This window comes from Afipia sp. GW822-FHT04G07 (assembly GCF_058800765.1).
Window position 1 is genome coordinate 288,226 of record NZ_JBXAMP010000002.1, and the last position, 57,671, is coordinate 345,896.

General features: G+C 62.1%; 45 protein-coding genes and 1 pseudogene (2 of these 46 only partly in view). 19 read left to right on the top strand and 27 right to left on the bottom strand.

Features of this window, described 5'->3' with window-relative positions; genetic code table 11:
• On the top strand, positions 1-2,337 hold the 3' portion of the coding sequence (locus tag AC1RKJ_RS21060; protein WP_492793068.1) for a bifunctional acetate--CoA ligase family protein/GNAT family N-acetyltransferase. It extends 366 nt beyond the left edge of the window; 2,337 of the gene's 2,703 nt are visible here — the last part of the coding sequence; its start codon lies off the left edge, out of view; its stop codon occupies positions 2,335-2,337.
• A 114-nt stretch (positions 2,338-2,451) separates the two neighbouring features.
• On the opposite strand, the gene AC1RKJ_RS21065 is transcribed toward AC1RKJ_RS21060, so the two are convergent.
• Positions 2,452-3,507: an alcohol dehydrogenase gene (locus AC1RKJ_RS21065; protein ID WP_492793069.1), complete on the bottom strand. Its 1,056-nt coding sequence runs from the start codon at positions 3,505-3,507 to the stop codon at positions 2,452-2,454.
• Positions 3,508-3,727: 220 nt separating this feature from the next.
• On the opposite strand from AC1RKJ_RS21065, the gene AC1RKJ_RS21070 reads away from it, so the two are divergent.
• On the top strand, positions 3,728-4,636 hold the full coding sequence (locus AC1RKJ_RS21070; protein WP_492793248.1) for a LysR family transcriptional regulator: 909 nt from the start codon (positions 3,728-3,730) through the stop codon (positions 4,634-4,636).
• Positions 4,637-4,639: 3 nt separating this feature from the next.
• On the opposite strand, the gene AC1RKJ_RS21075 is transcribed toward AC1RKJ_RS21070, so the two are convergent.
• From AC1RKJ_RS21075 to AC1RKJ_RS21085, 3 genes are all read right to left on the bottom strand, one after another.
• The gene (locus tag AC1RKJ_RS21075) at positions 4,640-5,569 is read right to left on the bottom strand and encodes a FecR family protein (RefSeq protein WP_492793071.1); all 930 of its coding nucleotides are present in this window, start codon (positions 5,567-5,569) and stop codon (positions 4,640-4,642) included.
• 11 nt (positions 5,570-5,580) lie between these two features.
• Complete coding sequence (locus AC1RKJ_RS21080; RefSeq protein WP_492793072.1) at positions 5,581-6,882, bottom strand: tetratricopeptide repeat protein; 1,302 nt, start codon at positions 6,880-6,882, stop codon at positions 5,581-5,583.
• Between the two features lie 214 nt (positions 6,883-7,096).
• Entirely contained in the window at positions 7,097-8,887 is a 1,791-nt protein-coding gene (locus AC1RKJ_RS21085) for a glycosyltransferase (protein WP_492793073.1), read from the bottom strand.
• A gap of 98 nt (positions 8,888-8,985) precedes the next feature.
• On the opposite strand from AC1RKJ_RS21085, the gene AC1RKJ_RS21090 reads away from it, so the two are divergent.
• The 4 genes from AC1RKJ_RS21090 (at position 8,986) to AC1RKJ_RS21105 (ending at position 12,775) form a co-directional block, all read left to right on the top strand.
• Positions 8,986-10,170 carry a nucleotide disphospho-sugar-binding domain-containing protein gene (locus AC1RKJ_RS21090; protein ID WP_492793074.1) on the top strand — a complete coding sequence of 395 codons (1,185 nt, stop codon included), beginning with the start codon at positions 8,986-8,988 and terminating at the stop codon, positions 10,168-10,170.
• Between the two features lie 102 nt (positions 10,171-10,272).
• Positions 10,273-10,686 (top strand): Zn-ribbon domain-containing OB-fold protein, encoded by a 414-nt coding sequence (locus AC1RKJ_RS21095; protein ID WP_492793075.1) that lies wholly within the window; start codon positions 10,273-10,275, stop codon positions 10,684-10,686.
• 5 nt (positions 10,687-10,691) lie between these two features.
• A complete protein-coding gene (locus AC1RKJ_RS21100; protein WP_492793076.1) occupies positions 10,692-11,831 on the top strand; it encodes a thiolase C-terminal domain-containing protein in 1,140 nt (379 codons plus the stop codon).
• A gap of 23 nt (positions 11,832-11,854) precedes the next feature.
• The gene (locus tag AC1RKJ_RS21105; RefSeq protein WP_492793077.1) at positions 11,855-12,775 is read left to right on the top strand and encodes an SDR family NAD(P)-dependent oxidoreductase; all 921 of its coding nucleotides are present in this window, start codon (positions 11,855-11,857) and stop codon (positions 12,773-12,775) included.
• 63 nt (positions 12,776-12,838) lie between these two features.
• On the opposite strand, the gene AC1RKJ_RS21110 is transcribed toward AC1RKJ_RS21105, so the two are convergent.
• The 4 genes and pseudogenes from AC1RKJ_RS21110 to AC1RKJ_RS21125 all read right to left on the bottom strand — a co-directional run bounded on the left by AC1RKJ_RS21110 (position 12,839) and on the right by AC1RKJ_RS21125 (position 18,914).
• Complete coding sequence (locus AC1RKJ_RS21110) at positions 12,839-13,627, bottom strand: crotonase/enoyl-CoA hydratase family protein (RefSeq protein ID WP_492793078.1); 789 nt, start codon at positions 13,625-13,627, stop codon at positions 12,839-12,841.
• Between the two features lie 23 nt (positions 13,628-13,650).
• Positions 13,651-16,389, bottom strand: a pseudogene (gene ppc, locus AC1RKJ_RS21115) (phosphoenolpyruvate carboxylase); the annotation flags it as partial.
• Positions 16,390-16,541: 152 nt separating this feature from the next.
• Entirely contained in the window at positions 16,542-18,092 is a 1,551-nt protein-coding gene (locus AC1RKJ_RS21120; RefSeq protein WP_492793079.1) for an acyl-CoA synthetase, read from the bottom strand.
• A 12-nt stretch (positions 18,093-18,104) separates the two neighbouring features.
• On the bottom strand, positions 18,105-18,914 hold the full coding sequence (locus AC1RKJ_RS21125; RefSeq protein WP_492793081.1) for a crotonase/enoyl-CoA hydratase family protein: 810 nt from the start codon (positions 18,912-18,914) through the stop codon (positions 18,105-18,107).
• A gap of 107 nt (positions 18,915-19,021) precedes the next feature.
• On the opposite strand from AC1RKJ_RS21125, the gene AC1RKJ_RS21130 reads away from it, so the two are divergent.
• The 5 genes from AC1RKJ_RS21130 (at position 19,022) to AC1RKJ_RS21150 (ending at position 24,856) form a co-directional block, all read left to right on the top strand.
• Positions 19,022-19,894, top strand: a complete 873-nt coding sequence (locus AC1RKJ_RS21130; RefSeq protein ID WP_492793082.1) for an SDR family oxidoreductase — start codon at positions 19,022-19,024, stop codon at positions 19,892-19,894.
• A 45-nt stretch (positions 19,895-19,939) separates the two neighbouring features.
• On the top strand, positions 19,940-21,166 hold the full coding sequence (locus tag AC1RKJ_RS21135) for an ABC transporter substrate-binding protein (protein WP_492793083.1): 1,227 nt from the start codon (positions 19,940-19,942) through the stop codon (positions 21,164-21,166).
• 102 nt (positions 21,167-21,268) lie between these two features.
• Positions 21,269-22,693 carry an amidase gene (locus AC1RKJ_RS21140; protein ID WP_492793084.1) on the top strand — a complete coding sequence of 475 codons (1,425 nt, stop codon included), beginning with the start codon at positions 21,269-21,271 and terminating at the stop codon, positions 22,691-22,693.
• Positions 22,694-22,750: 57 nt separating this feature from the next.
• A complete protein-coding gene (locus tag AC1RKJ_RS21145; protein ID WP_492793085.1) occupies positions 22,751-24,046 on the top strand; it encodes an O-acetylhomoserine aminocarboxypropyltransferase in 1,296 nt (431 codons plus the stop codon).
• A gap of 3 nt (positions 24,047-24,049) precedes the next feature.
• A complete protein-coding gene (locus tag AC1RKJ_RS21150) occupies positions 24,050-24,856 on the top strand; it encodes an alpha/beta fold hydrolase (RefSeq protein ID WP_492793086.1) in 807 nt (268 codons plus the stop codon).
• A 25-nt stretch (positions 24,857-24,881) separates the two neighbouring features.
• Here AC1RKJ_RS21150 and AC1RKJ_RS21155 read toward each other — a convergent pair whose 3' ends face one another.
• The 7 genes from AC1RKJ_RS21155 to AC1RKJ_RS21185 all read right to left on the bottom strand — a co-directional run bounded on the left by AC1RKJ_RS21155 (position 24,882) and on the right by AC1RKJ_RS21185 (position 31,807).
• Entirely contained in the window at positions 24,882-26,141 is a 1,260-nt protein-coding gene (locus tag AC1RKJ_RS21155; RefSeq protein ID WP_492793087.1) for a Glu/Leu/Phe/Val family dehydrogenase, read from the bottom strand.
• 102 nt (positions 26,142-26,243) lie between these two features.
• On the bottom strand, positions 26,244-26,951 hold the full coding sequence (locus AC1RKJ_RS21160) for an ABC transporter ATP-binding protein (RefSeq protein WP_492793088.1): 708 nt from the start codon (positions 26,949-26,951) through the stop codon (positions 26,244-26,246).
• The gene (locus tag AC1RKJ_RS21165) at positions 26,941-27,675 is read right to left on the bottom strand and encodes an ABC transporter ATP-binding protein (RefSeq protein ID WP_492793089.1); all 735 of its coding nucleotides are present in this window, start codon (positions 27,673-27,675) and stop codon (positions 26,941-26,943) included. The genes AC1RKJ_RS21160 and AC1RKJ_RS21165 overlap by 11 nt, the downstream gene beginning before the upstream one ends.
• A complete protein-coding gene (locus AC1RKJ_RS21170) occupies positions 27,672-28,679 on the bottom strand; it encodes a branched-chain amino acid ABC transporter permease (RefSeq protein WP_492793090.1) in 1,008 nt (335 codons plus the stop codon). Before AC1RKJ_RS21170 ends, AC1RKJ_RS21165 begins: the two co-directional genes overlap by 4 nt.
• On the bottom strand, positions 28,679-29,557 hold the full coding sequence (locus AC1RKJ_RS21175) for a branched-chain amino acid ABC transporter permease (RefSeq protein ID WP_492793091.1): 879 nt from the start codon (positions 29,555-29,557) through the stop codon (positions 28,679-28,681). Before AC1RKJ_RS21175 ends, AC1RKJ_RS21170 begins: the two co-directional genes overlap by 1 nt.
• Before the next feature lie 109 nt (positions 29,558-29,666).
• Positions 29,667-30,917 (bottom strand): ABC transporter substrate-binding protein, encoded by a 1,251-nt coding sequence (locus tag AC1RKJ_RS21180; protein WP_492793092.1) that lies wholly within the window; start codon positions 30,915-30,917, stop codon positions 29,667-29,669.
• A 65-nt stretch (positions 30,918-30,982) separates the two neighbouring features.
• Positions 30,983-31,807: a putative hydro-lyase gene (locus AC1RKJ_RS21185; protein ID WP_492793093.1), complete on the bottom strand. Its 825-nt coding sequence runs from the start codon at positions 31,805-31,807 to the stop codon at positions 30,983-30,985.
• 112 nt (positions 31,808-31,919) lie between these two features.
• Here AC1RKJ_RS21185 and AC1RKJ_RS21190 point away from each other — a divergent pair, with 112 nt between their 5' ends.
• Positions 31,920-32,882, top strand: coding sequence for a LysR family transcriptional regulator (locus AC1RKJ_RS21190; RefSeq protein WP_492793094.1), 963 nt, complete (start codon positions 31,920-31,922; stop codon positions 32,880-32,882).
• On the opposite strand, the gene AC1RKJ_RS21195 is transcribed toward AC1RKJ_RS21190, so the two are convergent.
• On the bottom strand, positions 32,836-33,090 hold the full coding sequence (locus tag AC1RKJ_RS21195; protein WP_492793095.1) for a DUF6894 family protein: 255 nt from the start codon (positions 33,088-33,090) through the stop codon (positions 32,836-32,838). The two genes, AC1RKJ_RS21190 and AC1RKJ_RS21195, sit on opposite strands and share 47 nt — an antisense overlap.
• Before the next feature lie 123 nt (positions 33,091-33,213).
• Between AC1RKJ_RS21195 and AC1RKJ_RS21200 the strand changes: the two genes are divergently transcribed.
• A complete protein-coding gene (locus AC1RKJ_RS21200) occupies positions 33,214-33,972 on the top strand; it encodes a sulfite exporter TauE/SafE family protein (RefSeq protein WP_492793096.1) in 759 nt (252 codons plus the stop codon).
• Here AC1RKJ_RS21200 and AC1RKJ_RS21205 read toward each other — a convergent pair.
• From AC1RKJ_RS21205 to AC1RKJ_RS21235, 7 genes are all read right to left on the bottom strand, one after another.
• The gene (locus AC1RKJ_RS21205; protein WP_492793097.1) at positions 33,969-34,808 is read right to left on the bottom strand and encodes an aldo/keto reductase; all 840 of its coding nucleotides are present in this window, start codon (positions 34,806-34,808) and stop codon (positions 33,969-33,971) included. The genes AC1RKJ_RS21200 and AC1RKJ_RS21205 overlap by 4 nt on opposite strands.
• A gap of 15 nt (positions 34,809-34,823) precedes the next feature.
• Positions 34,824-35,927, bottom strand: a complete 1,104-nt coding sequence (locus AC1RKJ_RS21210) for a lipocalin-like domain-containing protein (protein WP_492793098.1) — start codon at positions 35,925-35,927, stop codon at positions 34,824-34,826.
• Complete coding sequence (locus AC1RKJ_RS21215) at positions 35,917-38,394, bottom strand: ABC transporter permease (RefSeq protein WP_492793100.1); 2,478 nt, start codon at positions 38,392-38,394, stop codon at positions 35,917-35,919. Before AC1RKJ_RS21215 ends, AC1RKJ_RS21210 begins: the two co-directional genes overlap by 11 nt.
• Positions 38,391-39,059, bottom strand: a complete 669-nt coding sequence (locus tag AC1RKJ_RS21220) for an ABC transporter ATP-binding protein (RefSeq protein WP_492793101.1) — start codon at positions 39,057-39,059, stop codon at positions 38,391-38,393. The genes AC1RKJ_RS21215 and AC1RKJ_RS21220 overlap by 4 nt, the downstream gene beginning before the upstream one ends.
• 178 nt (positions 39,060-39,237) lie before the next feature.
• Positions 39,238-42,324: a MexW/MexI family multidrug efflux RND transporter permease subunit gene (locus AC1RKJ_RS21225; protein ID WP_492793102.1), complete on the bottom strand. Its 3,087-nt coding sequence runs from the start codon at positions 42,322-42,324 to the stop codon at positions 39,238-39,240.
• Between the two features lie 21 nt (positions 42,325-42,345).
• Positions 42,346-43,536, bottom strand: a complete 1,191-nt coding sequence (locus AC1RKJ_RS21230; RefSeq protein WP_492793103.1) for an efflux RND transporter periplasmic adaptor subunit — start codon at positions 43,534-43,536, stop codon at positions 42,346-42,348.
• Position 43,537: 1 nt separating this feature from the next.
• A complete protein-coding gene (locus AC1RKJ_RS21235) occupies positions 43,538-44,239 on the bottom strand; it encodes a TetR/AcrR family transcriptional regulator (protein ID WP_492793249.1) in 702 nt (233 codons plus the stop codon).
• A gap of 309 nt (positions 44,240-44,548) precedes the next feature.
• On the opposite strand from AC1RKJ_RS21235, the gene AC1RKJ_RS21240 reads away from it, so the two are divergent.
• Both AC1RKJ_RS21240 and AC1RKJ_RS21245 read left to right on the top strand, forming a co-directional pair.
• Positions 44,549-46,564 carry a TRAP transporter permease gene (locus tag AC1RKJ_RS21240; protein WP_492793104.1) on the top strand — a complete coding sequence of 672 codons (2,016 nt, stop codon included), beginning with the start codon at positions 44,549-44,551 and terminating at the stop codon, positions 46,562-46,564.
• Positions 46,565-46,592: 28 nt separating this feature from the next.
• On the top strand, positions 46,593-47,561 hold the full coding sequence (locus AC1RKJ_RS21245) for a TAXI family TRAP transporter solute-binding subunit (RefSeq protein ID WP_492793105.1): 969 nt from the start codon (positions 46,593-46,595) through the stop codon (positions 47,559-47,561).
• Positions 47,562-47,624: 63 nt separating this feature from the next.
• Here the strand turns inward: AC1RKJ_RS21245 and AC1RKJ_RS21250 are convergent, their stop codons facing one another.
• From AC1RKJ_RS21250 to AC1RKJ_RS21265, 4 genes are all read right to left on the bottom strand, one after another.
• Positions 47,625-48,869 (bottom strand): NAD(P)/FAD-dependent oxidoreductase, encoded by a 1,245-nt coding sequence (locus tag AC1RKJ_RS21250; RefSeq protein WP_492793251.1) that lies wholly within the window; start codon positions 48,867-48,869, stop codon positions 47,625-47,627.
• Between the two features lie 93 nt (positions 48,870-48,962).
• The gene (locus AC1RKJ_RS21255) at positions 48,963-50,471 is read right to left on the bottom strand and encodes a tripartite tricarboxylate transporter permease (RefSeq protein ID WP_492793106.1); all 1,509 of its coding nucleotides are present in this window, start codon (positions 50,469-50,471) and stop codon (positions 48,963-48,965) included.
• A gap of 6 nt (positions 50,472-50,477) precedes the next feature.
• A complete protein-coding gene (locus AC1RKJ_RS21260) occupies positions 50,478-50,963 on the bottom strand; it encodes a tripartite tricarboxylate transporter TctB family protein (RefSeq protein ID WP_492793107.1) in 486 nt (161 codons plus the stop codon).
• A 92-nt stretch (positions 50,964-51,055) separates the two neighbouring features.
• Positions 51,056-52,030, bottom strand: coding sequence for a tripartite tricarboxylate transporter substrate binding protein (locus AC1RKJ_RS21265; RefSeq protein ID WP_492793108.1), 975 nt, complete (start codon positions 52,028-52,030; stop codon positions 51,056-51,058).
• A gap of 271 nt (positions 52,031-52,301) precedes the next feature.
• On the opposite strand from AC1RKJ_RS21265, the gene nikR reads away from it, so the two are divergent.
• The 4 genes from nikR to AC1RKJ_RS21285 form a co-directional block, all read left to right on the top strand.
• Positions 52,302-52,754 (top strand): nickel-responsive transcriptional regulator NikR, encoded by a 453-nt coding sequence (gene nikR / locus AC1RKJ_RS21270; protein ID WP_492793109.1) that lies wholly within the window; start codon positions 52,302-52,304, stop codon positions 52,752-52,754.
• 51 nt (positions 52,755-52,805) lie between these two features.
• Positions 52,806-54,074: a Zn-dependent hydrolase gene (locus tag AC1RKJ_RS21275; protein WP_492793110.1), complete on the top strand. Its 1,269-nt coding sequence runs from the start codon at positions 52,806-52,808 to the stop codon at positions 54,072-54,074.
• A gap of 186 nt (positions 54,075-54,260) precedes the next feature.
• A complete protein-coding gene (locus tag AC1RKJ_RS21280) occupies positions 54,261-56,372 on the top strand; it encodes a S9 family peptidase (RefSeq protein ID WP_492793111.1) in 2,112 nt (703 codons plus the stop codon).
• Between the two features lie 195 nt (positions 56,373-56,567).
• Positions 56,568-57,671, top strand: the 5' portion of a protein-coding gene (locus AC1RKJ_RS21285) for an MFS transporter (protein ID WP_492793112.1). 192 nt of this gene lie beyond the right edge of the window; the window shows 1,104 of its 1,296 coding nt (coding positions 1-1,104); it begins with the start codon at positions 56,568-56,570; the stop codon falls past the right edge of the window.

Consider the following 57,671-nt stretch of genomic DNA (forward strand, 5'->3'; position numbering starts at 1 on the left):
GGCCTGCGCCTGATCGGCCCATCGCTCGGCGTTCTGGTGCCGCGCATCAAATTGAACGCCAGCTTCGCGTCGCGTCTGCCGCAGACCGGTGACCTCGCACTTATTTCGCAATCCGGCGCGATTTCGACTGCCCTCGTCGAATGGGCTGCGAACCGCAACGTCGGATTTTCCGCCATCGTTTCGACCGGCGAAAATCTCGATATCGATTTCGGCGACCTGCTCGACTATTTCGCCCTCGATAGCGATACGCGCGCCATCCTGCTTTACATTGAGTCGATCAGCGATGTTCGCAAGTTCATGTCGGCTGCTCGGGCCGCCGCACGCGTCAAGCCCGTGGTCGTCATCAAGTCTGGCCGTCACACCCAGGGCGCGCGTGCCGCGGCGACACACACCGGCGCGCTCGCAGGATCGGACGCCGTCTATGACGCGGCGTTTCGCCGTGCCGGTCTGTTGCGCGTGCTCGACCTCGACGAATTATTTTCCGCCGCTGAAACGCTCGGGCATCTGCAATCGTCCCACGGACACCGGCTCGCGATTGTCACCAATGGCGGCGGCCTCGGTGTGCTCGCGGTGGACCGGTTGATCGATCTCGGCGGCGAACTCGCAGGAATTTCCGAAGACGTGAAGAAAAGCCTCGACAAGGTGCTGCCGGAGCGATGGTCGCACGCCAATCCGATCGACATTCTCGGCGATGCCGATGGCGAGCGCTATGCGCAAGCCTGCGAGCGGGTGCTGGGCGACACGGCGAATAACGCGGTTCTCATTATGAACTCGCCCAATACGCTGGCCTCGCCCGTCGATTGCGCAAAATCGGTTGTCGCCGCGGTGAAGAAGCATCGCGCCGAGACGTACTCGCGCAAGCCTGTGTTCACCACCTGGGTCGGCGACAGCGGGCCAGCCGCTGCGGTGTTCGGCGAAGCGGGCATTCCTCATTTCCCGAACGAAGCCGACGCCGTGCGCGGCTTCATGCACATCGTGCGTTATCGCGAAGGCCTCGACGTGGCGATGCAGACACCGCCGAGTCTCCCCGAGGATTTCGCGCCGGACGTGGCGGCCGGCCGCGCGATCGTCCAGAACGCCTTGAAGGACAAGCGCGGCTGGCTCAACCCGATCGAAATCGGCGAGCTGTTCGCGGCCTATTCGATCCCCATCGCGTCCGCCGTGCTGGCGCGCGATCCGGATCAGGCCGCGCGTGCGGCAACCTCCATTCTGGCGGAAGGCAGCACCGTCGTCGTCAAAATCAGTTCGCCGGATATTCTGAACAAGTCCGACGTCGGCGGCGTGCGGCTGAACCTGACCAGCGAACGCGCGGTCCACGCTGCCACCGACGAGATTTTGCAACGCGCGCGCACGATGCGCCCGAAGGCGCGTATCGACGGCGTGACCGTGCATCCGATGATCCTGCGGCCCCGCGCGCGCGAACTGATCGCCGGCCTCGCCGACGATCCGACGTTCGGCCCGGTCGTCGTGTTCGGCCGCGGCGGCACGGCGGTCGAGGTTATCAATGACAAGGCGCTGGCGCTTCCGCCGCTCGACCTCAATCTGGCGCGGGATCTGATCGCGCGCACGCGCGTATCGCGCATTCTCAAGAGCTACCGCGACGTTCCAGCAGCGAATGAAGCCGAAGTTGCGCTATTGCTCGTCAAGCTGGCGCAGATGGCGGCCGACCTGCCTGAAATCCGCGAACTCGATATCAATCCGCTGCTGGCGGACAAGGAAGGCGTTATCGCGGTGGATGCTCAGGTATCGATCGCGCCGCTCAGCGAGTCGATCCGCGGCTCAGGGCATTATCGCTTTGCGATCCGGCCCTATCCCAAGGAATGGGAGCGGCGTCTCACGCTCAAGGATGGCAGAGCCATCTTCGTGCGGCCAGTCCGGCCGGAAGACGAGCATCTTTATCCCGAATTCTTTGCGCATGTGAGTCAGGAGGATGTCCGGCTGCGGTTCTTCTCGGCGATGAAAGAACTGACGCATCCGTTCATCGCGCGACTGACACAGCTCGATTACGCGCGCGCGATGGCGTTCATCGCCATCGAGGAAACCACCGGCAGGATGCTCGGCGTGGTGCGCCTCCACACCGACGCGGATTTCGCCAGCGCCGAATATGCGGTTCTGATCCGGACCGATCTCAAAGGCATCGGTCTCGGCTCGATGCTCATGAAAATGATCATCGAATACGGCCGCGCCGAAGGCGTGCGCGCCATCCGCGGTCAGGTGTTGAGCCGGAACACGGTTATGCTCGACATGTGCAGACGGCTCGGATTCGAAATTCGACCCGATCCGCAGAATTCGGATATATCGCTGGTTGTCCTGCCGCTCGCGGCACACGAAAAATAGAAAACGCGCTTCGGAGGTTCATGATGGCCAGACTTGTCATTTCAGCAGCGATCGCGCTGGCCATCATTGTCTGGGCTTACGCCGGCATGATGGCGCAGTAAACGGCCGATCCCGTTAAGGCACCAGCACCGCGCGGCCGACGAGCTTGCCCTTCTTCAGGTCCTCGAGCGTCGCATCGACCTGCTTCAATTGCCGCGTCGTGACCGGAATCGGCGCGATCTTCTTTTCACGGACGAGATCGATCAATTCCTGCGTCTCGCGCAGGCTTCCGACATAGCTTCCCTGAATCGTGATCGCCTTCATCGGGATCAGGGGCAGCGCCCACGGCGCACCGCCGCCGAACAGTCCGACCATGACAAGCTTGCCGCCCTTGGCCAGACAGTCGAAGCCGAGCTGCGCGGTCGCCGAATTTCCGACGAGGTCGATGGCGCCACGGATCGGGCCGCCGGCCTTCGTCATGATCTGCTGCAAGGCATCGGGTGCCGCGCCATCAACGGTGCCGAGCGCGCCGGCCTTCTCCGCCGCCTCCCGCTTGCTCGCATCGATATCGACCATGATGGCGCCCTTGCCACCCATGGCTTTCAGCAGCGTCAGAGCCATCAGCCCGAGCCCGCCCGCGCCGAAGATGACGATGGGCCGATCGAACACCGCTTCCACTTTCTTGATCGCACTGTATGTCGTAACGCCGGAACAAGCGTAGGGCGCGGCCGTGACCGGATCGAGCCCCTTCAGGTCGATGAGATAGCGCGGATGCGGCACCGTGATGTGATCGGCGTAACCGCCGTCACAAAACACGCCGAGCGAGTTCGACTTGACGATGCACATGTTCTCATCGCCGGTCTGACACGTTTCGCATTTGCCGCAGCCGAGCCAGGGATACACCAGCCGCACGTCACCGACCGCCACGCCCTTGGCATCAGGACCGAGCGCCACGACTTCACCCACCGTTTCATGACCCATGGTGAGCGGCAGCGAAACGCCGCGGTCCTTCAGCGACAGCGGCTTTCGGCCGTGACCGAGGTCGTAACCGCCCTCCCAGATATGAAGATCGCTGTGGCAGACGCCGGCAGCCTTGACCTTGAGCAGCACTTGCGAGCCGGAAGGCTGGGGAGTCGCGATGTCCACTTCCGTCAGCGGAGCATTGAATTCCGTAACCTGGAAACTCTTCATCGCGCTTCTCCCTTTTCTTATGCCGGCAACTGATGCACGGAGGCTGTTATCGGGCGGGAGTAGAGGCGAGCGAAGGCGGCCCTGTCAATACGGCCATGGGCCGCCGCATTGTGCCCGCCGCCGCTTAGATGAACCTTGGCCCGGCGTGCGGGATGGATTACCCAACGTATGCAGACGGCGGCATTTCGGCGCTCGCCGGCGACTATCGAAAGCAACCGCGATGACCGACCAGTTTGACTGGAATCTTGTTCGATCGTTTCTGGCCATCACGCGCAGCGGCAGCATGACGGCGGCGGCGAAGCGCATGAAAATCGACTATTCAACGCTCAGCCGCCGGATTGCCGCCCTTGAATCATCGCTGGGCTCCCAGCTTTTCGATCGGCGCACCAGCGGCTCGTCTCTCACCGAGGCCGGCGAACGGCTGCTGGAAATGGCCGAGCAGATGGACCAGCTCGCGACTTCCGCGGCTCAATCCATCGGCGATGCGAAACTTGAGGCCACCGGCGCAGTCCGGATCGGCACACCGGACGGCTTCGGAACGAAATTTCTGGCGCCGCGCCTCGGTCAACTCAGTGACAGGCACCCGGAACTCACCGTCGAACTCGTCGCGATGCCGCGTGAATTCAGCCTGTCCCGTCGCGAAGCCGATATCGCTGTCAGCCTGACACAGCCCAGTGAAGGACGGCTGCACTCCCGCAAACTGACGGATTACGAACTCGGTCTCTATGCATCGCCGAATTATCTGGCCAACCACCCTGCGATCAAGACCGCGGCCGACGTGCCGTCTCACCGGTTCATTTCATATATCGACGATCTGATTTACTCGCCCGAGCTGGAGTACACGCATTTCGTGTCACCCGAGCTGCGGCCTGCGATCAAAAGCTCGAACCTCATCGCGCAACTGAACTCCACCATCGCGGGCGCCGGCCTGTGCGTGCTGCCGTGTTTCATCGCGCGGGACGAGCCGCAACTCGTGCGCGTGCTTCCGGATTTTCGTTTGGTCAGGACATTCTGGCTGTTGCTGCACAGCGACTTGCGTAACATCGCGCGTGTGCGGGTCACGGCCGATTTCATTGCCGAGGAGGTCAGCCGATCTCACGCGGTGTTCATGCCGGCGAATGGACAGTAGTTCTCAGTATCCGCAGCCCGAATAACAACCGCCGGAGCCACCGGTAACGGGCGGCGGAGATTGATTCGTCTGAACGGAGTTGGTCTGATTTGATTGCGACTTGTTCTTTGCAACGGCGTTGCCACCGTCAAAGATCGAGAAGTAACCCAGCGGATCGGTCCCCGGCGGCTTCGCCGGATCGGTGACGATGGTTTTACCAAAGCCAAGACGGGCGGCCATCTGGTCAGTCGGTAAATCCGAAACGCCGCCGGTTTGCCCCTGCCCGCTCGTCAGCGCGGCTATGATTTTCTGAAGCAGGAAATCCGGAATCGGGAACGGCTCCGGAATCGGATCGTTCGGGCCGGATACCCATGTCATGTAGCCGGGCCTGACGATTACCGATCCAGTGTTGTTCTTGATGACGACCGAACCGACATGCCCGATGACGATCTCGCCGCGAGCCTGCGCCAGCTTCGGATCGGAGCCGGTAAAGCCTGGCGGGATCGGATAGACCACCGTCGCCACGCCACCCCGAATGCCGAGCGTCGCAACCGGCGTATTCACCGTCACGCCCGCCGTGTGGCTGATCTGACCACCGACAAAACGCATCACGCCCTTGCTGACGGTCGCCACCATTTTGCCGGTGCCGGCATTTGGATCGTAGACGTATTCGTCAATAACGATGTTGCTATTGCGGCCGACGTTCAATGTCGAGGTGTCGGGAAACATGATCTGCGTCGAACCTTGCGCCGACGTCTGCACCCGCTCCTTGTAGATGACGTTGGTGCCAATCGTGAGCGTGCGTGACGACGCGCCGGGCGGCGTACCCGTCGCTTCGAGATTGACAGCCCCGACGCGTCCTGAATTTTGCGCATCGGCATTCTGAATGAGCGCCGTGGTCGAAAGCCACGCGGTCAACAACGACGTGAAGTATGCGGGTTTGCGGAAAAACATTTGCTGCTACCTCAGAAACGGGCTGTCGGGCCGAACATCACGGAGAAGTTCTCGAGGCGATAATTGGGCAGTGACGACGTGGTCCGGTCGTACTGCACGGCGGTCGAAAGACCGAAGGTCTTCGTGATCGGCGCGTTGAAAAGCGCACCGACCGACCATTGTCCGTCGCTCCGCACCGTGAACGGATCGATAAATGGATTGGCCGCATCGAACCGGGTCTCGATACGCCGCACGAATGGCGCAACGCTCCAGTTGCGCGACATCCAATCGGCCGGCGGCGCGAATTCAAACGTCAACGCGGCTTCGATGGCCCACTGGTCGAACGACTGGAATGCGAATGCCGACTCGCCGCGCCGATAAAGGCCGCGCGTGTCGAGCTTGATCTGCTGAGAGATGACCGCGCTCGCGGAGATACCGGTCGTGAACCAATCGCCGGTATTGAAGCCGGACACCGGAATGACATCTCCGGTTTTGAACTCGGCGCGTCGGTACTCGAAATCCGGACCGAAGGAGAACCGGTCGTTCACCGGAAACTTCAGCGACACGCCCGCACCGACGGTGGAGAGATAGTTGGCTCCGGCCAGCCAGGTATTACCGCCAACGACATAGGGCTTGATGGTTGCGCCGGGCAAAAGCTCCGGAGCCAAAGCCAGCCGCGGGCCGAAGCTTGCCTCCACGGTGCCAACGTTGAGATCGGGCAGACGATCCTGCTGCGTCAGATAACCGACGGCGCGCGTTTCGAGAATGTCGCCGCGCTGGTTCTGAAGATCGTAATCGTGACTCACGCCAGCGAGACCAAACCAATTGACATCGCTTTTCTGACGCGCTGTCGGAAGCAGAGCCAGATCCTGGCCACCGAGGCGCAGAATTCCGCCGCCAGGCGCGAAGCTCGCGTTGCTCTGCGAACGGATGCCGGTTTGCACGAAACCGGAGAACCGGCTCGGCTGAAGCTGCTTCTCGGTGTCCGGCAGATAGGTCTCGACGCGCTGTTTGGTAACCGCGTCGATATCCGGGCTGGCGAGGGCTTCATTGAAATATCGCTTGGCCATCTCATAGGAGCCGAGCCGGAAATACAGCGCACCGAGCTCGTACTTCACGCGCGTCAGTTTGGGATTGTAAAACAGCAAACGTTCGAGCGCACCGATGGCGGCTTCGTAGTCTCCGCGTGATGTCGCGACCCTGACGAATTCGAATGTCACTTCGTGATTTTTCGGATTGCGGACCATCTGCTGGAACAACTGGTCCTGCTGCGCAGCGTCTTGCGCAAACGCAGCACCAGATGGCATCGACAGCATGACGGCGCATGCAATCATCAAGCCTCGGCGCGAAAGCTCCGATCGCAGCCCTCCAAAGGCGCGGTGCACGCAAAACAACATAACCAAAAAACCCCGTAGACTTTCAATCTCCGACAAAAAACACGGAAAACCTGCACAATCAACGGTATAACCGGGGCAGCGCGTGGCGGATTTGCTACAGCTGCCGAAAAAGGATTCCCGTTTTAACCAAGTCAGATCGCCGCGATCGTCATCAAGCCTGACGCTGCCGTACGCATTGGTACATGTGAGCGAGCCATCGGTTCACTTCGTTGAAGGCCATTCGGGCCGGAAAACGGGCGTCCGTCTCATGTTTGGCCAACAGCAAGGCCAGAAACGATCCCTCCGGGGGTGCCAGATTATGAGGCACACCGGCTCTTCGCCAGACCTCATCGTGAATCTGGAAAAAGCAAAAATCATTGCACTTTCGATTCAATTCACCTGCATATGCCGGGTCGAACAAGCTCGGCACCTCGAACCAGGAGAGAGGTCCCAGCGGTGCCCGGTTCCGGAAATCTCTGAATCCGTGCTTGCCGATCAGGGTCGTCAACAAGTCCGCGCCAGATCTCTCCCAATCCTCAAGGGAATCGCCGAGCGATTCCGCTGCAGCGATTGCATCCGCCAGGAGCGGATGGCCCGGCGGAAGTTTGAGCGCGCCCATAGGCACGCGATCAAAGATATCGGGACCAGCAAAGAAAACGTCCCCTTCAGGAAGATCCGGAGTCAGCAGCAAAACGTCCGGGTCGATCCACCATCCTCCAAGCTGATGGAGCAACGCATAGCGAAACAAATTCGCGTGGATTGCGACCGGACCGTTCTCCGACAGCGGACGCAGTATGCGTTCGCGTCCCATGATGAGATCGGCGCTTTTGATTTCGATCCAGTCCGGAAGACGCAGATCGGGGTTATAAGAAAAAACCTGCACGCGATGACCGCGCTCGACGAAGCTGCGCAGACACATCAACTGATATGGTCCCATGGTATCGCCGTGCCAGAACGTCCGGACGGTCTGGGGCTCACGTACAGTGACGTGTTGCCGGACAGGCGAAGGATTTTCGTCCGCCTCATTGATCAGGCGCATCCCCGGCTGCCAGCCGTTCACGTGTATCGACCGCGCGAGGTGATCGAGCGAGTCATAGCGAACTCTGTCGAGTCCGAGTTTCGTCTTCAGCTCTTCGATAACACGGTACTCGCGGACCCAGGCCTCGATTGCGTCGTATGACAAACGAGCCCGCGCGGAAACGTGAATGCCAAAACGCTTGAACAGCAGATCGAGATAACTGCCCTCCGGCGGCCCGTAATTTTTAGGGATACGGTATAATCGCCACGCTTCATTCCAGAGATGCGTGAAGTCGCTTTCGGCGAGACGCTGCGCAACGCTATCGCAAGCGGCGGGATTGAAGAACGAGAGCACGTCCGTATGAGGAATTTCGTAGGCCTTGGATTTGGGAAGGACCAGATGATCCAGCGCGTATTCCGCGATCAGGCGCGTGAACAGCGCGGGGCCTATCACAACGCGCGCCGCATCGGTCGTGGCCATTCCGGCTTGCGGCAAAAGACGCCACGCCTCGTCGATTGCGCCAGCCATGACCGGTGATCGTTCGGGAAACTTCATCACCGCGGCATTGACGGAATCCCATCGCTCATAGGCGACGTACGTCTTCGCCGCAGGAAGCTGCTGGCCCAGAAAAACAATATCCAGGTCCATGTACCAGCCGCCGAACTTGTAGACGGCGAGATACCGGAACAAATCGGAGTGCAACGCAAAGGACTTGTCGCCATTGGCGTGGCGAAACTGATGAACCGGGCCCGACAATATCTCGTCCGCATCGGCAAGCTCTACGCCGTCCGGAACAATCAGATCCTTCTCATAGGTATAAAGAATCACCCGAGCGCCGGATGCGACGACGCTTTTCAGCGAGAGCTGCTCGTAATAGCTCAGGACGGGGCCCGTCCAGAAAACCCTGACTTCCTGGCGTTGCGATGTCGGCGCTTGTGACGTCATAAGGAATGTCCGGAGTTTCCCGTTTGATCTTCACTTGTTATAGGCAATATTCCCAAACCACTATCCTTCACGCAAACCCCCCGGGAGCGTCATCCGTCATGAAGACGGTCCTTTTTACCTGGGAGTTGGGCGGCGGAATCGGCCATGTCACGAGCCTGAGCCGCTTTGCGGCGGTCCTCAAACGTCATGACGTCTGCCTGCTCGCCGCCGCGAGAAATCTGGAATCGGCGCGGATTCTTCGCGATGCCGGCGTGGAGACTTTCCAGGCCCCGCCGTGGCCCATCGAATTCCAGACGCAAGAGGAACGCGCGGCTCATTCGTCAGCGACAATGAACGATCTGCTGTCTGCCTTCGGCCTCAGAAATGAAGACGCGCTGCGGCCCATGCTTCTGCAATGGGATGAGATCCTCCAGACCGTCCGGCCGGATCTTGTCGTGGCGGATTACGCGCCCGCCTCCAGCCTGATGTCGCGTGGCCGTATCCCGCTGATGATCGTCGGAAACGGATACACATTGCCACCGTCGGAGATGAAGCGGTTTCCATTGATCCACCGCTCATATGCTCCGCGATGCGATGAAGATAAGACCCTATCGACTGTTAATCGCGCTTTGCGATCGATGGGGCGTTCACCGTTGGAGAGGCTTCCCCAGGTCTTCGAAGCGGATGCGCGGCTCGTTGAAACTTTCCCGCTGCTCGATCCCTATGACGCGCAACGGCTTGAGAGCGCGAACGGTCCGGTGTTCGGCAGCGCTCCCATCGCGCGTCAACAGGATGCTGACCGCGTTCTGGTTTATCTCTCGCGAGGCTATGCACTTCGCCCCGATATCGTCGGCGCGCTCCAGCCGTTCGCGCATTGGCTTGATATCCATGCGCCGGATTTGACGGCCGAACAATCGGCAGCGCTCAGCAGCGGGGGCGCTCAAATTCATCACCGTCCGCTGCCTCTACGCGAGACGCTGCCATCGACGCGCCTCGTTGTTCATCTCGGCGGAAGCGGGCTTGCTGCGGAAGCCCTCGCGGCGGGGGTCCCTCAGCTTGCGCTGGTGACCCACATCGAACAGCAGTTGAACGGAACCGCACTTGAGAACGCGGGCGTAGGGATGATGATCAAGGATTTCGATCCGAACTCGAAGGTCGAGCCCGAGACGATCGAGGCCCTCCTCGCCGACGACGTTATGGCAGAGCGGGCGATGCAGGTCGGCGAGCGGCATCGCGAGATGCTGCAAATGCTGAATCCTCTGGCCGCGTTCGAGACCGCCGCCCTGAAACTCCTGAACGCATAACAGACCTCCCTCTCGCGCTGCGGGCTCTACTTGCCCGGAGTGCAGAATATCGGCATAGTTAATCGATCAATTAACAAGAAGCCGATCAGGGAGAGACTGCCAATGGTTGCACCTTCGCGCGCCTTACCGGTGCCAACGCCCGAAACCCAGCACTTCTGGGAAGGCACGCAGGCGAGCGAACTGCGCCTGCAACGCTGCGACGATTGCGCGAACATCTATTTCCCGCCGCGGCCGTTTTGCCCGTCATGCGCATCGCGCAAGGTCAGCGTGTTCAAGGCCAGCGGCAAGGGCAAGCTCTACAGCTACGTTATCAACCACCGGCCCGCCGCGCCCGGCTTCACGCCGCCCTACGCCATCGCCGTGGTCGAACTCGACGAAGGCCCGCGGATGATGAGCAATATCCTCGACTGTCCGCAGACGCCCGAAGCGCTCGTGCTCGACATGAAGCTCGAGGTCGCCTTCGAGAAAGTCAGCGACAAGATCACCCTTCCCCAGTTCCGCCCGGCGAAGGGATAAACACCATGCGCAGAAACCAGGTTGCCGTCGTCGGCGCGGCAGAAACCACCAAGCTCGGCGTCATTCCCGATGTGTCGCAAATCCAGTTGCATGCGGATGCCGCACTGAACGCACTGGCGGACGCGGGACTGAAGCTGTCGGATATCGACGGCATCGCCACCGCAGTCGAAACCCCGCAGCAACTGGCGCACTATCTCGGCATCACGCCGACCTGGGTGGACGGCACGTCGGTCGGCGGCTGCTCGTTCATGCTTCATGTGCGTCACGCCGCCGCCGCCATCGAGGCGGGGCTGTGCAAGACCGTGCTCATCACCCACGCCGAAAGCGGCAAGTCGATGATCGGCAAGCTGCCGCGTTCGATTCCCGCAGACAGCCTGCAAGGCCAGTTCGAGGCGCCCTTCGGGGTCTACGGACCGCCCAGCATGTTTCCGATTCCCGTGCTGCGCTACATGAAGACCTATGGCATCACCCACGAACAGATCGCCATGGTGTCGGTTGTGCAGCGCGAGTGGGCCGCGAAGAATCCGCGCGCCATGATGAAGGACCCGATCACGGTCGAGGACGTGCTCAACTCGCGGATGATCGCGTACCCTTTCCGCATCCTGCAGTGCTGCCTCGTTACCGACGGCGGCGGCGCGCTGATCCTGACCAGCGCCGACCGCGCCAAGGATTTCCCGCAGAAGCCGGTCTACATCCTCGGCACCGGCGAAAGTGTCGAGACGCCGATGGTCAGCCAGATGGAAACCTTCAACTCGTCGCGCGCCTTCAAGGTCGCGGGCCCGACGGCGTTCCGCGAGGCCGGCATCGCGCACAACGACGTCGACCATCTGATGATCTACGATGCCTTCGCGCACCTGCCGCTATTTGGCTTGGGTGATCTCGGTTTCATGCCGCATGAGGAGACCGGCAAATTCATCGCCGACCGCAATACCGCCATCGGCGGCAAGCTGCCGATGAACACCAATGGCGGCGGCCTCAGCTACATGCATTCCGGCATGTACGGAATGTACGCACTGCAAGAGAGCGTGCGGCAGATGCGCGGCATCGCGCCGGCGCAGGTGCCGGGCGCGAAGATCTCGGTGTGCCATGGTGTCGGCGGCATGTTCGCCGCGAGTGGCACGATCATTTTCACCAACGAGCGCTGACAGCGAGAAACAGGAGCTAAATCATGTCGAACAAAAAATCGCTGGACGGCAAGGTCGTCATCGTCACCGGCGCAGGCCGCGGCATCGGCCGCGAGATTGCGCTGCTGGCCGCCGCCGAAGGCGCCAAAGTCGTGGTCAACGATCCCGGCGTCGCCGCCGACGGCTCGGGAACCAACGCAGCGCCCGCCGAGGAGGTCGTCGAGGAAATCAAGAAGCGCGGCGGCACGGCCGTCGCGAATTTCGAGACGGTGGCGGAGGCGATCCCCGCCAGCAAGATCATCAAGCAGGCGATCGATACTTATGGCCGCCTCGACGGCGTCGTGAACAACGCCGGTATCCTGCGCGACGCGATCTTCCATCGCATGAGCGTCGAGGCTTTCGAGTCGGTCATCAAGGTTCACCTGATGGGCTCGTTCTACACCTCGCACGCCGCCGCCCGTATTTTCCGCGAACAGGAAAGCGGCGCGTTCGTCCACTTCACATCGACCTCGGGCCTGATCGGAAATTTCGGCCAGGCGAACTACGCAGCTGCCAAGCTCGGCATCGTCGGGCTCTCCAAGTCCATCGCGCTCGACATGGAGCGCTTCAACGTGCGCTCGAATTGCGTGTCGCCGTTCGCGTGGAGCCGCCTGATCGGCACCATCCCGACCGAGACCGAGGAAGAGAAGGCGCGCGTCGCCCGTATGCAGCAGATGGGACCGGAGAAAATTTCGCCGCTCTCGGTGTTCCTGCTGAGCGACGCCGCCAAGGACGTGACCGGACAGATCTTCGCCGTCCGCATGAACGAGATCTTCCTGATGGGCCAGTCACGTCCGTTGCGCTCGATCCACCGCGCGGAAGGCTGGACGCCGCAGACCATCGCCGAACACGGGATGCCGGCGCTGAAGTCGTCATTCTACAAGCTCGACCGCTCGGCGGATATTTTCTCGTGGGATGCGATCTGAGGCGCAACTACCGAAACGTGGAAGCTGCGCGCCCTCTGGAGAGGTGAAAGAAACACCTCGCTGCTACTTGAACGCCCCATGCCGGCCGGTTCCGCTGGCGAAGCGCTTGGCTCCTTCAAGCGTTTCGCCGGAGGCGATGACACCAAGGCCGCCCTGCATCTCGTCGTTGATCGCGTCCTCTTCTTCGAGATCCCATTGACGCAGCGCCGAGCGCTTGTCGTTGCGCAGGCAGCCTTGCGGGAAGCGCGCCAGCTCTTCCGCCAATGCAATGGCGTGCGCTCGCGCCTCGCCTTTCGGCACGAGCCTGTTGGCGAGACCGATATCAAAGGCTTCCTTCGCATCGACAGCACGACCCGTGAGGATCAGATCCATCGCTCGTGAATGTCCGATCAAGCGCGGCAACCGAATGGTGCCGAGATCGATCAGCGGCACGCCGAAGCGGCGGCAGTAGACGCCGAAGGTCGCGCCCTCACCGACCACGCGCATGTCGGCCCACAGCGCAAGCTCCATGCCGCCAGCAACTGCATGGCCCTCGACTGCCGCGATCACGGGCTTGCTCAGGCGCAAGCGGCTCGGTCCCATCGGCGCGATGGTGTCGTGGCCGCCAAGCTCGCGCTTTTTCTCACGGTCGCCCAATGCGACAGCCTTCAGGTCTGCGCCCGCGCAGAACGCCCCGCCGGTCCCCGTGAACACCGCGACGGATGACTCCGGATCGGCGTCGAAGGCGCGGAAAGCGTCGAACAGGCGGCGCGCGGTAGCGCCATCGACCGCGTTCTTACGCTCCGGACGATTGATGGAAACGACGGTGACGGGCCCCTCGCGCTCGACGAGGATCGTGTCGGTGTCGGTCATCGTTTCCTCCCGTTGTTTGATTGTCAGCCGCTGTTGCGCAGTCCTGCCGAGATACCGTTGATCGTGAGCTGGATGCCGCGCAGCACCTGCTCGTCGGGGCTTTGTGCGCGGTGCGCTTGAAGCAGTTCGACCTGAACGTGGTTGAGTGGGTCGAGATACGGAAACCTGTTACGGATCGAGCGTTCCAGTAACGGATTGCCTTCGAGCAGCCGGTCATGACCCATGATGGTCAGCAGCATCTCGATGGAGTTATGCCATTCCGCGCGAATGCGGCCGAAGATCGCGACGCGCAGTTTTTCATCCGGCACCAGATCCGCGTAACGCGAGGCGATGGCGATGCTGCTCTTGGACAGAACCATGTCCATGTTGGACAGCAGCGTCTGGAAGAAGGGCCACTCGCGATACAGCTCCTGCAGGAATGCGATACCCTTGTCCGGATGCTGTTTGACCCAGGTATCGACGGCGCTGCCGAAACCATACCAGCCGGGCAGCATCAGCCGGCACTGCGCCCAGCTGAACACCCAGGGAATCGCGCGCAGGTCCTCGATCTTCCGCGTCTTGGTACGCGAGGCGGGACGGCTGCCGATATTCAGCGTCGAGATTTCCGAGATCACGGTGGAAGCCCAGAAATAGTCCTCGAAACCGTCCGTCTCGTAGACAAGGTTGCGATAGGCCGCGTAGGCGAGATTGGATAGCTCCTCCATCGCCGCGATGTATTCATCGCGCGGCGCAGAATGCTTCGGCTGCAACAGGCTCGCCTCCAGCGTTGCCGCTGCAAGAATTTCCAGATTATGACGGCCGACATCCGCGTTGGAGTATTTGCTGGAAATGATTTCGCCCTGCTCGGTGATGCGGATTTGCCCGTCCACCGCGCCGCCGGGCTGCGCCAGAATGGCGTCGTAGCTTGGCCCGCCGCCGCGGCCGACCGAGCCGCCGCGCCCGTGAAACAAACGCAAGCGAATGCCATGACGCGCGAACACTTCAACGAGGCTGATTTCGGCCTTGTATAATTCCCACCCCGAAGTGACGAAACCACCGTCCTTGTTGCTGTCCGAATAGCCGAGCATGACCTCCTGAAGACCGCCGCGGCTATCGACAAGGCGGCGATATTCCGGCAGCGAGAACAGGCTGTCCATGATTTGCGCGCACTGGCGAAGATCGTCGATGGTCTCGAACAGCGGCACGATATTGAGGCGGCTCGTGCCGTCCGGCGCAACAAGCCCCGCCTCCTTCAGCAGCACCGCGATTTCAAGCAGATCCGACACGCCCTCCGTCATCGAGATGATGCACTGGGGAATCACCGCTTCGCCAAGGATGCCATGCGCTTCGGCCGCGGCCCGCAGCACGCCAAGTTCCTTGATCGTTTCTTCCCCGTAGGCGACGAACGGCGACGCCAGCGGCCGCGCGGTGTTCAATTCACGCGACAACAGCGCTATGCGCTTGTCTTCCGGCAAATTCTTGTAGTTCGTGCCGGGCGCCGCCGCCTCGAACAATTCCGAGATGGTCCGCTCATGGACGGCGGAATTCTGCCGCATGTCGAGGGCCGCGAGATGAAACCCGAAGCAGTCCACCGCACGGCGCAGATGCCGCAGCCGTCCCCGTGCGATCACCAGCGAGTTGTTGGCGACGAGCGATGCGTGCAACACATCGAGATCGCGCGCCAGTTCATCCGGCCCCGCATACGGGGCCGCATTCCCGACCGGCGGGCGACTGGTCTCGATGTTCAGCTTCAGCGCCGTGGCGGCAAGCCGCGCGTAAATGCCGGAGACCGCCAGCCGATACGGCTCGCCGCTCCGGTGCGGCGACGGATCCGGCGACTGCTGCGCCAGCGCACGCAATTCGGGCGAAACATCGGCGAGATGGGCCGCAAGCGACAGTTCCGCGCCGAGTTCATGCAGTTCGGCAAGATAGAAGCGCAGGATGCGTGTCGAGTGCATCCGAAGCGCGCCGCGCATTACCTCTGCGGTAACGAATGGATTGCCGTCGCGGTCGCCGCCAATCCAGCTTCCCATCTTCAAGAAGGTCGCAAGTTCCGGCGCGTCCTGCGCCTCAGCGGCCTTGCCGCCCTGCTCCGCGAGCCGGTCCTCCAGCGCGCAATGCAGCCGGGGCACTTCACGCAGGAACGTATAATCGTAGAACGAGAGGCCGTTGGCGACCTCGTCAAGCACCGTGAGTTTTGTCCGGCGCAGCAGATTGGTCTGCCAGAGCGTCACCACCGCGCGGCGCAATTGCTCGTCGCTAGCGGCAATTTCATCGGCGGTCATCTGCGTGCGCTCGCGGATATCGAGCACGGACGCGATTTCCATTTCGCGGTCGATCGTGCTCTTGCGGCGTACCTCGGTCGGGTGCGCGGTCAGCACCGGCGAGACCTGCGCCTTGGCGAAGAACGCGCGCAACGCGTCCGCATCGATACCCGCGTCATGTGCGCGGTTGAGCGCAGATTCCAGCGTTCCAGCGCGCGGCGACGTGCCTGCCATGTCCTGCGCGCGGCGCTGGCGGATGTTGTTATGGTCTTCGGCGATATTTGCCAGGTGCGAGAAGTAACTGAACGCGCGAACGATGCGGACGGTCTCCGCGATCGACATGCCGTCCAGAATGGCTTCGAGTTCGCGGCGCGCCGGCTTGTCGTCGTCGCGATGGAATCGGATCGAGGTTTGCCGGATGCGCTCGACCAAGTCGAAAACGTCCGCCCCTTCCTGATCGCGCACGGTATCGCCGAGGATGCGTCCGAGCTGCCGGATGTCCGCCCGGAGCTGCGCATCGGCGTCGGACGACGGGGCATCGCCCTCCCGAAGTCTGTTGTCAGGGTTTCTGGTTGAAGACGCCTCTGGCGACATGGGATATCCGCTTGCGCGAGAAATGACCGGCATTCTCAAGTCGCAATTTTTGCACGCGGACGCAAGCGTGGACGGGCCTAAATCTTGCGTCCCGCCCGCTCCCAATACGGATCGCGCAGCCGCCGCTTGAAGATCTTGCCGGAATCCTCGCGCGGCAGGCTGGCCTGAATTTCGATGTGTTTGGGCACCTTGTAGCTGGCCAGCATGCCTTTGAGTTGTTCGCGGATCGCCGTCACATCAAGCGCCGCGCCCGGCTGCGGCTCGACCACCGCCATCAACGCCTCGCCGAACTCTTCGTCGGGAATGCCAAACACCGCGCAGTCATGAATTCCGGAAATACCGTGCAGAACGGCTTCGATCTCCGCCGGATAGATATTGACGCCACCCGAGATCACCATGTCGCGCTTGCGGTCGCAGATGAAGACATAGCCATCGGCGTCGATGTAACCGACATCGCCACTGGTGATGAAGCCATCGCGGTCGATCTCGGCGCGCTTCTCGGGCCGGTTGTGATAGGTGAAATCGGGGTAGGCAGGGAGGCGCGAATAAATCTCGCCGATCTCGCCCTGCGGCAGAATGCGGCCGTCATCGCCAAGGAACCGCAGTTCAGCGGTGGGAGAAATCTTTCCCACCGTACCGGGTTTCTTCAAGGCATCCTCGGAAGTCGCGAACGTCACCGCGCCGGATTCGGTGCTGCCGTAGAATTCATAGATCACCGGACCGAACCATTCGATCATGGCACGCTTCACCTCCGCCGGACATGGCGCGGCGGCATGGATCACGTGGCGCAGTGAGGAGACGTCGTAGGACCTGCGAACCTGTTCGGGCAGTTTCAGCAGCCGCGTGAACATGGTCGGAACCATGAAGACGTTGTCGATCTTCTGCTCGTCGATGATCCGCAGAAATTCCTCGGCCTCGAAACGCGGCATCAGGATCGTCACATCGCCGAGCCGCCCGGCACGCAGGCCGAACGCATTCGGCGCGGAGTGATACAGTGGACCCGGCAGCAGCGCGCGAACGCCGGGCTTCAATCCGTAGATCAACGCACGCATGGCTTCGACGGATGCCGCTTGCTCCGGCGTCGGGGCAAATCGCTTGACGCCCTTGGGATGTCCCGTGGTGCCCGACGTGTAGATCATGTTCTGCGGCTGCGGCAGTGTCGGGCCGTCATAGGGCGTTTGCTTCGCAAGCCAGGCATCGAAATCGAGCGCTCCGCGCGGGGCCGCGCACAGCGCAGGGCCGATCCGATAGGTCGTGACGATTTCCGGCGGCGGCGGCACGCTGAGCAGTGTAATGGCTTCAGAAACGACTCCGTGAAGCCCGTGCAGCAGGTCGGCGTGGCCGATCAGTACACGCGCGCCGGAATCGCTCATGACATAAGCGATCTCATCGGCCTTGAAATGCCAATTGATCGGCACGGCGTAAGCCCCGAGCGTCATTACCGCGTAGGCGGCCTCGAGGAACGCGATATCGTTGCGCATCAGGATGCCTACGCTGTCGCCCTGCCTGACGCCGAGCGCCGCGAGACCTCCCGCGATCAGCCGCGATCGTTCGTTGATTTCATCCCGGCTTTTGCGGCGATCGCCACTGATGATGCCGGTTGCGAGCGCCGTTGCGGAGACTGTCATGACAACCGCCGCTCAGTTCGAACCGTCTACAAATCGGGGGGCGCGTTTTTCGATGTTCGCGCGCACCGCCTCAGTCTGGTTCGGTTTTCCCATCACCTTCATCTGCTCGACCGATTCCGCGAGCAGCGCCGGGCCGGGATCGCCGCCGAGATTGTTGAGCATCCGCTTGATGCCGCGGATCGCGTCCGGGTTCTTGCCCGCGATCTCGCGTGCGGCAGCCAAAGCCTCGGCGCGCGGGTCATCACATACCCGCGTCGCGAGGCCATAGCTCATCGCCTCCTGCGCCGAGAAAATCCGTCCGGTGAATGCAAGGTCGCGCAGAATGTCGTCGCGCACGAGACGTGCGAGGATTGGCGTGCCCGCCATATCCGGCACCAGACCCCATTTGATTTCCGTCACCGACATACGCGTGTCGGGCGCAAGGAAGCGCATGTCCGCGCCGAGCGCCAACTGGAAGCCGCCGCCGAACGCCACGCCGTGTACGGCTGCAATCACCGGCACCGGCAATTGCCGCCAGCCCCAGACCGCCTGCTGCGAGTGATTGGCGAGGCCGTGCGTGCGCTTCGCAAGATCGCGCAGGTCGCTGGTGCCTTCACCCATCGCGGCAAAGCGCCCCATGTCGAGGCCGGCGCAGAACGCGCGCCCCTCACCGGACAGGACGACCGCGCGCAGGCCCTTCTCGTCCTTGAGCCGCGCTGCCGTGTCCACCAGTGCATTGAACATGGGCGCATCCAGCGCGTTCATCTTGTCCACGCGGACCAGACGGACGTCGGCCACGCCCTCCGACATCGAAACCGTAATGCGATCGTTGGCGGCGGACATGGCGTTCTCCCGGTTGTTTCGTTTCTTGCTCTTTACACGATTAGATCATGCTGTTTTAATTAATCAACTAACTAATCGACAAAAGTCATTCAGAGGAGGATTGCACCATGTTCACAGATCGTCTTCTTGCGGGCCGCAAGATTCTGGTGACCGGCGGCGGCACCGGCCTCGGCAAGGCAATGGCCGCGAAGTTTCTCAGCCTCCGCGCGGAGATTCACATCTGCGGCCGCCGCAAGGGCGTCTGCGAAGAGACCGCCGCCGAACTCATGAAGACCCATGGCGGCAAGGTCACGGCGCATGGCGTGGACATCCGCGATGCAGCCGCCGTCGACGCGATGATCGAGAGCGCATTCAAGGACGGCCCCCTCACCGATCTCATCAACAACGCCGCCGGAAATTTCATTTCGCGCACGCAGGATTTGACGCCGCGCGGTTTCGACGCCGTCGCCAATATCGTGATGCACGGCACGTTCTATGTCACTCATGCGGTCGGCAAGCGCTGGATCGCCGGCGGCGATCGCGGCAACGTCGTGTCCATCGTGGTGACTTGGGTGCGCAACGGCAGCCCCTATGTGGTGCCGTCCGCGATGAGCAAGTCCGCGATCCACGCCATGACCATGTCGCTTGCGACCGAATGGGGCCGTTACGGCATCCGCCTCAACGCCATCGCGCCGGGAGAAATTCCGACCGAGGGCATGAGCAAGCGGATCAAGCCCGGCGACGAAGCCGGCGCGCGCACCATCGCCATGAATCCGATGGGCCGCGTCGGGCAGATGAGCGAACTGGAAAATCTCGCGACATTCCTGATTTCCGGTGGCTGCGACTGGATTAACGGCGAGACCATCGCGATGGACGGCGCGCAGGCGCTCGCGTCCGGCGGCAATTTCTACCAGTTGCGCGACTGGAAGGACGCCGACTGGACCGCGGCGCGCGATGCCATCATGGCGCAAAACGAAAAGGACAAGGCGAAACGGGGATAACCCTCACCGAATCCACTCAATCAAAAAACAAGCAGGGAGAACGAAATGCGTCTGAATAGTTCGCTATGCATGGCTGTTGCAGCAGGATTTCTGATGGCCGCGACCGGCAGCGCTGTCGCCCAGAAGAAGTACGACACCGGCGCAACCGACACCGAAATCAAGATCGGCAACATCATTCCCTACAGCGGACCCGCTTCGGCGTATGGCGTCGTCGGCAAGGCGATGGAAGGCTACTTCAGGAAAATCAACGATGAAGGCGGCATTAATGGCCGCAAGGTCAATTTCATTTCCTATGACGACGCCTACAGCCCGCCGAAATCCGTCGAGCAGACACGCAAGCTGGTCGAGAGCGATGAGGTGTTGCTGGTGTTCGGCGCGCTCGGCACACCGTCCAATTCGGCGATCCAGAAATACATGAACGCCAAGAAAGTGCCGCACCTGTTTCTCGCGACCGGCGCCACGAAGTGGAATGACCCGAAGGGCTTCCCGTGGACAATGGGCTGGCTGCCGAGCTACCAGAGCGAAGGCCGCATCTATGCGAAGTATCTCCTGAAGGAGAAACCCGATGCGAAAATCGCCGTGCTCTACCAGAATGACGATTTCGGCAAGGACTACCTCAAGGGCATTCAGGACGGTCTTGGCGCCAAGAAATCCATGATCGTGATCGAGGAGAGCTACGAGCTTTCCGAGCCGACCATCGACTCGCATATCGTCAAGATCAAATCCCTGAACCCCGACGTCCTCGTCATCTTCACCACACCGAAGTTCGGCGCCCAGACTGTCAAGAAGGTCGGCGAACTCGGCTGGAAGCCGACGCTGATCATCAGCAACGTCAGTGCATCGACGGCCACCGTCATGAAGCCCGCGGGATTTGATAACGCACAGGGCGTTATTTCGGCGGCCTACGCCAAGGACACTTCCGATCCGCAGTGGAACGACGATCCCGGCATGAAGGACTACAAGGCTTTCTTGGCCAAATACGTTCCCGAAGCCAACGTCGCGGATAGTTCGGCCGTCACCGGCTACAACATGGCGCAGACCATGGTCCAGGTGCTGAAACAGTGCGGCGACAACCTGACCCGCGAGAACGTCATGAAGCAGGCCGCCAGCATCAAGGACCTGCAACAAGGCGGGCTTTTGCCCGGCATCAAGATCAACACCAGCGCGACGGATTTCTCGCCCATCGAGCAGTTGCAGCTCATGCGGTTCAAGGGCGAGCGCTGGGAGCTGTTCGGAAGCGTGCTTGATGGTGAAGCCGGCGGCGAACGCTGACCCCTGACCCAGCGAGGCGGAAAGTTGTAATTTCGCCTCGCCATTACCTCGCCTCCCGCTATATTGGCCGCCAACGAAAACCAATAAACGGGAGGCGATTTCGTGACATCCAGTGTGGAGCTTGTGCGGGCAACGGCCTGCGAGAACGTCGAGCGGCTGCGACGCGGAGACATTACCCCGCATGACCTGCTCGATGCACTGGAATCGCGAATCAAGGAGGTCGACGGCCAGGTCAACGCGCTGCCGACTCTCTGCTTCGACCGCGCCCGGGCCCATGCCGACCGGCTGATGAAAAAGCCCGTAAACGAGCGCGGCCTGCTCGCCGGTATGCCGGTGCCGATCAAGGATCTGACCGATGTCTCCGGTGTGCTGACCACGCAAGGCTCGCCGATCTTCAAGGACGCGATTGCGACCAAATCGAATATCGTGGTCGAAAATCTCGAGACCAACGGCGCGGTGATCTACGCCAAATCCAACACGCCGGAGTTCGGCGCGGGCGCTCAAACTTTCAACGAGGTGTTCGGCGCGACGCTCAATCCGTGGAATCTGTCGCGCTCCGCATCCGGTTCATCCGGCGGCGCTGCGGCCGCGCTGGCGAGCGGCACGGCATGGCTCGCTCATGGCACGGATGTCGGAGGGTCGCTGCGCAATCCCGCGAGCTTCTGCGGCGTGGTTGGAATGCGCCCCAGCATCGGCAGGGTCGCGCATTCGCAGGCCGCGAAGGTCGACCGCACGCTCAGCGCCGACGGCCCGATGGCGCGCAACGTCGAAGACCTCGCGCTGATGCTGGATGCGATGTCCGGCGAGCATCCGGGCGATGCGCTGTCGCTGCCTCGTCTGCCGACATCGTTTCTCACGGCCGCCCGTTCCGGCGCAAAACCGAAGCGCATCGCCTATTCCGCCGACCTTGGAATCTCTCCGGTCGATCCGGAAGTCGCCGAGATCACCCGCAAGGCCGCGCAGCGATTTGCCGAGGCCGGCGTCATCGTCGAAGAAGCCCATCCGGATTTTCGCGAGTCGGTCGAATGCGCCCATGTGCTGCGGGCGTATGATTATGTGCTCACCAAGGGCAAGCTGCTGAAACAACATCGCGATCAGCTCAAGCCGGAAGTAATCTGGAACATCGAACAGGGCCTCAAACTGACGCTGGCCGACATCGAGCGCGCCGAAGCCCAGCGCGTCACGCTGATGAACCGCGCTCTCGCCTTCTTCGAGACCTACGATCTGCTGTTGTGCCCGACCACCATCGTGGCGCCCTTCCCGGTCGAGCAGCGCTATCTCGCCGAATGCAACGGCGTGAAGTTCGACAATTATGTCGGCTGGCTCGCCATCGTTTCCGCCATCACCGTCGCCTGCTGTCCGGGGTTGTCCATTCCCTGCGGCTTCACCCGCGAAGGCCTGCCTGTCGGGCTGCAGATCGTAGCCCCACCGCGTGGCGAAGGCCGGGCGCTTGCGGGCGGCAAATTGCTGGAAACCATTCTCGGGCTTGGGGCTATTACCCCGATCGATCCTCGCCTTGGGAAGTAAACTTGCAATCGGCAGTTTCGCGTGAAAGATACCTCACCCGACAACCAGGGACGATAAATGGCCGCGCCAAAACCTCCTGCGTTCGACACGCTCAGCCTTCATGCGGGCCAGCATCCAGACCCCGTGACAGGCTCGCGCGCGGTTCCGATTCACCAGACGACGTCCTACGTGTTTCAGGATGCCGATCACGCCGCGGCGCTGTTCAATCTGGAGCGCGCCGGTCACATCTACACGCGCATATCAAATCCGACGACGGCGGTGCTGGAAGAACGTCTGGCGGCGCTGGAAAACGGCGTCGGCGCGGTCTGCACCGCGAGCGGCATGGCCGCGCTGCATCTGGCGATCGCGACGCTGTGTGACGCCGGGGATCATATCGTCGCCTCGGCCTCGCTTTACGGCGGCAGCATCAACATCCTGACCCACACGCTGCCGCGGTTCGGGATCACCACCACCTTCGTCAAGCCGCGCGACCTCGATGGCATCCGCGCCGCGATCAAACCGAACACCAAGCTCGTGATCGGCGAAACCATCGGCAATCCCGGCCTCGAAGTGCTGGATATTCCAGTCGTTGCGAAGATCGCGCATGACGCCGGCATTCCGCTGCTGATCGACAATACGTTTGCGACGCCCTATCTCGCACGTCCGATCGAGATGGGTGCCGACATCGTCATGAACTCGATCACCAAATGGATCGGCGGCCACGGCATTGCTATTGGCGGCGTCATTGTCGATGGCGGACATTTCGACTGGGAGAAGTCCGGCAAGTTTCCGACGCTGACCACGCCCTATGCCGGCTATCACGGCATCGTCTTCGCCGAAGAGTTCGGGCCGCAGGCATTCATCATGCGCGCCCGCGCTGAGGGCCTGCGCGATTTCGGCGCGTGCATCTCGCCGACCAACGCATTCCAGATTTTGCAGGGCGTCGAGACCCTGCATGTGCGCATGCAGCGCCACGTCGAGAATGCATCCGCCGTTCTGGCCTTCCTCGCCGCGAACAAGGCCGTCGAGTGGGTGCTGCATCCTTCGCTCGACAATCACCCCGATCACGAACTGGCAAAAAAGCTGCTGCCGCGCGGCGCGGGCTCCATCATCACTTTTGGCATCAAGGGTGGACGCGACGCCGGGCGCAAGTTCATCGAAGCACTCAAGCTCGTGAGCCATGTCGCCAATGTCGGTGACGCCAAGACGCTGGTCATCCATCCTGCCTCGACCACGCATCAGCAGATGAACGCCGAACAATTGAAGATCGCAGGCATCGGCGAGGAACTGATCCGGTTGTCTATCGGCATCGAAGCCGCCGACGACATCATCGGCGACCTCGGCCAGGCGCTCCGCTTTTCTCAGAAGGCTTGAGACATGATCCTGACTGTGGACGGCGTTGAGACCTTTGCGACGACAGGCGGCAAGCCGCTCGATCCGAAATTGCCGCTGGTGGTGTTTCTGCACGGAGCAGGTTTCGATCACTCGATGTGGGCGCTGTTCAGCCGATGGTTCTCCCATCATGGCTACAGCGTGCTCGCGGTGGACCTGCCGGGACATGGAAAATCGAAGGGCAATCTGATTTCATCGATCCCCGGCATGGCGGACTGGACTGTCCGCCTTATCGAAGCAGCCGGCGCAAAGAAAGCGGGGCTTGTCGGACATTCGATGGGCTCGCTGATTGCGCTCGATGCCGCCGCGCGGCATCCGGACAAGGTCTCCGCATTGTCACTGATCGGCGTCGGCGGCGCGATGCCGGTGTCTCCCGATCTGCTCAATGCGGCGAAGGACAACAATCATGACGCCATCGACATGGTGTCGATCTGGGGCTTCGGTTTCGCCGCGGGCCTCGGCGGCTCGCAGGCGCCGGGCCTGTGGATGATGGGCGGTGGACAGCGCGTGCTGGAGCGCGACGCGCCGGGCGTGCTGTTCAACGATCTTGCGGCCTGCAACGACTACAAGGATGCGCTGACCGCTGCCGCGAAGGTGACCGCGCCGACGACGCTCATCCTCGGCGAGCGTGACATGATGACACCGCTGAAATCGGGCAAGCAACTCGCCGCTGCGATTGCTGGTTCAAGGCAAGTGGTGCTGCCCGGCGCGGGACACATGTTGACGGCCGAACGGCCCGATGATGTGCTCGCGGCGCTGGTCACATCGCACACACAAAAACAACCGGCCTAGAAGATCGGCCCGGCGCGCCGGTAGCTCAAGGAAACAGCCCGCGCACCGTCTTGGCCGCGCGGACCTTCTCGACGCCGATCGCCATCGCCGCCGTCCGGTGCGGCACCTTGTCCTGCCTGGCGCGCGCCACCATCTGGTCGAACGCGCGATCGAGAATCCGGTATTCGCGCTGCGTGACTTCTTCCTCTTCCCAGAACAACTGCTGCAAGTCCTGCACCCATTCGAAGTAGCTGACCACCACGCCGCCAGAATTGCACAAAATGTCGGGGATCACGAAAATCTCATCCTCCCGCTGCTCAAGCACGAGATCGGCGTCCGGCGTGGTCGGCCCGTTCGCCCCTTCCGCCAGCACGCGGCAACGGAGTTGCGCAGCCACCTCCGCATCGATCACCCGTTCGGTCGCAGCCGGCACCAGCACGTCGCACGGTAAAGTCAGCATCGCCTTGGGATCGCATTGCAGCTCACTGGAAAACCCGGCGATGCTGCCGTGCTTCCCGACATGCGCCGCCAGTGCTGCTACATCGAGTCCCTTCTTGTCGTGAATAGCACCGGTGTGATCGCTGACGGCGATTGTCTTGACTCCGAACTGCGCCAGTTCAAGTGCGGTGTATGAACCGACATTGCCGAAGCCCTGGATCACCGCGGTCGCCTCGCCGAAATTGATCGACTTCAGGCTGAGGACGCGCCGCGCGAGATAGGCAACGCCTCGTCCCGTCGCCTCGCGCCGGCCGAGCGTACCGCCGGTCGCGACAGGTTTCCCGGTGACGATTTCAGTCACCGTCTTGCCCTGGTACATGGAATACGTGTCCATGAACCATGCCATTACCTGCTCGTTGGTGCCCATATCCGGCGCCATCACATCCGTGTGCGGACCGACGAACGGAATCATCTCCTGCATGTAGCGCCGCGACAGACCCTCGAGCTCGGTGCGCGACAACGCCGACGGATCAACGTTGATGCCGCCCTTGGCGCCGCCATAAGGCAACCCGACCAGCGCGCATTTCCAGCTCATCCAGATCGCCAGCGCCGCCACCTCGCCGAGATCGACACTCGTTGCAAAGCGCGTGCCGCCCTTGGTCGGTCCCATTGTGAGATGATGCTGAACCCGATAGCCTTCAAATACCGCAATGGTGCCGTCGTCACGGTGGATCGGACAGGACACTGTCACTGACCGCTTCGGCATCAAAAGCCGCGCGCGCTCGTCGTGCGGGATCGACAGATGATCGGCGATCACGCCGAACTGCTTCGCCGCCATGTCAAAGACCGGACCGCTATACACTGTCACAGCATCTATCCTCGTTCGCACATTGATCGCATGTCATTGTGTTAATAAAACGGACGCTGCGCCGGAGACCGCCGCTTAGAAATTTTTCCGACTGCCGGTGCATTACATTCCGAGATAGATCCGCCGCACTTCGGGATTGGCCTTGATGTCAGAGGCTGGGCCGCTCATCACCACCTTGCCGGTTTGCAGCACATAGGCGCGGTCGGAAATCTCCAGACTTTCCGACAGCCGTTGCTCGACCAGCAGGATCGTCACGCCGTTGTCGCGGATCTGCTGAATGGCTGCAAAAATTTCATCCACAAGCTTGGGCATGATGCCCTGCGACGGCTCATCCAGCATCAGGAGGCGCGGCCGGGTCATCAGCGCGCGTGCAATCGCCAGCATCTGCTGTTCGCCGCCGGACAACGTCGCCGCGCGCTGGTTGAGACGCTCTTCCAGACGCGGAAACAGCTTGAACACGAATTCCAGCGGAGCGTCGCGATCCGGCGTGCCGCGGTGCAGATAACTGCCGAGCCGCAGATTGTCGGCGACGCTGAGACGAGGAAACAGGCGCTTGTTTTCCGGCACGAAGGCCAGTCCGCGCCCGGTGATCAGATGCGCCGGAATGGTGTCGATTCGTTCGCCGCCGAAGCTGACCGATCCGGATTTTGCCTTCTCCATGCCGGAGATGGATTTCAGCAGCGTCGATTTTCCCGCGCCGTTAGCGCCGGCGACAGTAACGATCTCGCCGGAATCGACCTGAATCGAAATATCGGAAATCGCGATCAATCCGCGATAGGCCGTGGTGAGGTTGGCGACATCAAGCAGCACGGTGACGATCCCCCAGATAGGCGGTGATCACCTTGTCGTCCCGCACGACCTCCTTCGGCAGTCCCTCCGCCAGCACCTTGCCAAGATGCAGCACCACGGCGCGGTCGACCAGCGGCATCACCACTTCCATGACGTGCTCGACCATCACCACGGTGACGCCGGTCTCCCTCACCTTGCGGATCAGATCGACGCCCGCCGCCGCTTCGCTCGGCGTAAGGCCCGTCAGCACCTCATCGAGCAGCAGCAGCTTCGGCTCGGTCGCCAGCGCTCGCGCCACTTCGAGGCGGCGCTTCTGCGGCGGCGTGAGATCCGCGGCCGACGAATCGGCATGAGACGCAAGCCCGACATATTCGAGAACATCGAGCGCCTTGGCGCGGGCCTGCAACACGCCGGGATAGCGCACGAACGCGCCGACGGTGACATTCTCGACCACCGACATGGAATCGAACGAACGCGGCACCTGATAGGTCCGCGCGATGCCGAGCTGACAGCGCTTCGCGGCCGGCAGCGGCGTAATGTCCTGGCCGTCGAATTCGATGACGCCGAACGACACCGGAAACGCGCCCGCGATCAGATTGAACAGCGTCGATTTGCCTGCGCCGTTCGGACCTATCAGCCCGAGAATTTCGCCGCGCTTGACATCGAGATCGATGGAATCGTTCGCCACCAGTCCGTCGAAACGACGGGTCACGCTGCGGCAACTGATGATCGGCTTGTCGGTCATGTCGTGGTCCCGCGCGCTGTCGGCGGCTTGATGATGCTGAGAATGCCTTCGGGGCGCGTCAATGAGACGATCATGATGAGACCGCCATAGATGACGAGATCAAGACCCGACCCGGCGCCGCCCAGATACGAGCGCGTCAATTCGGCCAGCGGAATCAGGATCAGCGCGCCGATCGCCGGTCCCCACAGCGAGCCGACACCGCCCAATACGGCAGGCAGCGCCATCAGCAGCGAAAAGCGGAAGTGCATCACGCTGTCAGGGTCGATGTAGGACACGAAGGCCGCGTAGAAGCCGCCGCCGACCGCGGTGAAGAAGGCGGAGATCGCCGCCGCCGCCATCTTGGAATGGAAGATCGTGACGCCGAGGCTTTCGGCGGCTTCGGAATTGTCCTTCACCGCGCGCCACCAATAGCCCCACTTCGATTCGACGATGGAGAACGTGACGAGCCAAGTGACGGCGAACAGACCGAGCGCGAAGTAAAAGTAAGGCGCCTTATCGCGGGCGAACTGCAAGGTCCACCATGAGTCCGGCGTGAACGGCCACTGAATGCCGAGCGCCGCCCCGGCGTAATCCCAGTTGTGAAACAGCAACAAGCCGATTTCTGCGATGACAATGGTCGCAATCGAAAAGTAATGTCCCTTGAGCCGGAAACACGGATAGCCAAGCGCCAGCGCGATGGCGGCTGCGATGATGCCGCCCGCGAGCAGACCGCCCCACGGGGTGATGCCGAACTTCACATAAAGAATGCTGGTGGCGTAAGCGCCAAGCCCGAAATACAGCGCGTGCCCCAGCGACACCTGCCCGCAATAGCCGCCGAGCAGATTCCAGCTCTGCGACAGCGCCGCGAACAGCAGCGTCAGGATCAGCACGTTCATCAGGTAGACGTCGGACACCATCCGCGGCACCAGCGCGATCGCCGCGAAGACCACGAACGCAATGACAAGCTGCCTCCTGCGGCCGGAAACGAACGACGTCATCGATGAGACCGCTGCGCTCTCCGCCATCACAACCTCCCGAACAGGCCGCTCGGCCTGACGAACAGCACCAGCAGATAGAGTGAATACACCCCGACGGATTTCAGCGACGCCGGCAGGATCAGCGTGGTCAGCGCCTCCACCAGTCCGACGATCACGCCGGCGACCAGCGCGCCGAAGATGCTGCCGAAGCCGCCGAGCGCCACGGTGACATAGGCTATCAGCGCGAAGGTGCCGCCGACCTGCGGATGGATGTAATAGAAGATCGCGAGCACTGCGCCCGCGATGCCGACCAGCGCCGCGCCAAGTCCCCAGCCGAGCGCGAACACGCGGTTGCGGTCGATGCCGACCAGGGCCACCGCGCCCTGGTCTTCGCGTGTCGCTTCAAGCGCCTTGCCGAAGTCCGTGCGCGTGATCAGCCAGTAGAGACCCGCGAACACCGCCAACGAGACCGCGCCGCCGAAAATCTGCGGCCACGGCAGGAACACCCCGCCCAGGTTGAGCGTCTTGCCGCCGAGCCATGTGTTGGCGATGTTGCGATAATCCGGCGTGAAGAAATACTGCGCGAGGCCCTGGATCAAGAGCGCAAGGCCGAAGGTCGCGAAGATCTGCACCATGCCGGGATTGGCCTTGGCGCGCATCGCGTAACGGATGATGCCCGCATAGACCGAAACGCCGAGCACGAACATCAGCGCCACAACGAGCGGCGCCAGCACGACGGGATCGAGCGCGGTCATGAACACCAACCCGAAGGTCGCGTACATCGCGAGCATCAGGAACTCGCCATGGGCGAAGTTCACCACGTCCATCAGACCGAAGATCAGCGACAGGCCGACCGCGATCAGCGCATAGATCAACCCCATCAAGAGGCCGCTTGCGATCACCTGAAGAAAGGCCTGTGTTGTCACCGGGAACAATCCATCCAGATAAACGGCCGCACGGCGGCGGTGCCGTCATACATTGCATTCGAACATTCGTAAAAAAGGCGCTGTCGCGAAGACAGCGCCTTGTCACGGATCAGCCGTTCATCGGCCATTTCGGTTCGGCGATCGCGGCCTGCTCCGGATACACCGTGACGAACTTGCCGCCGATATACTGCAACAGCACCGGATCGGCATCATCGTTCTGGCCTTCGGCGGTGAACTTGATGCGCTTCCACGGCATGATGGTTTTCTCGCCGGGCGTATCCGTGGCAGCGAGTGCCGCGCGGATTTTCTCGCCGTCGGTGGACTTGGCACGATCGATGGCGTCAGCCAGCACGAGAATCGAGGTCAACTGCCGCGAGGTGTTGTCGTTGAGGTCACGGTTGGCACGCGCCTTGAACATGTCGTTGACCTTGCCGACCGACGGACGCTTGGCGGCGAGATCGAGCGAGAAGCTGGCGCGTGAGATCATGCCATTGAGCTTGTCGGCCACCGCATCGAAGGTCGCCTTGTCGGCGAATCCCGCCGCCTGCGCCAGGATGTTGTTCGGCTTGTAGCCGAGCTCGTCCATGGTCTTCATCAGCAGGATGGAGTCTGTGGTGTAGCTAGATGGCAGCAGCACGTCGGGATTGGCGCTCTTGATCTGCTGCACTTCAGCCGTAAGCGATGGCGAAGAGGCGCGATACTTGATATCGACCGCAACCTTGTAACCGCGATCCTGCGCCAGCTTGCGCTGCACGTTGGAGGAGTCGGTCCCGAAGATCGTGTCCTCGAAGAACAATCCGACGCTGTCGATCTTCTTGCCCTTCTTTTTCAGTGCATCCATGAACTCGAACATCGCGAGCGAGAACATCTCGTCATGGGCTGCGGGACGGAAGAAGAATTTCAGACCGCGGCGATGCAGGCTCGGTGATGACGAATCGGCCGCAATATAGGGAATGCCGTAGCGCTCGCAGGACGCGCTGACCGTGGCCGACACCGACGAGTGGAATGCGCCGCAAATGGCGACGACCTTGTCCTGCGTGATCAGGCGCTCGGCTTCGGCACGGCCCTTCTGCGGATCGCCCTGATGGTCGGCGAACACCAGCTTGATCTTGGCATTGCCGAGGCCCGCCAGACCCGCATTCTTCGCGGTCGGGAGGTCGAGATCGTGCGAGCCGTTGACAATATCGGCCGCCGTTTCAAGAGCCGCTTTCGCGTCTGCTCCGACCTGCGCAGTTGGCCCGGTCATCGGCCAGATACAACCGATCAGGATTTCACCACCGGCCTGCGCGAAGGCGCGCGTCCCGACGGTTCCGGCCAATGACATTGCAACACCGGACAACAATACTTCGCGGCGATTCATCGACGATACTCCTGTGTTTGACGAAGCCTGTTGTCTGGCAAAGGCTTTGCGACTGGTTGACCAATTTACTGAATAGAAAATTCCGTATTGCGAGCGTCCGTCACCAGCATGTAGCCCGGCGCGTGGGTGATCGCGAAGGGCAGCCGCGATTGCAGGATGACCGATTGCGGTGTGACTCCGCACGCCCAAAATACCGGCACTTCATCGGGCCGAATGCTCACGGCATCGCCATAGTCGGGCTTGGAAATATCCTTGATCCCGATCAGTTCGGGCTTGTCGAAATGCACCGGCGCGCCGTGCACGGCCGGAAACCGCGTTGTGATCTGGATGGCCCGGATCGCTTCCGCCGGCTTGAACGGCCGCATCGAAACGACCAATGGACCGGCGAACGGTCCGGCCGACGCGCACGGCACATTGGTGCGATACATCGGGACGTTGCGCCCCTCTTCGATGTGGCGGATTTTCAAACCGTCGGCGACCAGCGCCTCTTCAAACGAGAACGAGCAGCCGATGACGAAGGCGACGAGATCGTCGCGCCAGTGCGCCATGATGTCGGTGGGTTCTTCCGAAAGCTCCCCGTCGCGCCAGACGCGGTAACGCGGCAGATCGGTGCGGATATCGAGATCGATGCCGAGCGCCGGAATGCGCGGATCGCCGACCTCGGACATGCCGATGATGGGACAAGGCTTGGGATTGAGCTGGCAAAAACGATGAAACGCCGACGCGAGCTTTTCGGGCACGATGGCGAGATTGCCCTGAACGAAGCCGGGGGCCACGCCCGCCGTGACGCCGACCTTGCCGGAACGATAAGCCAGCCGCGCATCCCGGCTCGGAAGCTGCGCACCACGGCTTTGAACGGTTGGAGACACCTGCTCGGCAGCAGACAGCATAAGACCACTCCGTTTCTCTTCAAAAAGAGTGGATCATTGCGCTACGATAAAGTCTAGTCGTGTTTTCTTATGAGAAACGATAAGCTGGACTAATGGGTGCGGGGTTACAGGCATGGTGGATTTCAAATCGCTCGAAACATTTCTCTGGGTGACAACGCTCGGCAGCTTCGGTGGCGCGGCGCGAAAGCTCAACACGACGCAGCCGGCGATCTCGCAACGCATCGCGCAGCTTGAAAGCGAGATCGGCGTCAAACTCCTGCAACGCGACAGCCGTGCCGTGACGCCGACGCCGAGCGGGCGGCAGATGATGCAATATGCCGAGAAGCTGATCGGCCTGCGGTCGGAAATGCTGGCCGCGGTGATGGATCGTTCGGCGATGCGCGGCGTGCTGCGCCTCGGAGTGTCCGAGACCATCGTTCATACGTGGCTGCCGCAACTGATCGAGCGGGTCGCGAGCGCCTATCCAAATCTGTCGCTGGAAATCGAAATCGATATCACGCCAAATCTGCGCGAGCGGCTTTTAGCGCAGGAGATAGATCTCGCTTTTTGTCTCGGGCCATGGTCGGCGTCGAACGTGCGTAACCGCGTGCTGTGCGATTATCCGAATTCGTTCGTCGCCAGCCCCTCTCTCGGGCTCGGAGCCGGTGTGCTGACGGTTCACGATCTCGCGCGGTTCGCGATCATCACCTTTTCGAGAAAGACTCAACCCTATGAGATCGTGCGTTCGCTGTTCAACCGGCCGGACCTGCCGCCGCCTCGCCTGCATGCGAGCGCTTCGCTCGCCACCGTCATCCGCATGGCGACGGACGGGATCGGCGTCGCTGTCATCCCCACGGCGATCGTGGAGCGCGAACTGGCGGAAGGCCAGCTCCGTCTCCTGACGACGGATTTGCAGGTACCGACCCTGACATTCGCCGCAAGCTGGCTGGCCTCGCCGGACACGCTGGCCGTCGAGCTTGTCGCCGATATTGCCGTCAGGCTCGCGCAGGGCGAGGACGCCCCGGCAATTCAAACCCGCACACCCGTCGTCAGTGCCGCGAAGGCGGGTCGTCAGGAATCTCGATCGCCTCGGTGAAGGGGAATTCGAGCACGATCTCGCCGGCCGCGTCCGTGACCTCCAGCGATGCCGCCAGAAGGCCCGGCTCCTTACCCTCTTCCTGCAAGATCTGCCGGATGGTCGCGCGCGCCACGCGCCAGGCGTGATCGGGATCGCGCAATTCGGCGCCCTCGGGGTCAGGAATCAGCGTCTCGCCGATGCGGGTATTGAAGAAGTAACGCGGCATGACCGCAAGCTAAGGTCGCTATCGCAAACCCACAAGGGCAGCCTGCATTTCTGTACCGCGATATCGGTTGATCTTGGTGTGCCTTCTAAGGCCTAAGTGGAACGTATCTGACGGAATCATGACGTGCACGCGATCATCACCGAACCGCTGTTCTATTTTGTCGCCATTCCCGCGGTAATCCTGCTGGGTTTGTCGAAAGGCGGCTTCTCGGGCCTCGGCATCGCGTCCACGCCATTGCTGGCGCTGTATCTTCCACCGCTGGAAGCCGCCGCGCTGATCCTGCCGATCCTGATCACGCAGGACATCATTTCGGTCTACGTCTACCGGCGCCACTGGGACGCTTGGAACCTGAAAGTCATGCTGCCCGGCGCTGTCGCCGGCATGGCGCTCGGCTGGCTGCTGGCCTCGTATCTGTCCGATGCTTTCGTCCGCATCGTCATCGGCTTCATCGGGCTGGCCTTCGTCGCCAATACATGGATTCACCGCGACCGGATCGAACCCCAAGCCGCGACGGCCGCCAGCGGCATGTTCTGGGGCAGCATCTCGGGATTCACGTCATTCATGACACAGGGCGGCGGGCCGCCGTTTCAGGTGCATGTGCTGCCGCAGCGGTTGCCGAAGCTGGTGCTGGTCGGCACCACCACGATCTTTTTCGCGATCGTCAACGTCCTGAAAATCGGCCCCTACTTCCTGCTGGCGCAGTTCAGCGCCAAGAACTTTGCGACGTCGCTGCTCCTGGTGCCGATTGCGGTGCTGGCGAATTTCGCAGGCATCTGGCTGGTCCGCATCACGCCGACCGGATTATTCTACAATATCGCTTACGTGCTTTTGTTCGCCATCTCCCTGCTGCTGCTCTGGCAGGGAGTAGCGGAAATCATCTAGATCATCGGCAGGCTGCGCGGCTCGCGGCCCAGCGCAAACGCCTTGTCGAGCGCGGCGATCTCGCTCTCGGTCAGGATCAATACGCCCGCACCCGCGTTGTCCGCGGCATGACCCGGCGACGAGGCCTTGGGAATCGCGAACACCGACGACCATCGCGTGAGAAAACCAAGCGCTACCTGACGCGGCGTCGCACCGTGCCGTGACGCAATCTCCTGCAAGACCTTGCCTCCTGCCGACTGCGCGTCGGGAAAGTCGTCATGGCCGAACGGCGAATAGGCGACGACTGCGACGCCGTGCGCCTCGCACCATGGAATGACGGAGTGCTCAATGGCCCGTTCGTTCAGATGATAAAGCACCTGATTGCAGGCGATGCGCCCTTCCCCCGCCACATCCACCATCTCGGCAAGATCGGACGCATCGAAATTGCTGACGCCCCACGACAGAATCTTTCCGGCGCTGACAAGTTCGTCGAACGCAGCAACGGTTTCCTCCAGCGGATATTGGCCGCGCCAATGCAGGAGATAGCAGTCGAGCCGGTCCGTCTTCAGCCGCTTCAGCGAACGGTCGCAGGCCTGCACGGTCCCTTTGCGCGAAGCATTGCTTGGCAGCACCTTCGAGACAAGAAACACCTCGTCGCGGCGGCCGTTCATCGCTTCAGCCACTACCAGCTCCGCGTCGTCGTACATCTCGGCGGTGTCGATATGCGTCATGCCGGCATCGAGACCGCTGCGAAGCGCGGCCACCGACGCCGCGCGGTCGCCGCGGTCGATGTACCAGGTACCCTGTCCGATCATCGCGACCCGCGGTCCGTTGTTGCCGAATGCTTTCTGCTTCATGCCGATTGCGCCTTTTCAATAACCTGTCATTTCAAGATAGCCCGCGCCACTCGTCCGGCTGTCGTTCAGCATGCCCCGAAAGCCGATCGGCCCTTCCCAATAAGCGAACCGCGTGCCCATCCAGCTTCTGGCATTCAGCGGCACGGTTTCGATCTTCAAATTGCGATCCGGGATTGCGATGGTCCACGACGTCGGAAGCTTGCGATCCTCGATGTCGGTGAAGCCGGTCGGCGTCATGATGATCCCGTTCCCCGCGAGAACCTCCGAGCGCCCCGTACGATCAATCCAGTTACCGGCGAAATAGTTCCTGCCATCCTTCTGGCGCAGACGGAACAGCATCACCTTCTCGCCGGATTCCAGATGCAGCGAGAACCAGTCCCATCCGGTCTGGTCGGAAGCCAAGGGCTGGCTGCTCCATTCGCGGTCCATCCATGCGCGGCCTGTGACCGCAACCTGCGCGTCGCCCAGCGTGATCGAGCCGGAAGCTTCATAGTAGGGCTGGCTGAAATAGTATGATGCCTGCCCGCGTTCGGATTTCTTGCTGTACCCGCCGTCGCCTTGCAGCACCAGCGGGCGATCCGCCTTGAGCGTGAGAGCGTAACTGAAGTCCCTGCCCGACGCCGAGACGGCAAGCGGCGCGGCATCCCGCGCCGAGAATGGATCGCGCCCGCGCATCTCCCACGAATCGATCCACGCGCGAAACGGCTCGGCGTCAGCGCCCGCCTGTCCCACGCCGCCGCGCGCGAATTTTTCGGCGTAACGATGGGTCTGCGCATTGGTGACGGCGGCGTGCCCCATCCAGATTTGCTGATTGGCCCAGCCATCCAGCTGCACACCCGGCGCTGACGCCGACCGGAACAGCGTCCATTGCGCACCCCACTCCGTGCCGGTGGCATCGCGCAGGTTCGCGGTGAGATACCACCACTCGATGCGGTAGTCCGGATGCGGGCCATGGTCGCGCGGAAACTCCAGCACCTTGCCCGGCACGACCGGCGCGAACCCCTCACTCTCGCCGCCCAATCCCGCAAAACCCTGCGCACGCGCAAGCCCACTGCCGAACATTGCGAGCAAACTGCCGCCGATAAATGCGCGGCGGCTGGTGCGGAGATCAGCGCTCATTGGCAAATATCTTCACAAGGGCGGCCGGTTGCAGCCGCATCAAGCGGAGGATCGGCAGACACGTCGCGAGCAGCGCGGCCAGCATCGCGATCACGAGCAATTCCAGAAGTTGCATCGGAAAGACATGGAACGGCAACCGCCAGCCGAACGCCTTCACGTTCACCACCGCAACCAGACACCACGCCACCAGCAATCCCAGCGGCAGCGCCAGCAGCGCGGTGATGAATGCAACCGACATGGTCTTCAGCAGTTCGATCCCGGCCAGCCGCCGCCGCGTCAGACCAAGCGCCCACAACGGCGCGAGCTGCGGCAACCGGCTGTTGCTCAGTGTGAGGAGACTTGTCAGCAACGCGACACCAGCGACGCCGAGTGTAAAAGCGTTCAACGCAGAGGTCACCGAAAAGGTGCGGTTGAAGATGCGGGTGGACTCAGACTTTAATGTCGCCTGATCCAGTAACCGGCTGGAATCGAGTCCGAATTTGTCTCGCAGCGCCGCGACAAGCGCCGAAACTTTATCCGGAGCGACACGCAGCCCGAACCGCGTGCGCGCGATCTCCGGCCAGTGTCCGGCCAGCGCGTCGATGTCGATGCCCATCTGCCCCTTGGGATTGCCGTAGTCCGGATAGATGCCGGCGACCTTGATGGGCCATAATCCGCGGGGGGTTGGAATCCGCACCTCATCTTCGAGCTGAACTTTAAGACGCCGCGCAAGTTGCTCGCTGAACAGCGCGCCCTCGCCCGCGCGCACCTTGTCCCAGACGCCTGGCACCGATTCCAGCAGCGGCCAGCGTTCGCGGTAGGTTGCATGATCCGCGAAGCCGAGCACTTCGACAGGCAGCGTGTCGAGCGTCACGTCGGTGCGCCACGCGGGCAGGATCGCATCGACTTCCGGCCGCTGACGCAGCCACGCCACAATCTCGGCCGCTTGCGCGTCGCTGGTCGCATTCAGGTAAATTTCCGCCGCAAGCCGGTCGTCGAGCCAGCTTGTGAACGTGCGCGAGAAGCTCTGCACCATGGTGCCGACGCCGACATTAACGGCGAGCGCCAGCAGCAGCGCCATCAAGGCCAGCGACAGGCCCGGCAATTGCTGGCGGCTGTCGGCCCAGAACCATTTGACGACAGGCCGCACCGTGCCGCGCTGCCCGAGCCACAGCACCGCGCCGAGCAGCACCGGCAGCGCCAGCGCCGCCGCGAGCAGCAGTCCCGCCAGCACAAGGAAACCCGATGTGAGAGAATCTCCCAGATAGAGACATGCCGCCGCGACGAGCGCGACGACGAGCGCGAACGCGCCTTGCCGCATCAGCCAGCGTTGCTGCGATTGTTGCCAGGCATACGGCTGCGCCGCCGCAAGGATGGGAAGACGATAGACGCGATAAAGCCCGGCCGCGGCGGCGAGCAATGCGCCGAGAACGCTCATGCCCAATCCCGAAAGCCACCAGCTTGGCTTCAACGATAATTGGCCGGGAATTTGCGCGCCATAGAGTCCGCGCAGGCTCGCGGCCACATCGGGCAGCAAGAACGCCGCCACCACATACCCGCAGATCAGCCCGACAATGCCGGACAATAGCGCCAGCGACACCAACTCCGTGACCAGAACGACCGTGAGCGCCCGCGCCGACACGCCGCAGGCGCGCATCGTGCGCAGCATCGGCAATCGCTGTTCGAACGCCAGCCCGATGGCCGAATGCACAATGAACAAGCCGACCACGAACGACAGCAATCCGAACGCCGTGAGGTTCAAATGAAAGCTGGACGTGAGCCGTTCGAGATCGCTCGGTGCGCCCGCCTCCACGATCCGCAATTGATCGCCGACCACCTGGGCCAGCGGCGGTCGCTTGCCGCCATTCTGATCGCCCACAAGAAGCCGCGACACCTGATCCGGCGTTCTGAGAACGCGTTGCGCGACACCGATGTCCACCACCAGCACGCCCGGCGCGAGCGTGTCCTGCACCGCAAGTGGCGGCAGCGCCATGGCGTTGACCTGCGGCGCGGCGCCTTCAGCCAGCTTCATATCCGACAATGTCTCCGGCGCGACCAGCGTCTGCCCCGGCGGCATCAGAAATTTCTGCAAATCCGCCTGCCCAGATTCCATCTGCATGAAGCCCGGCGCAGCCCCCGCGCCCGCAGGCAGTGTGATCGGCTCGATGCCGAGCAGCCGGAACGAACGCCCGCCAATGACAATGCGCCCTTCCACCACCGGCGACACCGGCCAGTTGGCGCGGCGCAGATCGACGAACAATTGCTGAGCGAATGACGGGCCGTCGCGGCCGACCAGCATCGCGGTGTTGCCGCCGCCGAAGGTCGCCGCCGCGCGGTCGTAGCTGTTGCGCGCCTGGCTGTTCAGCGCCTGCACGCCACTCCAGAGTGCGGTTGCGGAAATCAATCCGATCAACAGGGTCGCGAGCTGCATCCGGTGCCGGGTCCAGTGGCTCAAGAGAGCACGAAGAATCCAGACCGGGCGCGTCATGTGATCCGTCCCGCGCTGAGATGAACCTGGCGGTCCAGCGTCGCGGCGAGGCGTGCGCTGTGGGTCACCATCAGAAAACTACAGCCGGTGCGCGCGACCAGATCGCGTGCCAGCGCCAGCACATCGTCGGCCGTCGTCTCGTCGAGATTTCCGGTAGGCTCGTCGGCAAGCAGCACAAGCGGCTTGATCGCCAGCGCGCGCCCGATGGCGACGCGCTGCTGCTGTCCGCCCGACAATTGCTCGGGATAGCGATCGAGCAGCGCGCCGAGCCCAAGCCGCTCGATCAGTTCGTCCTGCCACGTCGCATCGTAACGGCCTGCAATCCGCGCCTGAAACGCGAGGTTGTCGCCGATCTGCAGACTCGGAATGAGATTGAACTGCTGGAACACAAGGCCCAGCCGGTCGCGCCGCATGACGGCCCGGTCGCTGTCAGACAGATCGGACACCAGCCCGCCGTCGAGCCAGACCTCCCCGCCGTCGGCTTTGTCGAGGCCGGCGATCAGATGAAGCAGCGTGCTCTTGCCGCTGCCGGATTCACCGGTCAGCGCGACGCTCTCTCCGGCCGCAAGGGTCAGGTCAACGCCTCGCAAAACCGCAAGCCGCTCGTCCGACGTCCGGTAGGATTTGGTGAGGTTGCGAACCGTCAGCATGATCGTCGCGATCATACACGGAGCGGGTGGAGGCGTAAAACAACCCGCAACCGCGATGCGCCCCTTCTCCCCGTATGCGGGGAGAAGGTTGGGATGAGGGGCGAACCGGAGGCTCACAACAAAAGTTGCCCCTCACCCGGATTGCTGCGCAATCCGACCTCTCCCCGTAAAACGGGGAGAGGTAAGAGCGACGTCACGTCAAACTGAGTTCGTACTTCTCGATGTCCTTCGCGCGCTCGGAATCCGCCGACGCCCTGTGGTCGGTTGCGATTGCGGTGTAAACCGCCGGCAACACGAACAGCGTGAACAGCGTGCCGATCGACATGCCGGCCACGACCACAATGCCGATGGAGAACCGGCTTGCCGCGCCGGCACCGCTTGCCGTGAGCAACGGCAGCAGACCGGCGACCATCGCCGCAGTGGTCATCAGGATCGGCCGCAACCGCACCCGTGCGGATTGCTCGATCGCAGCCCGGCGATCCAGCCCTTCCTTGATCTGGAGTTCGTTGGCGAACTCCACCATCAGGATGCCGTGCTTGCTGATCAGGCCGATCAGCGTCACCAGGCCTACCTGGGTGTAGATGTTGATCGTCGCCAGCCCGAAGAACAGCGGAATCAACGCGCCCGAGATCGCCATCGGCACCGAGATCAGGATGACCAGCGGGTCGCGCAGACTTTCAAACTGCGCGGCCAGCACCAGGAAGATGATGATCAGCGCGAACACGAAGGTGACGGCGAGCTGGTTGCCTTCCTGCACGAACTGTCGCGAGTCGGCGAGATAATCGCGCGAGAAGCCAGCAGGCAACTGCTTGGCCTGGGTCTCGAGGAATTCGACCGCCTTGCCGACCGTCACGCCCGGCATCGGCACCGCCTGGAACGTCGCCGAATTGAGCTGATTGAAATGCGTCAGCGCGTTCGGGTTGGTTTTCGTCTCGATGGTGACGATGGTCGACAGCGGCACCTGACGTCCGCCGGTTGTCGCGACATAGTACTTTTCGAGCGCTTCCGGCGACAGCCGGAGGCCGCGTGGCACCTGCGGGATCACCTGATAGGAGCGGCCCTCGAGATTGAAGCGGTTGACGTAGTTGCCGCCCAGCAGCGTCGCCAGCGTGTTGCCGACGGCCTGCATGCTGATGCCCAGATCGTTGGCTTTCGACCTGTCGATTTTAACGGCAACCACCGGCTGGTTGAACGCGAGATCGCTGTCGGCCACGATGAACAGACCGCTTTCGCGCGCCGCCTTCTTGAGCTTGTCCATCTGCTCGAACACGGCCTGGAATCCGCTGGTGGTGCTGATGACCATCTGGATCGGCAAGCCGCCCGGCCCGCCCGGCAGCGGCGGCAAGTTGAACGCGAAGGCATTGACGCCCTCGATCTTGCTCAGTTCGCCCTGAACCAGCGGCTTCAATGCCAGCGACGACCGCTTGCGCTCATCCCACGGCTTCAGGATCATGCCCGCAATGCCGTTGGCCGGTCCGGTAATGCCGTTGATGATGAAGCGCAGATCGGTTTCCGGGAAACTCGCAAACGCCTTGTCGAGCTTCTCGCCATAGAAGTTGGCATAGTCGATGTTGGCGTATTGCGGCGCCTTCGTCACCGAGAACAGAATGCCCTGATCTTCTTCCGGCGCCAGTTCCTTGTTGGTGTTCACGTACATGAAGCCGACGAGGAACAGGATCGTCACGGCGAAAATTCCCGTGAGCGGCCGATAGTCCAGCGAACGGTCGAGCTTGCGGCCGTACCAGTCGGTCACGCGGGAGAAGACCCGATCGACGGTCTTTGCGAAACGCCCCTGATTTTGGTGACCGCCCTTGAGCAGCACCGAACACATCATCGGCGATAGCGTGAGGGCGATGACGCCGGAGATGATCACCGCGCCCGCGAGCGTGAACGCGAATTCGCGGAACAGCGCGCCCGTCAATCCGCCGAGGAATCCGATCGGCGCATAGACCGCCGCGAGCGTGATGGTCATGGAAATGACCGGCCCCACGATCTCGCGCGCGCCGACCAGTGAGGCTTCGACGGGAGATTTGCCCTCCTCCAGATGCCGGTGAATGTTCTCCACCACCACGATGGCGTCGTCGACCACAAGTCCGATCGCGAGAACCATCGCCAACAGCGTCAGAAGATTGAGCGTGAAGCCCATCGACAGCATCAGGATGCACGCGCCCACCAGTGACAGCGGAATCGTGACCACGGGAATGATGACCGAACGGAACGAGGCCAGGAACAGGAAGATCACGACGACCACGATGACCACCGCTTCGACCAGCGTGTTGCGCACCTCATCGATCGACGACTGGATGAACTTGGTCGAATCGTAAGCCACGCGCATTTTCAGCGATGGCGGCAGATTGCGTTCCATTTCCGGGAACAGCCCGCGCACGCCCTGAACGATGTTGAGCGGGTTGCCTTGCGGGGTCGACTGCACGCCGATGAAGATCGCCTGCTGGCCGCTGAGCGACACGCTGGAATCGGTGCTCTGGGCGCCAAGCTCCACCACCGCGATGTCTTCAAGCCTGACGAAGCCGCCGTCCTTGGCCTTCACCGTCATGCGCTTGAACTGTTCGATGCTGGTCAGGTCGGTATTGGTCGTCACGTTGGAAACGATGAAATAGCCTTTGGACTGACCGGCAGCGGCCTGGAAGTTGTTGGCCCGGATCGCCGCTGCGACATCGTCGGGCGACACGTTGCGCCCGGCCATGCGGGCCGGATCGAGCCAAATGCGGGTGGCGAGAGTCTGCGCGCCGAGAATGTCGGCGGACGCGACGCCGTCCACCGTCGACAGGATCGGCTGCACCACGCGCGCGAGATAGTCGGAAATCTGCGGTCCGCTCAACTCGTCGCTGGCGAAGCCGAGATACATCACGGCCGTGGTCTGGCCGGTCGATTTGGTGATCACGGGGTCGTTGGATTCCCTCGGAATCAAATACCTGACCGAACTCACTTTCGAGCTGACTTCGGTCAGCGCCGAATTCGGATCGACGTTGAGCTTGATGTAAACCGAGATCGTGCTGGTGCCCTGCGTCGAGGACGACGTGATGTAATCGACGCCTTCCGCCGACGCCACCGCCTGCTCGATCGGCTGCGTGATGAAGCCCTGCATCAGGTCCGGCGACGCGCCCGGATAGGACGTCGTGATCGTAACCACGGTGTTCGACAGTTTCGGATACTGACGAATACCGAGGCTTGTCGCCGCCTTGAAGCCGATCAGCAGGATCAGCAGGCTGACGACAAGCGACAGCACCGGCCGCTTGATGAAGATATCGGTGAAGGCCATGAGCGGCGCTCCGTTATGAGATCAATTGCGCGGCGGCTGCGCGGGAACCGGCGGCGGCGGGTCCGACGAGATCGTGACGGCGGAGCCGGACTGGAGCTTGAGCTGTCCGACGGCAACGACACGATCGCCGGGCTTCAAACCGGTGGTGATGACGACCCGGCCGTGAATACGGGGGCCGGTCTTCACGAAAGTCCGGTCGGTCTTCAGCGAAGCCTTGCCGTCCGCGTCCTTAGTCTCCGTGATCAGCCAGACGGAATCGCCGTACAGCGTGTAGTCGACGGCCGTTTCGGGCACGGTGACCACCGCCGGCTTCGCCGGCAGTTCGACCGTCGTGGTCGCGAACATGCCCGGCTGGAGAACGCGGTCGGGGTTCGCCAGCGTTGCCTGAATACGGACGTTGCGCGTGTCGGCGCTGATCTGCGGTTCGATGGTGGTGATCTTGCCCTCGAACGTACGGCCCGGATAGGCGTCCACAACGATGCGAACCGTCTGGCCGACGTTCAGAACAGCACGGTCTTTTTCAGTCGCCGTGAAGTTCAGATAGAGCTGAGACAAATCGGTCAGCGAGACGATCTGCGTTCCGGCGCTCAGATATTGTCCGAGTTCGACCAGACGCACACCGAGGTCACCGTCAAACGGCGCCTTGATCCGCTTTTGCGAGATGACAGCTTCGGTCTTGGCGACCGCGGCGGCACCCTGGTCGTAGACAGCCTGCGCCTGATCGACCGTCGCCTGCGGACCGAACGATTTTGCGAGCAGCGCCTTGGCGCGATCGAGCGCCAGCTGAGCCGCAAGTGTCTGCGCCTTGAAGCTGGCCAGGTCGCTCTGGTCCGGCGCGTCGAAGATCTGAAGAAGCGGATCGCCCGCCTTCACTCGCGCGCCCGGCGTAAACAGGATTTCCGTCACGCGGCCGTTGACGTCGGTCGTGACGTTGACCTGATGGACCGCAGCGAGATCGCCGACGCCGGTCAGGAGATTCGGCAGCACTTCCGATTTGGCTTCAGCGACCGCGACATTGGTCGGAGGCGGCTTCATGTTCGCGAAGAACTGCGCGATCATGTGGCTGCGGAAGGCATTGAAGCCCCAGATGACACCGACCAGCAGCAGGCAACCGCCGCCGATGATGATCGTCCAGCGCCGCATCCGCACCGGCGCGCGCGGCTTCTCGCTTGGCGAAGGCGTTTGATGAGAGGGTGTGCTTTTGGCGTCCATGTTATGCACTTTCCGCAATTCGCGCACCCGCCTGGAATAGCGGTGGCGCGGTATCCAAATGTGAGACGATGGCCCGGCTTGTTACTCCGATTCCCCGCAGAATGAATTGGGTGATCTGGCGTTCGAAATCGGGGGCGTTGGGATAATTCAACGAGGGCGTCGCGGGGAGCCTTGTAAGGGCAATCATGTGAACAACCTGATGAGAAAACCAGAAAAGATTGAGCGGCTCTCCCTCGACCTGCGTGGCGTCTCCCGCAGCGATGGCGCGCTCAAGCGATGCACTGAAGATAGGTCCGATCAGATCGCCGATTTTTTCATACAGAAGGCGGGCGAACTCGCCGTCGTTCAACTGGCTTGAAATCACCAGCCTGATTCGCTGGGCTTCTTCCTGATCCGGCGTATCCGTGGCCCGCATGAAGTGCGTCACCATTTCGCGGATGAGAATCACCAGCGTCTCGGTCGACGGCGTCAACTCGCGCAGCCGCAGCAATTCCGGATCAGCCTCGCAGGCCTCCGCAAGAATTTCGGCATAGAGAGCGGCTTTAGTTGGGAAATGCTTGAACAGCAGCCCCTCGGAAATCGATGCCGCCTGCGCAACGCTCTTCGTCGTTGTCCCCGCATAGCCATACAGAGCGAAACAACGCTTGGCCGCTTCCAGGATTTGCTCCCGGCGGAGATCGCTTGTCAGTCTGAGGGTGCTCATCGGGCCGTGAGTAAACACTCACCTCGCGCCAAGTCAACCGATTTGCTGCATCGCAATGCTAAAATTGATGCACTTTTCGGGGATTGGCGAAGTTCGGCCCCGGGCCGGGTCCGGCGAATCCCACGCACTCTATAATGGCTCTCCGCGCAGGAACCGCTGAGACCACATGATGTTGATGGTGCCGTCTGCCACTAAGGAAGTCTTGCCTAAACCGCCCAAACCCGCCTCAATGCGCGACAACGAAACGGCCCCTGCTCCAACAGGAAGGCCGCAGTGACCCGCACCAATGGGTCAGGGGGAGAGCACAGCATGACGACCGTAAATCTGCCGCCGGCAGATGACCCTCAGGTCATTTCCGACGAGGCCTTGCGCAAGGCCGAAGAATTCATCGAAGCCGATGAGGGTGCAACCAACAGGCTCGGTGGCTGGGCGGGCCAGACGGTCACCTACATCGCTATCGCGATGAGTCTGTTTCATCTCTACGCGGCCTACGCGATCGTTCCGACACAGGAGCTTCGCTACACCCACGTCGCATTCACCCTGCTGCTCTCCTTCCTTTTGTTTCCGCTGGCGGCTCGCTTCCGCAACCGTGTGCGCTGGTGGGATATCATCCCAGGCCTGCTCGCGATCGCGACCATCGCCTACGCGCTGATGGGCGGCGACGACTTCACCGACCGCGCGACGACGCCCGACCGCTGGGATGTCATCGTCGGCATCATCTTCATCGTCCTCGTGCTGGAGGCGACGCGCCGCACCACCGGGCCGATCATGCCCGTGGTCGCCATCTTCTTCATCGCCTATGCGATGCTCGGCCCGCACCTCCCTGCCCCGTGGACCCATCGCGGCTACGACCTGTCGCGGCTGGTCGGCCATCTCTTCATTACGCTGGAGGGCATCTTCGGCGTCGCGGTCGATGTGTCGGCGACGCTCATCATCCTGTTTACGATCTTCGGCGCGTTTCTCCAGCAATCCGGCGCCGGCAAATTCTTCATCGACTTCTCTCTGGCGCTGATGGGCGGCAAGCCGAACAGCGCCGGACGCACCGTGGTGCTGTCGTCGTTCCTGCTCGGCGGCCCGTCCGGATCCGGCGTGGCGACGACAGTGATGATCGGCACCGTCGCCTATCCGATGATGAAGAAAGCCGGCTTCGAGAAGAACGCCGCCGGCGGACTTCTCGCCGCAGGTGGTCTCGGTGCGATCCTGTCCCCGCCGGTGCTCGGCGCGGCGGCCTTTCTGATCGCGGAGTTCCTCAAGATCAGCTACCTCGACGTGATCTGGATGGCGACCATCCCGACCTGTCTTTATTACCTGTCGCTGCTGTTCATGGTGGAGCTTGACGCCAAGAAATTCGACGCACGCGATGTCAGCTTCAAACCGGATCTTTCATTGGGCGAAATGACGAAGCGTTATGGCTTTCATTTCATCTCGCTCATCGCCGTCGTCATCTTCATGGTGATCGGCTATTCGCCGGCCTTGTCGGTGTTCTATGCGATCGTAACAACATTCCTGCTCAGTTTCCTGCGCAAGGATACGGCGCTGTTTCCGCCGAAGCTCAAACGCGCGCTGGCGGACGGCTCGATCGGTGCGCTGAATGCTGCGACCACCTGCGCCTCGGCCGGCATCGTCGTCGGTATCGTGACACTGACGGGCCTCGGTCTGAAATTCTCGTCGATCGTGATTTCGTATGCCGGCGGCAGCCTGCTGCTGACGGCGATCTACACCTCGCTGATCGTGTGGATCATCGGCCTCGCCGTTCCCGTCACGGCGTCCTACATCATCTGCGCGGTGATCGCCGCGCCTGCGCTGATCAAGCTCGGCGTGCCGGATTACGCCGCGCACATGTTCATCTTCTACTACGCGGTGCTTTCGGAAGTCTCGCCGCCGACGGCGCTCTCGCCATTCGCGGCGGCCGCCATCACCGGCGGCGACCCGTACAAAACGACGCTTCAATCGTGGAAATACACCCTGCCCGCGTTTCTTGTGCCGTTCGTGTTCGTGCTCGATCCGCAGGGCGTCGGACTGCTGCTCAACATTCCGAAGGGCGGCACGTGGATCGACATCGTCGAGATCAGCATCAAGACCACGTTCGGGCTGATGGCGCTGGCAGCTGCGGCGCAGGGCTGGGCGCTGCGGCGCACCACCACGATCGAACGCGGATTGCTCATCCTGTCGGGACTGTTGCTGGTGTTTCCAAGCCTGATCGAAGCGCTCATTGAAGCGGCGATTGGTCGCGACATCAGTTATACTTATGTACCCGGAATCCTTATCGGATTAGGGGTACTGTTGTGGCAGGCAAAAGGACCGGCACTTCAACGCCCGGCCTGACGATTAAAAACCAAGGGAGATAGTGACCATGAAGAGAATGACAAAAGCAACGGCGGTGCTTGCCTTTGCGGTTTCCGCCGGACTTGCGCTGAGTGCATATGCCCAGCAAAAGACCATGGCGATCGGAACCGGCGGCACCGGCGGCGTGTACTATCCGCTCGGCGGCGCGATCGCGAACGTGCTCTCGAAGAACCTGCCGAACGTGCAGGCCACCGCGGAAGTCACCGGCGGTTCGGTCGACAACCTCAAGCTGATCGGCACCGGACAGAGCGAACTCGGCTTCACCATGGCTGACGCCGCGCTCGACGCCTACAAGGGCGAAGACAAATTCAAGAGCGGCAAGATTCCGTTGCAGGCGCTGCTCGTGGTCTATCCAAACCGGATGCACGTCGTCACCGTCGAGAGCACCGGCATCAAGACGATGGCCGACCTCAAGGGCAAGCGCGTCTCCACCGGCTCGCCCGGCGGCGCAACCGAAGTCATGGCTTTCCGCGTCATCGAAGCCGCCGGCCTCGACAAGGACAAGGACATGAAGCGCGAACGGCTCGGCGTCGCCGAATCCGTCAACGCCATCAAGGACGGCAAGATCGACGCCTTCTTCTGGGTCGGCGGCATTCCGACCGCATCGGTCACCGACCTTGCGGCAACACCCGGCATGAAGATCAGACTGATCGACCACGCCGATACGGTCGAGAAGATGAACGCCAAGTACGGCAAGCTGTACAGCGCCGGCGTCATCAAGGCCGGGTCGTATCCAGGCTATGACGTCGACAACAAGATGGCCGAAGTCTGGAACATCATCGTCACCGGCGACAAGATGAGCAATGACGACGCCTACAACATCGTCAAGACGCTGGTGGAAAAGAAGGCCGACATCGTCGCCGTGCACAAGGAAGCGCTCAGCTTCTCGCTGGACAACCAGGTGCAGGACCGCTCGCCGGTGCCGTTCCATCCCGGCGCGATGAAGTATTTCAAGGAAAAGGGCAAGGGCGGCTAGGCCTGCGCAGATACAAGGCAAACGAAACCCCGGCCAGCGCGCCGGGGTTTTTCGTTGTGCCTATCAATCCGTCTTCGGCGCATCGCGATCGATGGCGAAATCATCGAACCACGGCTGATTGTTGCCGGCGATGGACGCCGCAATCATGCGCGAAGCGAGATAGCTGTACGTGATGCCGTTGCCGCCGTAGCCGAAAGCGGCATGAATGCGCGGATGACCGGGCACGCGCCCGATCAGCGGCAGGCCGTCGCTGGTGGTTCCGAACGCGCCGGACCAGACATAATCCGCGACGGGATTCGCCGATGACCAAAGGCCGTTCAGCTTTCGCAACAGAACCTCCGTCTTCTCGGGCATCAGGCGGTCACGGGCGTCCGGCTCGACAACCGCGTCGTCGTCTTCACCGCCCATGATGATGCGATTGTCCGTGGTGGTGCGCGCGTAATTGTAATTGTCCGACGCCTCCCAGATCAGGGCGCCGCCGCGCCACAGAGCGCCCGGTTCCTGCGGCGGCGTCGCCACGGCCCAGCTCGAAACGACCTTGTGCAAATTCGACGTCATAATATCAGGCATGACATAACCGGTCGCGAGCACGACGTGTTTCGCCTCGATGACATGGCCGTCCTCAAGCTCGACCGTCACGGCATCGCCGCTGCTGTCATAGGTCACGGCCTCCGCGTCGAACAGCTTCGCGCCCTCTCCCGTCGCCGTTGCAAGCAACGCCTGCGACAGCAGCAAGGGATCCGCGTCCGCCGATCCCAGCGCCACGATAGCCGCTTCGCGGTACAGTCCGAATTCCTGCAGCAGCGTCAGATGATCCAGAAAATCGCCGGGCAGTCCGGCCCGCTGCCTGAGTTCATGCTCCGCAAGCAACTTGCGGGCATCCACATCTCCGGCCGCAAGATAGAGCGAGCGCTTGTGGCGAATCCCGCATCTTAGCTGGCGTGAGTTGACCAGATTGAGAAGGCCAGTCATCGCACCAAAACTGCGGCGGTAGATATTCGCGGCACGGTCGAAGCCGTAAATCTCCGTGAGGTCGCTCAGCGAACGGTCAATCTCCCACAGCAGCATCGCTGTGCTCGCCGCCGTGCTACCAAAGCCGGGTCGCTGCCGGTCGATGATGCTGACCCCATGCCCGAGGGACGCCAGATGCTCAGCCGCGAACGAGCCTGTGATGCCCGCGCCCACGACAAGGACATCGCAGCGAAAATCCTCATCGACCGATGACCGCCGCGACTGCAGCAGCCTCGAAGCCCACGGCGGCGTGCCGCCGCGCAGATCGTTTTGTCGCGCACTCTCTGGATCGAACATCATTCCGCAATGTCATGGGTGATCCGGCAAGTTATTTTGCCGGAGCCATGATGACGCCGAATGCGCGGAAAAGTTCCCGTGAATGAACGAGAATCATGCCCCTTCGTCGAGCGCGACCAGCTCACGTTTTTTGCGCAGCGAGGGCAGCAGCGGCCCGATCAGGAGAACCACGGCAAGGGCCAGACATGCGGCCGAGATCGGACGCTCCACGAATGTCATCAGGTCGCCCTGCGACAGGATCAGCGACTTGCGCAGGTTGTTCTCGAGCAGCGGTCCGAGCACGAACGCCAGCACCAGCGGCGCGGGCTCATAGCCGAACTTGCGCATCAGATAGCCGATGATGCCGAAGCCAACCATGACGTAGACGTCGAACACATTGTTGCTGCTGCAATAGACGCCGACGATGGTGAACAGCAGGATCAGCGGAAACAGCACGTTGTAAGGCAGCTTGAGCAGTTGCACCCACATGCCGATCAGCGGCAGGTTGAGAATCAGCAGCATGATGTTGCCGATATACATGCTGGCGATGATGCCCCAGAACAATCCGGGATTTTGCGTGATCATCAGCGGCCCCGGCTGCAGGCCGTGAATGACGAAGGCGCCGAGCAGCAGCGCCATCACCACGTTCGGCGGGATGCCCAGCGTCATCAGCGGAATGAACGCGCCGCCCGCAGCCGCATTATTGGCGGCTTCCGGTCCCGCGACGCCTTCGATCGCGCCCTTGCCGAAACGCTCGGGCGTTTTCGACAGCCTTTTCTCCAGCGCGTAGGATGCGAAGGTCGCGACCACCGCGCCGCCGCCCGGCAGGATGCCGAGGAAAAATCCGAGGATCGTTCCACGTCCGATCGGGCCGCCGCTCGCCTTCCAGTCCGCCTTGTTGGGCAAAAGCTGCGTGATCTTGGCGTCGATCACATCACGCTTGAGGACCTGCTCGATATTGATGAGCACTTCGGCCACGCCAAAGAGACCCATCACCACCGGCACGAGGCCGATGCCGTCGATCAGTTCAAGGCGGCCAAAGGTCAGCCGGGGCTGCGCGTTGATGCTGTCGAGGCCGATCAGGCCGAGCACCAGCCCGATGCAGGCCATCAGCAGCGCCTTGGCCATCGAGCCTTGGGTGAGAAACGTCAGCACCACGAGGCCCAGCACCATCAGGCTGAAATATTCTGCGGGCCCGAACGCGACGGCGACGCTGGCGAGCGACGGCGCAATCAACATCAGCGCGACCAGTGAAAACGTGCCTGCGATAAACGAGCCGAGCGCCGAGATGCCGAGCGCCGGGCCCGCCCGGCCCTGCTTCGCCATCTGGTGACCATCGAGACAGGTCACTACGGACGCCGCCTCGCCCGGAATGTTGACAAGGATCGAGGTCGTCGAGCCGCCGTACATCGAGCCGTAGTAGATGCCCGCCATCATGATGATGCCGGACTCGGGCGTACCCGAGAGCGTCACCGGCAGCAGCAGTGACATCGCCGAAATCGGGCCGATGCCGGGCAGCACGCCGACCAGCGTGCCGATGAAAACTCCGATGAAGCAATAAAGCAGGTTCACCGGCTGAAGAGCGATGCCGAATCCATGCGCGACGTTGAGAAGAACATCCATGAGCGGTCAGCCGATGCCGAAAATGCCCGAAGGCAATTGAATGAGAAGCGCGCGCTTCAGAACCCACCAGACGCCGATCGGGACAAGGACGGCGAGCGGGATCGCCAGCGTCCAGCGGACCGGATCGATGACGCGCAACAGCAGCAGCAACAGTGGAATCGACGCCAGCAGGAAGCCGAGCGGCGCGAACAGGAACGCAAACGCCGTCAGACACGCGACGACGACCAGCGGCTTGGTCCATCGCGTTCCGGCCCACAATGACTCAACGGTCGGCCCGCCCTCGGTGATGGCCGAGACGATGATCGTCACCGCGAATACGCACATCAGCAGACCGGTGTAGAACACCGCGAAGCCGGAGCCTGGATCGTTGATCGTTCCGATATTGAGCTTGAGTCCCGACCAGACCACGAAAATGGCGAGCGCGAGCCCGACCAGACCGCCCCACAGTTCGGAGTTATTGAGCCTGAATTTCGTGTCGCTCGAACCAGCCATCGTGCACCGCCTCCCCCGTAAGTGTCAGGTGCAGAAATTCCGACGCGGGCCTGCGGGATCGCTCGCAGGCCCGTCATCGCGTGCAGCGATCGTCAGTTCGTCTTCTTCGCAAGTCCCAGGGAGTCGATCACCTTGCGCTCGGAGTCGGTGACGTCGGCGACGAACTTCACATAGTCCGGCGTGTTCTTGTAGTTCGCCACCATGTCGAACTTCGCAAGCGTCGCAATCACCGCCGGGTCCTCGATGGCTTTCTTGAACGCATCGTGGAGCTTGGCGACGATCTTCGGGTCCATGCCCTTCGGTCCCGCGATGCCGAACGGCGAATCGTAGACCATGTCGTAGCCGAGTTCGTTGAGCGTCGGCACATCCGGGAAGTTCGGCGAACGCTTGGACGTCCACACCATCAGCAGGCGAAGCTTGCCGGCATCGACCAGCGGCCGCCATCCGGTGGAATCCGCCTGAAGCATGGTGTGATTGCCAAGCACTGCCGCGTTGGTTTCCGCGCCGCCCTTGAACGGCACCTGCGTCAGCTTGATGCCGGCGCGCGTTGCAATCTGCTCCATGCCCACATGGAGCGACGTTCCCGCGCCAGGCGTTGCGTAAGTCACCTTGCCCGGATTGGCCTTGGCGAAATCCACCACGTCCTTCCAGGTCTTGAACTGGGACTCAGCGTTAGTGGTGACGCCAAAGGTGTAGCCGGTCAGATGCACGATGTAGGTGAAATCCTTGGCGGGATCCCACGACACCTGCTGCATGAGCGGCAGACGGAACACCGTGATCGGAATCTGCGAGATCGTATAGCCGTCCGGCTTGGCTGCCGCCGCCATGGTCGCCGGGCCGACGGTGCCGCCGCCGCCCGCCTTGTTGTCCACGACAATGGGCTGGCCGAGGATTTTCGACGCGCTGTCGGCGATCGCGCGCATCGAGATATCGGTCGAGCCGCCAGCGGGCCACGGCACGATCAGTGTAATCGGCTTGGTGGGATAGTCTTGCGCCGATGCAGCGCCGGACAGGACCGCGAGCGCAGCCGCGGCCAGCATGGTTTTCAGGCCAGTGCGATAGATCATGCAGGATTCCTCCCTCTGCGGTTCGTGAAATCCGAACCTGCGTTGTTTGTGGATCGATGATCCCCGAAATCGGCGGGAAAGAAAAGCAATGAGACTGGTCAGCGCGCACTTATTGCGGCGCATCAGGCCGATGCGTCATTACGCCTCAAGAAAATCAGCCTCGAAGCCGCTGCTGTTTTCGCTCAGCGAAATCAGGCGCACCGGAACCACGGATCGGCTATGCTCGCAGCGACCCACCATGATCCGGCGTCCGCCGGTACGGAGCCCATCAATGCAGCGCGTTACCATCACCCTCGACGACGATCTCATGGTCGAACTGGATCGCATGATCGAAGAGCGCGGCTATCAGAACCGCTCCGAGGCGATTCGAGATTTCGCCCGCGCCGGAATGCAGCAGGCGGCGCAGGACACAGGCAAGAACGGCGAGTGTGTCGCGGCGCTGGTTTATGTCTACGACCACGCGGCGCGCGATCTCTCCAGCCGTCTCGTCAACAATTTCCACGATCATCATGACCTGTCGCTGGCTACGCTGCATGTCCATCTCGACAACGACAACTGCATGGAGATCACCGCCCTGAAAGGCAGCGCCGCGGACGTGAAGCATCTCGCCGATCACGTCATCGCCGAGCGCGGCGTCCGTTACGGCCGCGTGGTGATGATCCCGACCGAGGCGAGCGCCAAGCCTGCGGGCGCGCGCAAAAAGCACGTCCATAAGCACACCTGACACGCCATTTTCGGGGATGCCCCTGACGACAACCTGCGGTAACGATCACTCATGACAAAAGCAAAATCCAATCTTCAGATCGATTCCACGCGTCTCTGGGGCGACATCCACGAAACCGCAAAATTCGGCGCCACGCCCAAAGGCGGCGTCAGACGCCTCACCCTCGGGCCTGAGGACAAGCAGGTGCGCGACTGGTTCCGCGCCGCCTGCGAGGCTGCCGGCTGTGAAGTCCGTGTCGATGCGCTGGGCACCATGTTCGCGATCCGGCCGGGCCGCGACATGTCCAAGCCGCCGATTGGCATCGGCTCGCATCTCGACACCCAGCCCACCGGCGGAAAATACGACGGCATTCTCGGCACGCTGGCCGCGCTCGAAGTTGTGCGCGTCCTGAACGATGCGGGCATCGAGACCGACGTTCCCATCTGTGTCTGTAACTGGACCAATGAAGAAGGTTCGCGCTACGCGCCGGCGATGATGGCCTCGGCCGCCTACTCCGGCGAATACACCACCGAGGACATTCTCGGGCGCAGGGACGCCGACGGCATCACCGTGGCCGAGGCGCTCGACACCATCGGCTATCGCGGCATGGACGCGGTGGGGAAACAGAAATTTTCAGCGTTCGTCGAATTGCACATCGAACAGGGCCCGCTGCTGGAGGCCGAAAACAAGACCATCGGCGTGGTGGATCGCGGCCAGGGCATCATCTGGTACGACGGCGCAATTTCAGGATTTGCAAGCCACGCGGGCACCACACCGATGCCGCTGCGCAAGGATGCGCTCGCCGCATTTTCGGAAGTCGTGCTGGCGGTGGAAAAGATCGCGCGCGACCTCGGCCCGAATGCGGTGGGCACCATCGGCGAGATGAAGATCGACAATCCGTCCCGCAACGTCATTCCCGGCGATCTCGCCTTCACCATCGACGTGCGCAGCGCGGACTCGAAAACCCTCGACAAGCTGCATGACGGGATCATGGCGGCGGCAGCGGAGATTGCGGCCCGCCGCAAGGTCAGGGTCGATGTGAAGAAAATCTGGCGCAAGGAGCCGACGGTTTTCAACACGGCGCTGGTCGATGCCGTCGAGGCCGCCACCAAGGAGCTTGGCTACGCCCACCGCCGCATCACGTCCGGCGCGGGACATGACGCCTGCAATCTCGCGGGCGTCATGCCGGCCGCAATGATCTTCGTGCCATGCAAGGACGGCATCAGCCACAACGAGCTGGAAGACGCCACCCAGGCCGACTGCACGGCAGGCGCGAATGTGCTGCTGCATACGGTTCTCGCGCTCGCAGGCATTGCATCGGCGGCGAGGACGGACGGCTAGCATCGCCTCGTCAAAATGCAAATTTATCGTCGCCCCCGCGAAAGCGGGGATCCATAACCCCTAGTCTGTCGGCACGGCACAACATACATCCTGCTAACATTCAAAGTCAGGGAGTATGGGTCCCCGCTTTCGCGGGGACGACACACGAAAATTCCTTGCCTCCCGCCACTTGAAAGCCCGCTCAGCATGACTTCGAAAACAACTCCTCCCGTCGCGCCGCGCCGTCCGCACAGCTTCACCCATCACGGCATCACGGTGACGGACGATTATGCCTGGCTGAAGGACGAGAACTGGCAGGAGGTGCTGCGCGAACCGTCGATCCTCAAGCCCGACATCCGCGCCTATCTCGAAGCCGAGAACACCTACGCCGACGCGGTGCTGGGTCACACCGCGCCGTTGCAGAAAGAGCTGATCGCGGAAATGCGCGGCCGCATCAAGGAAGACGATTCCAGCGTGCCCTCACCCGATGGCCCGTTCGCGTATTTCCAGAAATACCGCGAGGGCGGCCAGCACGAGCAAATCGGCCGCGTGCCCCGGAAAGACATCGACAATACAGCCAGCGCAGCCCGTTTCATTATCGACGGCGATGAACTCGCCAAGCAAAGCGAGTACTTCAAGTTCGGCGGCGCGCGCCATTCGCCCGATCACAAGCTGGAGGCATGGAGCGCGGACATTCGCGGCTCCGAATATTTCACCATCCGCGTCCGCAACTGGGACAGCGGTCAGGACAGCGCCGACATCATCGAGGAAACCGACGGCGGCGTGGTGTGGGCCGCGGATTCGAAATCGTTCTTTTATGTGAAGCTCGACGACAATCACCGCCCGATGCAGGTGTATCGTCATACGCTCGGCACGCCGCAGGCGAGCGATGCGCTGGTCTACGAAGAGAAAGACTCAGGCTGGTTCACGCATATTCACGAAAGCACCAGCGGGCGCTTTTGCGTCATCGCAGGCGGCGATCACGAGACCTCAGAGCAGCGGCTGATCGACCTGCAAACGCCAGACGCCAAACCGCGCCTTGTGGCGAAACGCGAGGAAGGCGTGCAATATTCGATCGGGGATCGCGGCGATCAGCTCTTTATTCTCACCAACGCCGACGACGCCATCGACTTCAAGATCGTCACAGCACCACTGGCCTCTCCCGCGCGCAAGAACTGGCGCGATCTCATTCCGCATCGCCCCGGCATCTACATCATCGACATCGAGCTTTATTCCGGCCATCTGGTCCGGCTCGAGCGCGCCAATGCGCTGCCCTCCATCGTGATCCGCGATCTTGCGACCTTACAGGAACACGCCATCGCCTTCGACGAGGCCGCCTATTCGCTTGGCACCATCGGCGGCTACGAGTTCGACACCACGCAGATCCGGTTTTCCTATTCGTCGATGACCACGCCGTCCGAGGTGTTCGACTACGACATGGTCAGCCGCGAGCGCACGCTGCGCAAGCGCCAGGAAATTCCCTCCGGCCACAACCCCGCCGACTACGTCACCACGCGCATCATGGCTACCTCGCACAACGGCGCGCAGGTTCCGGTGTCGATCCTGCATCGCAAGGACCTGAAGCGCGACGGCAGCGCGCCGCTGCTGCTGTATGGCTACGGCTCCTACGGCATGGCGATGCCCGCTTCCTTCTCCGCCAACCGGCTGTCGCTGGTGGATCGCGGCTTCGTCTATGCCATCGCGCATATCCGCGGCGGCGCAGACAAGGGATGGGGCTGGTATCTCGACGGCAAGCGCGAGAAGAAGACCAACTCGTTCGATGACTTCGCCGCCGCCGGCCGCGCGCTGATCGAGGCGAAATATACTTCGGCGAAAAAGATCGTCGGACACGGCGGCAGCGCGGGCGGCATGCTGATGGGCGCGGTGGCGAACCGCTCCGGCGACTTGTTCGCGGGCATCGTCGCGGAAGTGCCGTTCGTCGATGTGCTTAACACCATGCTCGACGAGTCCCTGCCGCTGACGCCGCCGGAATGGCCCGAATGGGGCAACCCCATCGAGAGCGCCAGCGACTTCAAAACCATCCTCTCGTACTCACCCTATGAGAATGTGGCGGCAAAGGAGTATCCCGCCATTCTTGCGATGGGCGGCCTCGCCGATCCGCGCGTCACCTATTGGGAGCCGGCGAAATGGATCGCGCGGCTACGCCCCGTGATGATGGGCGGTGGTCCGGTTCTGCTGCGCACCAACATGGGCGCTGGCCATGGCGGCGCGTCGGGCCGGTTCAACAGGCTGGATGAAATCGCCATCGCCTATGCGTTCGCGCTGTGGGCGGTCGGGCTGGCCGGCGGCGAAAGCTGATGCGAGATAACAATTCATCGTCGTCCCGGCGAACGCCGGGACCACGAGACATCTTGCGTCGGTTACCTCTCAGGTAATTTAATCACAGCCACCGGCCGCGCATCATGTGATTCGCTTCCGTTGCAGCGCGTCATGACGCGCTGCGTTTCTCCGCCCATACTCCCGTCCTGACCACGTCCTTGCCGGAACTTCCGAATGCGCCGCCTGCCCTTCTATTACGGCTGGATCATCGTCGGGGTCACCTTCATTACCATGGGCATCGGCGTGAACGCCCGCACGTCGTTCTCGCTGTTCTTCGCGCCGATCGTCGATGAATTCGGCTGGGATCGCGGCGTCACCGCAGGCGCGTTCTCGTTCGGGTTTATGGTCTCGGCGCTGCTCAGTCCGTTGATGGGACGGCTGATGGACCGCAGCGGGCCGCGCACGTTGATGGAGCTTGGCGTCGGGCTGATGGCAGTCGGCCTCCTGCTCGCGCCGCTGACAACGCAGCCGTGGCATCTTTACGCGACCATCGGCTGTCTGGTCGGCGCGGGTAGCATTTGTCTGGGCTATTCCGGCCAGTCGCTGTTCCTGCCGAACTGGTTCGTCAGACGCCGCGGGCTCGCGGTCGGTCTCGCCTTCGCCGGCGTCGGTATCGGCTCCATCATCATCCTGCCCTGGGTGCAATTGCTGATCGACAAAAGCGGCTGGCGCGCGGCGAGCTGGGCGATGGGCATTCTCGTGCTCGTCGTGCTGGTGCCGCTCAATCTTCTGCTGCGCAAACGCCCCGAAGATATCGGCCTGCTGCCGGACGGCGACGCCGCGCCGACAGCCGCGACCGTCGCGCCGCCGTCGAACATCGTCGATCCGGCCTGGGCGTCCGTGGACTGGACGCTTGAACGCGCGGTGCGCACCGCGCGGTTCTGGTGGATCTCGCTCGGCTATTTCTGCGGACTTTATGTCTGGTACGCGGTGCAGGTGCATCAGACCAAGTATCTCGTCGAGATCGGATTCAGCTCGACCTCGGCAGCATGGGCGCTCGGCTTTGTCAGCCTGATCGGCATTCCCGGGCAGATCGTGCTCGGCTATCTGTCCGACCGGATCGGCCGCGAATGGATCTGGACGATTTCATCATTGGGATTTGCGGTCTGCTTCGCGGCGCTGATCGCGCTCCAGTATGCCCCGTCGCTGGCGCTGGTCTATGTCATGGTCGTCGTACAGGGATTTCTCGGCTACGGCTTCACCTCGATCATGGGCGCGGTGGTGGCCGAGATCTTTCAAGGCAAGCATTTCGGCACGATCTTCGGCACGATCGGGTTT

Bases quoted from the DNA above. Each gene is read 5' to 3' on its own strand.
- AC1RKJ_RS21065 (WP_492793069.1), bottom strand. From the start codon at position 3,507: ATGAAGAGTTTCCAGGTTACGGAATTCAATGCTCCGCTGACGGAAGTG.
- AC1RKJ_RS21070 (WP_492793248.1), top strand. From the start codon at position 3,728: ATGACCGACCAGTTTGACTGGAATCTTGTTCGATCGTTTCTGGCCATC.
- AC1RKJ_RS21075 (WP_492793071.1), bottom strand. From the start codon at position 5,569: ATGTTTTTCCGCAAACCCGCATACTTCACGTCGTTGTTGACCGCGTGG.
- AC1RKJ_RS21080 (WP_492793072.1), bottom strand. From the start codon at position 6,882: ATGATTGCATGCGCCGTCATGCTGTCGATGCCATCTGGTGCTGCGTTT.
- AC1RKJ_RS21085 (WP_492793073.1), bottom strand. From the start codon at position 8,887: ATGACGTCACAAGCGCCGACATCGCAACGCCAGGAAGTCAGGGTTTTC.
- AC1RKJ_RS21090 (WP_492793074.1), top strand. From the start codon at position 8,986: ATGAAGACGGTCCTTTTTACCTGGGAGTTGGGCGGCGGAATCGGCCAT.
- AC1RKJ_RS21095 (WP_492793075.1), top strand. From the start codon at position 10,273: ATGGTTGCACCTTCGCGCGCCTTACCGGTGCCAACGCCCGAAACCCAG.
- AC1RKJ_RS21100 (WP_492793076.1), top strand. From the start codon at position 10,692: ATGCGCAGAAACCAGGTTGCCGTCGTCGGCGCGGCAGAAACCACCAAG.
- AC1RKJ_RS21105 (WP_492793077.1), top strand. From the start codon at position 11,855: ATGTCGAACAAAAAATCGCTGGACGGCAAGGTCGTCATCGTCACCGGC.
- AC1RKJ_RS21110 (WP_492793078.1), bottom strand. From the start codon at position 13,627: ATGACCGACACCGACACGATCCTCGTCGAGCGCGAGGGGCCCGTCACC.
- AC1RKJ_RS21120 (WP_492793079.1), bottom strand. From the start codon at position 18,092: ATGACAGTCTCCGCAACGGCGCTCGCAACCGGCATCATCAGTGGCGAT.
- AC1RKJ_RS21125 (WP_492793081.1), bottom strand. From the start codon at position 18,914: ATGTCCGCCGCCAACGATCGCATTACGGTTTCGATGTCGGAGGGCGTG.
- AC1RKJ_RS21130 (WP_492793082.1), top strand. From the start codon at position 19,022: ATGTTCACAGATCGTCTTCTTGCGGGCCGCAAGATTCTGGTGACCGGC.
- AC1RKJ_RS21135 (WP_492793083.1), top strand. From the start codon at position 19,940: ATGCGTCTGAATAGTTCGCTATGCATGGCTGTTGCAGCAGGATTTCTG.
- AC1RKJ_RS21145 (WP_492793085.1), top strand. From the start codon at position 22,751: ATGGCCGCGCCAAAACCTCCTGCGTTCGACACGCTCAGCCTTCATGCG.
- AC1RKJ_RS21150 (WP_492793086.1), top strand. From the start codon at position 24,050: ATGATCCTGACTGTGGACGGCGTTGAGACCTTTGCGACGACAGGCGGC.
- AC1RKJ_RS21165 (WP_492793089.1), bottom strand. From the start codon at position 27,675: ATGACCGACAAGCCGATCATCAGTTGCCGCAGCGTGACCCGTCGTTTC.
- AC1RKJ_RS21170 (WP_492793090.1), bottom strand. From the start codon at position 28,679: ATGGCGGAGAGCGCAGCGGTCTCATCGATGACGTCGTTCGTTTCCGGC.
- AC1RKJ_RS21180 (WP_492793092.1), bottom strand. From the start codon at position 30,917: ATGAATCGCCGCGAAGTATTGTTGTCCGGTGTTGCAATGTCATTGGCC.
- AC1RKJ_RS21185 (WP_492793093.1), bottom strand. From the start codon at position 31,807: ATGCTGTCTGCTGCCGAGCAGGTGTCTCCAACCGTTCAAAGCCGTGGT.
- AC1RKJ_RS21190 (WP_492793094.1), top strand. From the start codon at position 31,920: ATGGTGGATTTCAAATCGCTCGAAACATTTCTCTGGGTGACAACGCTC.
- AC1RKJ_RS21195 (WP_492793095.1), bottom strand. From the start codon at position 33,090: ATGCCGCGTTACTTCTTCAATACCCGCATCGGCGAGACGCTGATTCCT.
- AC1RKJ_RS21205 (WP_492793097.1), bottom strand. From the start codon at position 34,808: ATGAAGCAGAAAGCATTCGGCAACAACGGACCGCGGGTCGCGATGATC.
- AC1RKJ_RS21210 (WP_492793098.1), bottom strand. From the start codon at position 35,927: ATGAGCGCTGATCTCCGCACCAGCCGCCGCGCATTTATCGGCGGCAGT.
- AC1RKJ_RS21215 (WP_492793100.1), bottom strand. From the start codon at position 38,394: ATGACGCGCCCGGTCTGGATTCTTCGTGCTCTCTTGAGCCACTGGACC.
- AC1RKJ_RS21220 (WP_492793101.1), bottom strand. From the start codon at position 39,059: ATGATCGCGACGATCATGCTGACGGTTCGCAACCTCACCAAATCCTAC.
- AC1RKJ_RS21225 (WP_492793102.1), bottom strand. From the start codon at position 42,324: ATGGCCTTCACCGATATCTTCATCAAGCGGCCGGTGCTGTCGCTTGTC.
- AC1RKJ_RS21230 (WP_492793103.1), bottom strand. From the start codon at position 43,536: ATGGACGCCAAAAGCACACCCTCTCATCAAACGCCTTCGCCAAGCGAG.
- AC1RKJ_RS21235 (WP_492793249.1), bottom strand. From the start codon at position 44,239: ATGAGCACCCTCAGACTGACAAGCGATCTCCGCCGGGAGCAAATCCTG.
- AC1RKJ_RS21240 (WP_492793104.1), top strand. From the start codon at position 44,549: ATGACGACCGTAAATCTGCCGCCGGCAGATGACCCTCAGGTCATTTCC.
- AC1RKJ_RS21245 (WP_492793105.1), top strand. From the start codon at position 46,593: ATGAAGAGAATGACAAAAGCAACGGCGGTGCTTGCCTTTGCGGTTTCC.
- AC1RKJ_RS21250 (WP_492793251.1), bottom strand. From the start codon at position 48,869: ATGTTCGATCCAGAGAGTGCGCGACAAAACGATCTGCGCGGCGGCACG.
- AC1RKJ_RS21255 (WP_492793106.1), bottom strand. From the start codon at position 50,471: ATGGATGTTCTTCTCAACGTCGCGCATGGATTCGGCATCGCTCTTCAG.
- AC1RKJ_RS21260 (WP_492793107.1), bottom strand. From the start codon at position 50,963: ATGGCTGGTTCGAGCGACACGAAATTCAGGCTCAATAACTCCGAACTG.
- AC1RKJ_RS21265 (WP_492793108.1), bottom strand. From the start codon at position 52,030: ATGATCTATCGCACTGGCCTGAAAACCATGCTGGCCGCGGCTGCGCTC.
- nikR (WP_492793109.1), top strand. From the start codon at position 52,302: ATGCAGCGCGTTACCATCACCCTCGACGACGATCTCATGGTCGAACTG.
- AC1RKJ_RS21275 (WP_492793110.1), top strand. From the start codon at position 52,806: ATGACAAAAGCAAAATCCAATCTTCAGATCGATTCCACGCGTCTCTGG.
- AC1RKJ_RS21280 (WP_492793111.1), top strand. From the start codon at position 54,261: ATGACTTCGAAAACAACTCCTCCCGTCGCGCCGCGCCGTCCGCACAGC.